At 62.6% G+C, this 57,507-nt stretch carries 56 protein-coding genes (2 of these 56 only partly in view); 41 read left to right on the top strand and 15 right to left on the bottom strand.

Annotated features, from left to right (window positions below):
• The 11 genes from smc to trmD all read left to right on the top strand — a co-directional run.
• On the top strand, positions 1-2,092 hold the 3' portion of the coding sequence (gene smc / locus G8767_RS06700) for a chromosome segregation protein SMC (RefSeq protein WP_166809676.1). Its footprint begins 1,496 nt before the window's first position; the window shows 2,092 of its 3,588 coding nt (coding positions 1,497-3,588); its start codon lies beyond the left edge, outside the window; its stop codon occupies positions 2,090-2,092.
• A gap of 42 nt (positions 2,093-2,134) precedes the next feature.
• The gene (ftsY, locus tag G8767_RS06695) at positions 2,135-3,565 is read left to right on the top strand and encodes a signal recognition particle-docking protein FtsY (protein ID WP_166809675.1); all 1,431 of its coding nucleotides are present in this window, start codon (positions 2,135-2,137) and stop codon (positions 3,563-3,565) included.
• Positions 3,566-3,812: 247 nt separating this feature from the next.
• Positions 3,813-5,072, top strand: a complete 1,260-nt coding sequence (locus tag G8767_RS06690) for an ammonium transporter (RefSeq protein ID WP_042450902.1) — start codon at positions 3,813-3,815, stop codon at positions 5,070-5,072.
• 56 nt (positions 5,073-5,128) lie between these two features.
• Complete coding sequence (locus G8767_RS06685) at positions 5,129-5,467, top strand: P-II family nitrogen regulator (RefSeq protein ID WP_003942772.1); 339 nt, start codon at positions 5,129-5,131, stop codon at positions 5,465-5,467.
• The gene (locus G8767_RS06680; RefSeq protein WP_095969233.1) at positions 5,457-7,964 is read left to right on the top strand and encodes a [protein-PII] uridylyltransferase; all 2,508 of its coding nucleotides are present in this window, start codon (positions 5,457-5,459) and stop codon (positions 7,962-7,964) included. Before G8767_RS06685 ends, G8767_RS06680 begins: the two co-directional genes overlap by 11 nt.
• 115 nt (positions 7,965-8,079) lie before the next feature.
• Positions 8,080-9,657, top strand: coding sequence for a signal recognition particle protein (ffh, locus tag G8767_RS06675; protein ID WP_003942713.1), 1,578 nt, complete (start codon positions 8,080-8,082; stop codon positions 9,655-9,657).
• A gap of 3 nt (positions 9,658-9,660) precedes the next feature.
• Positions 9,661-10,743, top strand: coding sequence for an amidohydrolase family protein (locus G8767_RS06670; RefSeq protein ID WP_166809674.1), 1,083 nt, complete (start codon positions 9,661-9,663; stop codon positions 10,741-10,743).
• Between the two features lie 209 nt (positions 10,744-10,952).
• A complete protein-coding gene (gene rpsP / locus G8767_RS06665) occupies positions 10,953-11,423 on the top strand; it encodes a 30S ribosomal protein S16 (RefSeq protein ID WP_003942818.1) in 471 nt (156 codons plus the stop codon).
• Positions 11,420-11,662, top strand: a complete 243-nt coding sequence (locus G8767_RS06660) for an RNA-binding protein (protein ID WP_003939023.1) — start codon at positions 11,420-11,422, stop codon at positions 11,660-11,662. Before rpsP ends, G8767_RS06660 begins: the two co-directional genes overlap by 4 nt.
• 14 nt (positions 11,663-11,676) lie before the next feature.
• Positions 11,677-12,249, top strand: coding sequence for a ribosome maturation factor RimM (rimM, locus tag G8767_RS06655; protein ID WP_021343908.1), 573 nt, complete (start codon positions 11,677-11,679; stop codon positions 12,247-12,249).
• A gap of 9 nt (positions 12,250-12,258) precedes the next feature.
• The gene (gene trmD / locus G8767_RS06650; protein WP_166809673.1) at positions 12,259-12,963 is read left to right on the top strand and encodes a tRNA (guanosine(37)-N1)-methyltransferase TrmD; all 705 of its coding nucleotides are present in this window, start codon (positions 12,259-12,261) and stop codon (positions 12,961-12,963) included.
• On the opposite strand, the gene G8767_RS06645 is transcribed toward trmD, so the two are convergent.
• Entirely contained in the window at positions 12,960-13,535 is a 576-nt protein-coding gene (locus tag G8767_RS06645; RefSeq protein WP_166809672.1) for a dihydrofolate reductase family protein, read from the bottom strand. The two genes, trmD and G8767_RS06645, sit on opposite strands and share 4 nt — an antisense overlap.
• Before the next feature lie 69 nt (positions 13,536-13,604).
• Here G8767_RS06645 and G8767_RS06640 point away from each other — a divergent pair, with 69 nt between their 5' ends.
• On the top strand, positions 13,605-14,183 hold the full coding sequence (locus G8767_RS06640; protein WP_095969237.1) for a TetR/AcrR family transcriptional regulator: 579 nt from the start codon (positions 13,605-13,607) through the stop codon (positions 14,181-14,183).
• 4 nt (positions 14,184-14,187) lie between these two features.
• Here G8767_RS06640 and G8767_RS06635 read toward each other — a convergent pair whose 3' ends face one another.
• A complete protein-coding gene (locus tag G8767_RS06635; protein WP_095969238.1) occupies positions 14,188-14,634 on the bottom strand; it encodes a GtrA family protein in 447 nt (148 codons plus the stop codon).
• Positions 14,631-16,829: a hypothetical protein gene (locus G8767_RS06630; protein WP_166809671.1), complete on the bottom strand. Its 2,199-nt coding sequence runs from the start codon at positions 16,827-16,829 to the stop codon at positions 14,631-14,633. The genes G8767_RS06635 and G8767_RS06630 overlap by 4 nt, the downstream gene beginning before the upstream one ends.
• A gap of 172 nt (positions 16,830-17,001) precedes the next feature.
• On the opposite strand from G8767_RS06630, the gene G8767_RS06625 reads away from it, so the two are divergent.
• Both G8767_RS06625 and rffA read left to right on the top strand, forming a co-directional pair.
• Positions 17,002-17,988, top strand: a complete 987-nt coding sequence (locus G8767_RS06625; protein WP_124566309.1) for a glycosyltransferase — start codon at positions 17,002-17,004, stop codon at positions 17,986-17,988.
• On the top strand, positions 17,978-19,120 hold the full coding sequence (gene rffA, locus G8767_RS06620) for a dTDP-4-amino-4,6-dideoxygalactose transaminase (protein ID WP_166809670.1): 1,143 nt from the start codon (positions 17,978-17,980) through the stop codon (positions 19,118-19,120). The genes G8767_RS06625 and rffA overlap by 11 nt, the downstream gene beginning before the upstream one ends.
• A 26-nt stretch (positions 19,121-19,146) precedes the next feature.
• Here rffA and G8767_RS06615 read toward each other — a convergent pair whose 3' ends face one another.
• A complete protein-coding gene (locus G8767_RS06615; RefSeq protein ID WP_166809669.1) occupies positions 19,147-20,133 on the bottom strand; it encodes a serine hydrolase in 987 nt (328 codons plus the stop codon).
• Between the two features lie 75 nt (positions 20,134-20,208).
• Here G8767_RS06615 and G8767_RS06610 point away from each other — a divergent pair, with 75 nt between their 5' ends.
• The 6 genes from G8767_RS06610 to G8767_RS06585 all read left to right on the top strand — a co-directional run bounded on the left by G8767_RS06610 (position 20,209) and on the right by G8767_RS06585 (position 25,904).
• Positions 20,209-22,548, top strand: coding sequence for a Tex family protein (locus tag G8767_RS06610; protein ID WP_166809668.1), 2,340 nt, complete (start codon positions 20,209-20,211; stop codon positions 22,546-22,548).
• A gap of 104 nt (positions 22,549-22,652) precedes the next feature.
• Entirely contained in the window at positions 22,653-23,540 is an 888-nt protein-coding gene (locus G8767_RS06605; protein WP_003942742.1) for a hypothetical protein, read from the top strand.
• An 89-nt stretch (positions 23,541-23,629) separates the two neighbouring features.
• The gene (rplS, locus tag G8767_RS06600) at positions 23,630-23,971 is read left to right on the top strand and encodes a 50S ribosomal protein L19 (RefSeq protein ID WP_003942791.1); all 342 of its coding nucleotides are present in this window, start codon (positions 23,630-23,632) and stop codon (positions 23,969-23,971) included.
• Between the two features lie 55 nt (positions 23,972-24,026).
• A complete protein-coding gene (gene lepB / locus G8767_RS06595) occupies positions 24,027-24,830 on the top strand; it encodes a signal peptidase I (RefSeq protein ID WP_200315319.1) in 804 nt (267 codons plus the stop codon).
• 50 nt (positions 24,831-24,880) lie between these two features.
• The gene (locus tag G8767_RS06590) at positions 24,881-25,561 is read left to right on the top strand and encodes a ribonuclease HII (protein WP_095969243.1); all 681 of its coding nucleotides are present in this window, start codon (positions 24,881-24,883) and stop codon (positions 25,559-25,561) included.
• 37 nt (positions 25,562-25,598) lie between these two features.
• Entirely contained in the window at positions 25,599-25,904 is a 306-nt protein-coding gene (locus tag G8767_RS06585) for a DUF2469 domain-containing protein (protein ID WP_003942715.1), read from the top strand.
• 84 nt (positions 25,905-25,988) lie between these two features.
• On the opposite strand, the gene G8767_RS06580 is transcribed toward G8767_RS06585, so the two are convergent.
• The 3 genes from G8767_RS06580 to G8767_RS06570 form a co-directional block, all read right to left on the bottom strand.
• On the bottom strand, positions 25,989-27,170 hold the full coding sequence (locus G8767_RS06580; RefSeq protein WP_166809667.1) for an RtcB family protein: 1,182 nt from the start codon (positions 27,168-27,170) through the stop codon (positions 25,989-25,991).
• A 99-nt stretch (positions 27,171-27,269) separates the two neighbouring features.
• On the bottom strand, positions 27,270-27,488 hold the full coding sequence (locus G8767_RS06575) for a hypothetical protein (protein WP_124566304.1): 219 nt from the start codon (positions 27,486-27,488) through the stop codon (positions 27,270-27,272).
• Positions 27,489-27,570: 82 nt separating this feature from the next.
• Positions 27,571-28,578, bottom strand: a complete 1,008-nt coding sequence (locus G8767_RS06570; RefSeq protein WP_206028991.1) for an iron-siderophore ABC transporter substrate-binding protein — start codon at positions 28,576-28,578, stop codon at positions 27,571-27,573.
• Positions 28,579-28,722: 144 nt separating this feature from the next.
• Between G8767_RS06570 and G8767_RS06565 the strand changes: the two genes are divergently transcribed.
• On the top strand, positions 28,723-29,538 hold the full coding sequence (locus G8767_RS06565; RefSeq protein ID WP_166809665.1) for an AraC family transcriptional regulator: 816 nt from the start codon (positions 28,723-28,725) through the stop codon (positions 29,536-29,538).
• A gap of 107 nt (positions 29,539-29,645) precedes the next feature.
• On the opposite strand, the gene G8767_RS06560 is transcribed toward G8767_RS06565, so the two are convergent.
• Positions 29,646-30,380: a hypothetical protein gene (locus tag G8767_RS06560; RefSeq protein WP_166809664.1), complete on the bottom strand. Its 735-nt coding sequence runs from the start codon at positions 30,378-30,380 to the stop codon at positions 29,646-29,648.
• A gap of 262 nt (positions 30,381-30,642) precedes the next feature.
• Here G8767_RS06560 and G8767_RS06555 point away from each other — a divergent pair, with 262 nt between their 5' ends.
• From G8767_RS06555 to G8767_RS06535, 5 genes are all read left to right on the top strand, one after another.
• Positions 30,643-30,999, top strand: a complete 357-nt coding sequence (locus G8767_RS06555) for a YraN family protein (RefSeq protein WP_166809663.1) — start codon at positions 30,643-30,645, stop codon at positions 30,997-30,999.
• Positions 30,999-32,507: a YifB family Mg chelatase-like AAA ATPase gene (locus G8767_RS06550; RefSeq protein ID WP_166809662.1), complete on the top strand. Its 1,509-nt coding sequence runs from the start codon at positions 30,999-31,001 to the stop codon at positions 32,505-32,507. The genes G8767_RS06555 and G8767_RS06550 overlap by 1 nt, the downstream gene beginning before the upstream one ends.
• The gene (gene dprA, locus G8767_RS06545) at positions 32,504-33,631 is read left to right on the top strand and encodes a DNA-processing protein DprA (protein ID WP_095970730.1); all 1,128 of its coding nucleotides are present in this window, start codon (positions 32,504-32,506) and stop codon (positions 33,629-33,631) included. The genes G8767_RS06550 and dprA overlap by 4 nt, the downstream gene beginning before the upstream one ends.
• A gap of 459 nt (positions 33,632-34,090) precedes the next feature.
• On the top strand, positions 34,091-34,450 hold the full coding sequence (locus tag G8767_RS06540) for an Lsr2 family protein (protein WP_003942721.1): 360 nt from the start codon (positions 34,091-34,093) through the stop codon (positions 34,448-34,450).
• Positions 34,451-34,744: 294 nt separating this feature from the next.
• Positions 34,745-35,515 (top strand): siderophore-interacting protein, encoded by a 771-nt coding sequence (locus tag G8767_RS06535; protein ID WP_095970729.1) that lies wholly within the window; start codon positions 34,745-34,747, stop codon positions 35,513-35,515.
• Here the strand turns inward: G8767_RS06535 and G8767_RS06530 are convergent.
• The gene (locus tag G8767_RS06530; protein WP_166809804.1) at positions 35,512-36,684 is read right to left on the bottom strand and encodes a multidrug effflux MFS transporter; all 1,173 of its coding nucleotides are present in this window, start codon (positions 36,682-36,684) and stop codon (positions 35,512-35,514) included. The genes G8767_RS06535 and G8767_RS06530 overlap by 4 nt on opposite strands.
• 84 nt (positions 36,685-36,768) lie before the next feature.
• On the opposite strand from G8767_RS06530, the gene G8767_RS06525 reads away from it, so the two are divergent.
• Positions 36,769-37,695 carry a tyrosine recombinase XerC gene (locus G8767_RS06525; RefSeq protein WP_166809661.1) on the top strand — a complete coding sequence of 309 codons (927 nt, stop codon included), beginning with the start codon at positions 36,769-36,771 and terminating at the stop codon, positions 37,693-37,695.
• 123 nt (positions 37,696-37,818) lie between these two features.
• Entirely contained in the window at positions 37,819-38,928 is a 1,110-nt protein-coding gene (locus tag G8767_RS06520; protein WP_124566298.1) for an AAA family ATPase, read from the top strand.
• Between the two features lie 12 nt (positions 38,929-38,940).
• On the opposite strand, the gene G8767_RS06515 is transcribed toward G8767_RS06520, so the two are convergent.
• A complete protein-coding gene (locus G8767_RS06515; RefSeq protein WP_240951952.1) occupies positions 38,941-39,435 on the bottom strand; it encodes a M23 family metallopeptidase in 495 nt (164 codons plus the stop codon).
• A gap of 313 nt (positions 39,436-39,748) precedes the next feature.
• On the opposite strand from G8767_RS06515, the gene rpsB reads away from it, so the two are divergent.
• The 6 genes from rpsB (at position 39,749) to G8767_RS06485 (ending at position 44,795) form a co-directional block, all read left to right on the top strand.
• Positions 39,749-40,606 carry a 30S ribosomal protein S2 gene (gene rpsB / locus G8767_RS06510; protein WP_003942709.1) on the top strand — a complete coding sequence of 286 codons (858 nt, stop codon included), beginning with the start codon at positions 39,749-39,751 and terminating at the stop codon, positions 40,604-40,606.
• Between the two features lie 152 nt (positions 40,607-40,758).
• Positions 40,759-41,586 (top strand): translation elongation factor Ts, encoded by an 828-nt coding sequence (gene tsf, locus G8767_RS06505; RefSeq protein ID WP_007734877.1) that lies wholly within the window; start codon positions 40,759-40,761, stop codon positions 41,584-41,586.
• 199 nt (positions 41,587-41,785) lie between these two features.
• Positions 41,786-42,514, top strand: coding sequence for a UMP kinase (pyrH, locus tag G8767_RS06500; protein WP_019747988.1), 729 nt, complete (start codon positions 41,786-41,788; stop codon positions 42,512-42,514).
• A 43-nt stretch (positions 42,515-42,557) separates the two neighbouring features.
• Complete coding sequence (gene frr / locus G8767_RS06495) at positions 42,558-43,115, top strand: ribosome recycling factor (protein WP_042924420.1); 558 nt, start codon at positions 42,558-42,560, stop codon at positions 43,113-43,115.
• A 48-nt stretch (positions 43,116-43,163) separates the two neighbouring features.
• On the top strand, positions 43,164-44,060 hold the full coding sequence (locus tag G8767_RS06490; RefSeq protein WP_003942673.1) for a phosphatidate cytidylyltransferase: 897 nt from the start codon (positions 43,164-43,166) through the stop codon (positions 44,058-44,060).
• Between the two features lie 6 nt (positions 44,061-44,066).
• The gene (locus G8767_RS06485) at positions 44,067-44,795 is read left to right on the top strand and encodes a class I SAM-dependent methyltransferase (RefSeq protein ID WP_166809659.1); all 729 of its coding nucleotides are present in this window, start codon (positions 44,067-44,069) and stop codon (positions 44,793-44,795) included.
• Between the two features lie 81 nt (positions 44,796-44,876).
• Here G8767_RS06485 and G8767_RS06480 read toward each other — a convergent pair whose 3' ends face one another.
• On the bottom strand, positions 44,877-45,719 hold the full coding sequence (locus tag G8767_RS06480) for a CoA ester lyase (RefSeq protein WP_030244636.1): 843 nt from the start codon (positions 45,717-45,719) through the stop codon (positions 44,877-44,879).
• Between the two features lie 95 nt (positions 45,720-45,814).
• Complete coding sequence (locus G8767_RS06475) at positions 45,815-46,225, bottom strand: lipopolysaccharide assembly protein LapA domain-containing protein (RefSeq protein WP_172436569.1); 411 nt, start codon at positions 46,223-46,225, stop codon at positions 45,815-45,817.
• A 102-nt stretch (positions 46,226-46,327) separates the two neighbouring features.
• On the opposite strand from G8767_RS06475, the gene rlmN reads away from it, so the two are divergent.
• Positions 46,328-47,437, top strand: coding sequence for a 23S rRNA (adenine(2503)-C(2))-methyltransferase RlmN (gene rlmN, locus G8767_RS06470; RefSeq protein ID WP_003942816.1), 1,110 nt, complete (start codon positions 46,328-46,330; stop codon positions 47,435-47,437).
• 78 nt (positions 47,438-47,515) lie between these two features.
• Here rlmN and G8767_RS06465 read toward each other — a convergent pair whose 3' ends face one another.
• The gene (locus G8767_RS06465; protein WP_003942762.1) at positions 47,516-47,785 is read right to left on the bottom strand and encodes a DUF2631 domain-containing protein; all 270 of its coding nucleotides are present in this window, start codon (positions 47,783-47,785) and stop codon (positions 47,516-47,518) included.
• A gap of 120 nt (positions 47,786-47,905) precedes the next feature.
• Here G8767_RS06465 and dxr point away from each other — a divergent pair, with 120 nt between their 5' ends.
• The 5 genes from dxr to G8767_RS06440 all read left to right on the top strand — a co-directional run bounded on the left by dxr (position 47,906) and on the right by G8767_RS06440 (position 54,359).
• Entirely contained in the window at positions 47,906-49,063 is a 1,158-nt protein-coding gene (gene dxr, locus G8767_RS06460; protein WP_166809658.1) for a 1-deoxy-D-xylulose-5-phosphate reductoisomerase, read from the top strand.
• A gap of 7 nt (positions 49,064-49,070) precedes the next feature.
• Positions 49,071-50,282: a M50 family metallopeptidase gene (locus tag G8767_RS06455; RefSeq protein ID WP_166809657.1), complete on the top strand. Its 1,212-nt coding sequence runs from the start codon at positions 49,071-49,073 to the stop codon at positions 50,280-50,282.
• Positions 50,283-50,369: 87 nt separating this feature from the next.
• Positions 50,370-51,527 (top strand): flavodoxin-dependent (E)-4-hydroxy-3-methylbut-2-enyl-diphosphate synthase, encoded by a 1,158-nt coding sequence (ispG, locus tag G8767_RS06450; protein ID WP_095970762.1) that lies wholly within the window; start codon positions 50,370-50,372, stop codon positions 51,525-51,527.
• A 111-nt stretch (positions 51,528-51,638) separates the two neighbouring features.
• Positions 51,639-52,475: a GNAT family N-acetyltransferase gene (locus G8767_RS06445; protein ID WP_095970716.1), complete on the top strand. Its 837-nt coding sequence runs from the start codon at positions 51,639-51,641 to the stop codon at positions 52,473-52,475.
• Between the two features lie 69 nt (positions 52,476-52,544).
• Positions 52,545-54,359, top strand: a complete 1,815-nt coding sequence (locus tag G8767_RS06440; RefSeq protein WP_166809656.1) for a penicillin-binding transpeptidase domain-containing protein — start codon at positions 52,545-52,547, stop codon at positions 54,357-54,359.
• A gap of 4 nt (positions 54,360-54,363) precedes the next feature.
• Here G8767_RS06440 and G8767_RS06435 read toward each other — a convergent pair whose 3' ends face one another.
• A complete protein-coding gene (locus G8767_RS06435) occupies positions 54,364-55,173 on the bottom strand; it encodes a LuxR C-terminal-related transcriptional regulator (protein WP_166809803.1) in 810 nt (269 codons plus the stop codon).
• A 178-nt stretch (positions 55,174-55,351) separates the two neighbouring features.
• Between G8767_RS06435 and G8767_RS06430 the strand changes: the two genes are divergently transcribed.
• Entirely contained in the window at positions 55,352-56,974 is a 1,623-nt protein-coding gene (locus tag G8767_RS06430; RefSeq protein ID WP_124566293.1) for an AMP-binding protein, read from the top strand.
• A gap of 57 nt (positions 56,975-57,031) precedes the next feature.
• Here G8767_RS06430 and G8767_RS06425 read toward each other — a convergent pair whose 3' ends face one another.
• A protein-coding gene (locus tag G8767_RS06425) for an ABC transporter permease subunit (protein ID WP_166809655.1) crosses the window boundary here: on the bottom strand, positions 57,032-57,507 show its 3' portion. The gene runs 310 nt beyond the window's last position; the window shows 476 of its 786 coding nt (coding positions 311-786); the start codon falls outside the window, past its right edge; it ends in the stop codon at positions 57,032-57,034.

Raw genomic sequence — 57,507 nt, 5'->3', positions numbered from 1 at the left:
TGGCGGCTGGCTGCTCGAACACCGCCGCGACGACGGCATCACCTCGCTTGTCGGATTGATTCACGTCGAACCCGGCTACGAAATTGCAATCGCTGCCGCGATGGGGCCGGCAGCGGACGCCGTCGTGGCGCAGTCGTTGGATTCGGCTCGCTCAGCTGTTGCGGCACTGGCCGCTCAGGACGGTGGGCGTGCGTCACTGATCGTGAGCGGTGAACCGGCGATCGAACGCGAGAGCGAGATCGCACCGGGCAGCCGTCATGCCGTCGACGTCATCGACTGCCCTGACGAGTTGCGTGCCGGATTGACCGCAATCCTCGATGGCGTCGTCCTCGTCGAAACTCTCGATGACGCGATTCGAGTTGTCGCTGACCACAAGGGAATTCGTGCAGTGACGCGTTCCGGCGATCTGCACGGCCCGGGGTGGATGATCGGCGGGTCGGATCGGCAACCGAGCACGCTGGAGGTACAGGCGGCGATCGACGCGTCAACGGCGGAGTTGACGGCCACGGAAAGCCGATCCGAAGAACTCGACGCTGCGCTGTCCGGCGCGCTGGCCGAACAGGCTGCTCGACGCGAGACCGCGGAGCAGACCTTGGCCGCGCTCAACGAATCGGACGCTGCCATGTCCGCCATCTACGAGCAGTTGGGCAGATTGGGGCAAGCCGCGCGCGTGGCCCACGCGGAATCCGAGCGATTGACCGCCCAGCGAGTGCGTGCCGAGGAGGGCCGCGGTGAGTCTCTGACGAAGCTGGCAGACCTGGAGGAACGACTCCGTGTCGCCGAAACCGACGGCAGTGCACCGGGGCGCGGCGCGGAATCGACCGCTGCCGATCGTGAAATGGCCGCAGCCGCGTTGGCGGAAGTACGCATCGTCGAAATGGATGCCCGCCTTGCCGTGCGCACCGCCGAAGAGCGCGCGGAATCCGTACGCGGAAAGGCTGATTCGCTTCGCCGCGCCGCTGCTGCCGAACGAGAGGCGCGGATTCGTGCCGAACGGGCTCTGCGCGCCAGAGCGCACGCTGCGGAAGTTGCAGCTGCTGTCGCCGAATCGGGACAGCGTGTGGCGGCCGAACTCGAGACCGTCGTTGCCGCAGCTCTTGCTCACCGCGACGAGTTGGCTCGGGCACGCTCCGAGTGCACGGCCAAGCTGGATCAGGTCCGAGAGATCGTCCGGGCACTGACCGGACAGCTCGCTTCACTCACCGACGCCGTCCATCGCGACGAGGTTGCGAAGGCTCAGGCAGCGCTGCGCATCGAACAACTCGAGGAGTCGATCCTCGATCAGTACGGTATCGGCCTCGACGATCTGATCGCCGAGTACGGACCCGACGTCGAACTGCCGCCGACCGCCCTCGAAATCGAGGAGTACGAGCAGGCCAAGGAGCGCGGGGAGCAGGTCACTGCCCCCGCTCCGCTTCCGTACGACCGTGCGACTCAGGAACGGCGCGCCAAGCGGGCGGAGAAGGACCTCGCCACCCTCGGCAAGGTCAATCCGCTGGCGCTCGAGGAATTCGCAGCGCTCGAGGAGCGGTACACCTTCCTCTCCACTCAGCTCGAAGATGTCAAGACCGCACGCAAGGACCTTCTCGCCGTGGTCGCAGACGTGGACGCACGAATTCTGCAGGTGTTCACCGAGGCCTATGCCGACGTCGAGCGGGAGTTCGTGGGCGTGTTCGAGAAACTGTTTCCCGGGGGAGAAGGACGACTGGTTCTCACCGATCCGTCGGACATGCTCACCACAGGCATCGAGGTCGAAGCGCGTCCGCCCGGGAAGAAGGTCAAGCGGTTGTCGTTGCTGTCGGGCGGCGAGAAGTCGTTGACCGCGGTGGCCATGCTGGTCGCGATCTTCCGGGCACGCCCGTCCCCGTTCTACGTCATGGACGAGGTCGAGGCGGCGTTGGACGACACCAACCTGCGGCGGCTGATCGGACTCTTCGAACAATTGCGGGAGAAGTCGCAGTTGATCGTGATCACCCACCAGAAACCGACGATGGAAATCGCCGACGCGCTGTACGGCGTCAGCATGCGCGGCGACGGCATCACCACCGTGATTTCGCAGCGACTTCGCGGTCAAGACATGGCCTCTACGTAAGCCCTGCTCACTTTCCGGGTCGGAGCCTGAAACAATGGGCCGGTGACTACCCAGGCTTGGATCATCATCGCGGCTGTAGCGGCCGTACTACTCGTCGTTCTCGTTGCCGGATTCCTGCGCTACCGCAAGGGGCAGGTTTCGCTGAAGGCGCCCGAGACGAAGCCGGAGCTCGGCGCCCCCGAGAAGGACAAGTCAGGCGGCTACAAGGCCGGCGGCGGGTTCAACTTCAGTCAGGGGTCGACGGCAACGGCGCCACCTCCGGTGGTTCCGGCACCTCCGGTGGCGGAGAAGCCGCCCGTCGTCGAAAAGCCGGTTGTCGAAGAACCGATCGTCGAAGAACCAGTTGTCAAGGCACCAACTGTCGCGGAACCGGTTGTCGAAGAACCTGTTGCGGAGAAGCCGGCCGTTGTCGAGGAGCCGGTAGTAGAAGAGGCACCGGTAGCAGAACCGGTTGTCGAAGAACCTGTTGTCGTTCCCGAGCCTGTTGTCGTTCCCGAACCTGTCGTCGTTCCCGAAACCGTCGAGCCAGCACCGCGCGTACTGGACGAGATCGACCCGACCGAGGGTCGGCTGGACCGACTGCGCGGGCGCCTCTCTCGCTCGCAGTCGGCAGTCGGCAAGAGCTTGCTGGGGCTGCTCGGTGGCGGCGATCTGGACGAGGATTCGTGGGAGGAAGTCGAGGACACCCTCCTCATCGCGGACCTCGGCTCCGCGACAACGGAGAAGGTCGTCACGAAGCTTCGTGAGCAGATGGCGGCCCGCAGCGTCCGGACCGAGGCTGCCGCCCGCGCCCTGCTGCGTGAGGTGTTGATCGCCGAACTGCGTCCCGAGCTGGACCGCTCCATTCGCGCGTTGCCGCACGACGATCACCCGGCTGTTCTGCTCGTCGTCGGCGTCAACGGGACGGGAAAGACCACCACCACCGGCAAGCTGGCTCGCGTGCTCGTCGCCGACGGTCGTCGCGTCGTGCTCGGTGCCGCGGACACGTTCCGCGCCGCCGCTGCTGATCAGCTCCAGACGTGGGCCGAGCGTGTCGGCGCTGAAGTTGTTCGTGGCAAGGAGGGTGGCGATCCCGCTGCGATTGCCTTCGACGCGGTCTCACGGGGCATCGCGGACGGCGTCGACGTGGTCCTCATCGACACCGCCGGCCGCCTTCACACCAAGACCGGTCTGATGGACGAGCTCGGCAAGGTCAAGCGGGTCATCGAGAAGAAGGCGTCGGTCGACGACGTTCTGCTGGTTCTCGATGCGACGGTCGGCCAGAACGGACTGGCACAGGCTCGAGTGTTCGCGGAGGTCGTGGACATCACCGGCGTCGTACTGACCAAGCTGGACGGAACCGCCAAGGGCGGAATCGTCTTCCAGGTTCAGCATGAACTGGGTGTGCCGGTGAAGTTGGTCGGTCTCGGTGAAGGTGCCGACGATCTGGCGCCGTTCGAGCCGGGTGCGTTCGTCGACGCCCTGCTGGGCTGACGCCCCGGTGCGCCTTTTTGGTAGCGCGAACTACCGAAAAGGCGCACAGGGTCGGTAGAACCCCCTGGCGAAACCTGTTTGCAACAAAGTTGGGCAATTGGTTCACGTCTGCGAAACGCGACAGCGCCATGGACGAAACACCAGCCCAGCACTCTTCTCCTTAACGACGTGCTGCCCGGCACGTGCGACTAGGAGGTAGTAAGTGAGTACCGACGATTTGTTGGCGAACTCCGGTAACGCCGCATGGATGCTGATGGCTGCATCTCTGGTCTTGCTGATGACACCCGGCCTCGCTTTCTTCTACGGCGGGATGTCTCGGTCCAAGTCCGTCCTGAACATGATGATGATGTCCTTCGGGGCCATGGCCGTCATCGGCGTCATCTACGTTCTGTGGGGATGGTCGATGTCCTACGGCACCGAGAACATCGGGGGCATTTTTGCCAACCCGTTCGAGTTCTTCGGTCTCAAGAACAGCATCACCGATGCTGACGGCAACTTCATCGCCGGCGCCTGGGGCTACCCCAACGTCATCGACATCGCGTTCCAGGTGACGTTCGCGATCATCACCACCGCCCTCATCAGTGGCGCCCTGGCCGAGCGAGTGAAGTTCGGCACCTGGCTCCTGTTCTCGGGTATCTGGGTCACCGTCGTCTACTTCCCCCTCGCACACATGGTGTGGGGTGGCGGACTCCTTTCGGGCTCCGAGGACGGCATCGCGGCAAAGCTCTTCGGCACCACGGTCAACGACGACGGAGTCACCGTCGCCAACGTCGCTCCGATCGACTTCGCCGGTGGCACAGTCGTTCACATCAACGCGGGTATGGCCGGTCTGGTCCTCGCTCTCATCGTCGGCAAGCGTCTCGGCTTCGGCAAGACCGCCTTCCGTCCGCACAACCTGCCCTTCGTGATGCTCGGCGCCGCACTGCTCTGGTTCGGTTGGTTCGGCTTCAACGCCGGCTCGGCATTCGCCGCCGACGGAAACGCCGGTCTCGCCTGGGTCAACACGACCACCGCGACGTGTGCCGCAGTCCTGGCCTGGCTCGCCACCGAGCGTATTCGTGACGGTCACGCCACCAGCCTCGGCGCAGCTTCCGGTGCGGTCGCCGGTCTGGTGGCCATCACTCCTGCTGCCGGTGCGCTCAACCCTGTCGGTTCCATCTTCCTCGGCGCCGTTGCCGGCATCCTGTCCGCTCTCGCAGTCGGCCTGAAGTTCCGCTTCGGCTTCGACGACTCGCTCGACGTCGTCGGCGTTCACCTCGTCTCCGGCCTGTGGGGCACGATCGGTATCGGATTCTTCGGCACCGCAACCGGCCTCTTCTACGGCGGCGACTACAAGCAACTGGTGGTTCAGATCGTGATCGCACTCGCAGCACTCGTCTTCACCGGCGTCCTGACGACGATCATCGGCTTCGCACTCAAGCCCCTGGGCTGGCGAATCTCGGCCGAGGACGAGGCACGCGGCATCGATGAGACCGAACACGCAGAGACCGCATACGACCTCGCGTGATCAGCACGTGATTAAAGTGAATTCAGGCACTTCAGAGTTTGGAAAGGGATGAGCACATGAAGCTGATCACAGCAATCGTCAAGCCGTTCACGCTCGAGGACGTCAAGACCGGACTCGAGCAGGCCGGAGTGCTGGGAATGACAGTCAGCGAAGTTCAGGGCTACGGCCGACAGAAGGGCCACACCGAGGTGTACCGAGGCGCGGAGTACTCCGTGGACTTCGTACCCAAGGTCAGGGTGGAGGTCGTCGTCGACGACGCGGCCGTGGACAAGGTGGTCGAGGTGATCGTCGAGGCCGCTCGAACCGGCAAGATCGGTGACGGCAAGGTGTGGGTCTCGCCAGTCGAGTCGGTCATCCGGGTTCGCACCGGGGAACGCGGTGGCGATGCACTCTGACCCGAAAGGGTCCGAGAACTTCGGCCCTGGTTCCGTCGCGAAAGCGACGGGGCCAGGGCCGGTCTCGTCAGGGGGATCCGACGAAGCTGCGGACCTGGCCCGCGCACGCAAGGCCCTACTCACCGGAGGCGTCAAGAACAGGAGGCTCGACGCCCCCTCGCTGCGACATGCACTGGTCGATCTGCACGAATTCTGGTTGACCACCAAGGGGACCGAACTGGGCATCAAACCGGATTGTGGGTTCGCCATCGTCGCCGTGGGTGGTCTGGGCCGACGCGAACTGTTGCCGTATTCCGATCTCGATCTGATTTTGCTGCACGACGACATGGACCCAGCGGTCGTGGCCCAGGTCGCGGACAGCCTGTGGTACCCGCTGTGGGACGCGCACATCAAACTCGACCACAGCGTGCGGACGCTTCCGCAGGCGCTTCAGGTTGCGGCCACCGACATGACGGCGGCACTCGGAATGCTCGAAGCGCGCCACATTGCCGGCGATGTGGAACTGAGCAACCTGTTGATCAGTGGTGTCCGTCGACAGTGGCGCATGGACATCCGCAGCCGATTCGACGAATTGATCACCCAGACCCGTACGAGGTGGGAGCGCAGCGGCGAGATCGCCCATCGCGCCGAACCGGATCTCAAGAGCGGCCGTGGCGGGCTGCGTGACGTGCAACTGCTCAACGCCCTGTCCATCGCGCAATTGACCGACGGGATGCCGGGGCTGGGACCTAACTCGCCCGGCGGCGGTCTGGCACTTGCGCACAGGCGGTTGCTCGACGTGCGCACCGAACTTCACCGCGTTGCCGGTCGCGCCCGCGATCAACTGCGAGCGCAGGACGCCGACGAAATCGGTGCGGCGCTGCGGATCGGTGATCGATTCGACCTGGCACGCCTTCTCAGCGAATCGGCGCGCACCATCAGCTATTCGGTGGACGTCGGTATCCGTACCGCCGGAAACTCCTTGCCCCGGCGTGGTTTGTCGCGGCTGCGTCGCGCGCCGGTGCGGCGGCCACTGGACGAGGGCGTCGTCGAGCATGCCGGCGAAGTTGTTCTGGCGCGCGACGCGAGACCGAAGAAGGATCCCGGTTTGGTGATGCGGGTCGCGGCAGCGGCGGCCACCAACGGCATGCCCATCTCCGCGTCGACTCTCAATCGCCTGGCCGACAATGCCCCGGAATTGCGCGAGCCGTGGCCGAAGAATGCGGTCAACGATCTCCTGGTCGTGCTCGGTTCGGGATCGCGTGCCGTTCCGGTGATCGAGGCGATGGACCGGACCGGGCTCTGGGGTCGACTACTGCCGGAGTGGGGGACCATTCGCGATCTTCCGCCGCGCGATGCCGTCCATACGTGGACGGTGGATCGCCACCTCGTCGAAACTGCCGCTTATGCAAGCGGATTCACCACGCGCGTCGCTCGGCCGGACCTGCTCATGCTCGGTGCGTTGATCCACGACATCGGCAAGGGGCGAGGGGGAGACCACAGCGTCGTCGGCGCCGAATTGGCCACCGCGATCGGAAATCGTTTGGGGCTCTGGCCTTCCGACGTCGCGACGTTGACGGCGATGGTGCGCTATCACTTGCTGTTGCCGGAAACCGCCACCCGTCGCGACCTCGACGATCCGGCAACCGTGCAGCGAGTGGTCGACGCACTCGAAGGGGACGGGACGCTCCTCGATCTCCTGCATTCGTTGGCTGAGGCGGATTCGCTGGCCACCGGGCCTGGTGTCTGGGGCGACTGGAAGTCGTCGCTGATCGGTGAGCTCGTGCGTCGATGCCGTTTGCTGATGGCGGGGGAGGACCTCCCACAACCCGATCCACTCGCTCCCGAGCAGTTGGCCATCGCCGAGGAGGGCGGGGTTCACGTCTCGCTCGTGCCGGCCGAGAATCCGCACACCTACGTCGTAACCGTCATCGCGCCCGACGCTCCGGGGCTGCTGTCTCGGGCTGCCGGAGTTCTGGCGCTGCAGTCGTTGCGGGTGCATTCCGCATCGCTGGGGTCGCATGCGGGTTCGGCGGTCAACTCGTTTGTCGTCACGCCGAGATTCGGCACACCTCCGCAGGCGGTGTTGCTCAGGCAGGAATTGATCCGCGCTTCGGCCGGCGAGCTGAATCTGCTCGAACTTCTCGACGCCAAGGACGAGGAGGCACGGGCGGAGCAGTGGGACGACCCGATCCAGACCAACAAGGATTCGGCGGTTCCGGTGCTCTATTCGCAGGCGCCGCCGCGGGTCATCTGGTTCGACGCGCCCGGTGACGGTCACGCGATCCTCGAATTGCGTACCGAGGACCGCGTCGGCCTGCTCTGCCGACTGGCCGCAGCACTCGAACACAGTGGTGCCGACATCCGATGGGCGAAGGTCGCCACGTTGGGTTCCTCGGTGGTCGACGCGTTCTGCCTCGACTTCGGTGAGGCAGATACCCGCGCCGCGCGAGAGCGCGTCGAGGAGGCAGTGCTGGCGGTGGTTCCGGTGCCACAACCGAAGAAGAAAGAGGATTGACGGACCGGTTTCGGCAGTTACGCCCGCATCGGCTGGGATCGGTGCGGGCGTAGCGGCTAGGCTGGTGCCCGAGAATATCCACGGCTAACTCGCACGACCTTCAGGAGCGCACTCGGTGTTCGAATCCCTTTCCGACAGATTGACCGGATCTCTCAAGGATCTGCGTGGCAAGGGTCGTCTGTCCGGCGCCGATATCGACGCTACGGCCCGCGAGATCCGCCTTGCCCTGCTCGAGGCCGACGTCGCGCTTCCGGTAGTGCGTAGCTTCATCGCCAAGATCAAGGAACGCGCCAAGGGCGCCGAGGTCTCGGGTGCACTGAACCCGGCGCAGCAGGTCGTCAAGATCGTCAACGAAGAGCTGGTCGAGGTTCTCGGCGGCGAAACCCGTCGACTCCAGTTCGCCAAGACTCCGCCGACGGTCATCATGTTGGCCGGTCTACAGGGTTCCGGTAAGACCACGCTGGCCGGAAAGTTGGCCAAGTGGCTCAAGGATCAGGGGCACACACCCCTTCTCGTTGCCTGCGACCTTCAGCGTCCCGGCGCCGTCACTCAGCTCCAGATCGTCGGTGAGCGTGCAGGCGCTGCGGTCTTCGCGCCGCATCCCGGCACCTCCATCGGCGGTGGCGAGAACGCACTGGGCGTTTCCGCAGCCGACCCCGTCGAGGTCGCCCGCGCCGGTGTCGAGGAAGCCCGCAACAAGCATTACGACGTCGTGATCGTCGACACCGCCGGTCGTCTCGGCATCGACTCGGAGTTGATGGCGCAGGCCGCCGGTATCCGTGACGCCGTCAACCCGGACGAGACCATCTTCGTTCTCGACGCCATGATCGGTCAGGACGCGGTCAGCACTGCCGACGCTTTCCGTGAGGGAGTCGGCATCACCGGCGTCGTCCTCACCAAGCTCGACGGCGATGCCCGCGGTGGCGCCGCACTGAGCGTGCGCGAGGTCACCGGCCAGCCGATCCTCTTCGCGTCCACCGGCGAGAAGCTCGAAGACTTCGACGTCTTCCACCCCGATCGCATGGCCAGCCGGATCCTCGGCATGGGCGACGTCCTGAGCCTCATCGAGCAGGCCGAGCAGGTTTTCGACGCCGATCAGGCCGAAGCGACCGCAGCCAAGATCGGTTCCGGCCAGCTCACCCTCGAAGACTTCCTCGATCAGATGATGGCCGTCCGCAAGATGGGCCCGATCGGCAACCTCCTCGGTATGTTGCCGGGTGCCGGCGGCATGAAGGACGCGCTTGCCAACGTCGACGAGAAGCAACTCGATCGCATTCAGGCAATCATCCGCGGTATGACGCCCGCCGAGCGCGACGATCCGAAGATCATCAACGCCTCACGCCGACTACGCATCGCGAACGGTTCGGGCGTCAAGGTTTCCGACGTCAACCAGCTGGTGGATCGCTTCTTCGAAGCCCGCAAGATGATGGCTGCCATGGCCGGCCGCATGGGCATGCCCGGCGCACGCAAGCAGGTTCGCAGCAAGAAGGGCAAGAAGGGCAAGAAGGGCGGCAAGGGCCCGACGCAGCCCAAGATGCGCGGAGGATTCCCCGGTATGGGCGGATTCCCGGGGATGCCCGGCGGAATGCCGGCCGGTATGCCCGACCTGTCGAACATGCCCAAGGGTCTCGATCAGTTGCCGCCCGGACTGGAAGGCATCGATCTCTCCCAGCTCAAGCTGCCCAAGAAGTAGTCGGTGGCTGCGCTTCATCTCCGGTGTATCGGTCTGCCCGATGCCGAGCCGATCGAATTGTGGATCGTCGACGGGCTGATCTCCTTCGAGCCGGTGTCCGGTGCGGAGACGATCGTCGAATCGGGTTGGATCACACCGGGTCTCGTGGATGCGCACTGTCACGTGGGCATCCGCTACGGCGGTGGTGGGGGCGAAACCGTCGACGGCTTGCTGGGGCAGGCGAAGACCGAACGTGACGCGGGTGTGCTGTTGCTCCGCGACGCCGGATCACCGGTCGACACCAGGTTCGTCGACGAGCGCCTCGACCTGCCGCGGATTATTCGCGCAGGCCAGCACATCGCGGCACCCAAGCGATACATCCCGGGCCTGCCGGTCGACCTGGACGACGAATCTCAGCTGCCGGCCGAGGTAGTGCGTCAGGCACGCGCCGGTGATGGTTGGGTCAAGCTCGTCGGGGACTGGATCGACCGTTCCATCGGTGACCTCGCCCCGTTGTGGAGCGACGAGATCCTGGTCGAGGCCATCGCTGCCGCCCATGCCGAGGGCGCAAAGGTCACCGCTCACGTCTTTGCCGAAGACGCCCTGCCCGGCCTGATCAACGCCGGCATCGACTGCATCGAGCACGGAACCGGATTGACGGACGCGACCATCGAGTTGATGGTCGCTCACGGCACGGCCCTGGTTCCGACGCTGATCAACATCGCTACTTTCCCCGAGATCGCGGACTCCGCCACGCGGTATCCGATCTACGCCGCGCACATGCGCGATCTGCACGCTCGTCGACACCAGACGATCGGTGCCGCTCACGAGGCCGGGATTCCGATCTATGCCGGAACGGACGCAGGCGGATCGATCAGGCACGGGCGGATCGCCGACGAGATCGCCGAACTCGAAGTTGCCGGATTGACAGCTCACCAGGCGTTGGGCGCAGCGAGCTGGGACGCGCGGAGTTGGTTGGGTGCGCAGTGCATCGAGGAAGGAGCGCCCGCCGACCTGGTGGTTTACTCCGAAGATCCGCGCGGAAACCCCGATGTGCTCGCGAAGCCGACGCGTGTCATCCTCCGCGGCACCCCCGTGAGTGGTTAGGGAGTCCCCGCACTCTCGAAGCGCGCACAGGGTGGTTTCCGAACGAGCCCACCCATCTGGCACAATGGACCATTGTTCGTCGCAACCGGTTACGTACCGCTGCGACGGTCACAGGATAGAGGCAAAACCGGGCTCACAAATCGTGTGGGTCGCTGAATTGCACGTGACATGCGCAGCACTGTTGTGCGCGCTGAAGGAGAACTGCAGCTGTGGCTGTCAAAATCAAGCTCACCCGCCTCGGCAAGATCCGCAACGCTCAGTACCGCGTTGTCATCGCCGACTCGCGCACCCGTCGTGACGGCCGTGCGATCGAGACCATCGGCAAGTACCACCCCAAGGAAGAGCCCTCGCTGATCGACATCGATTCCGAGCGCGCTCAGTACTGGCTGTCCGTGGGCGCACAGCCCACCGAGCCCGTCGAGGCACTCCTCAAGATCACCGGTGACTGGCAGAAGTTCAAGGGCCTGCCGGGCACCGAAGGCACCCTGCGCGTCAAGGAAGCCAAGCCCACCAAGCTCGAGCTCTTCCAGGCTGCGCTCGCGCAGGCCGAGAACGAGCCGGTTGCAGAAGCAATCACCCCCAAGAAGAAGAAGGCTGCAAAGGCTGACGAGGCCAAGGCAGAAGATACCGCGGCTGACGCCGAGGCTCCCGCTGCAGACGCCGAGGCTGCTGACAAGTGAGTGCCGTCGTCGCTGATGCGGTAGAGCATCTCGTGCGTGGCATCGTCGCCAATCCCGACGATGTGCGTGTCGAGCTGATCACCGGACGTCGGGGACGGACCGTCGAGGTGCACGTGCACCCCGACGATCTCGGCAAGGTCATCGGTCGGGGTGGTCGCACGGCGACCGCTCTGCGGACCTTGGTCTCCGGCATCGGTGGCCGCGGTATCCGTGTTGATGTCGTCGACACCGATCAGTAGACGGCAGTAAACAGGTGGAACTCGTAGTCGGTCGTGTCGCGAAGTCGCATGGCATCAAAGGTGAATTGGTAGTCGAGGTTCGTACAGACGAGCCCGAGGATCGTTTTGCCGTAGGTTCCGTGCTGCGTGGGCGCAAGCCGCGCGAGTCCACACTGAAGTCGTACACAGTGGAAGCCGCCCGGGATCATTCCGGGCGGCTTTTGCTGCGCCTCGAAGGCGTCAGTGACCGCGGCGACGCAGATGCGTTGCGCGGCACACTGTTCGTCATCGACAGCTCCGAACTCGAGCCTTCGGATGATCCGGACGAGTTCTACGATCACGAACTCGAAGGGCTGAAGGTAGTCCTCACCGACGGTACCGAGGTCGGTTCGGTCATCGAGGTATTGCATTCCGCGGCAGGCGAATTGCTTTCGATTCGCCGTACCGGTGAGACGTCCGGTGAATTGCTGATCCCGTTTGTCGCCGCCATCGTCACCTCGGTGTCGATTGCCGACGGCGTCGTGGTGATCGAGCCTCCCGAGGGACTGCTCGACCCGGATTTCGGCGACAAGTCGAACAGCGACAATTCGAACTCAGACAACGACTGATCGTTTGTCATGCGTCTCGACGTCGTCACCATTTTTCCCGAGTATCTCGAACCGCTTCGTGCTGCCTTGCTGGGCAAGGCAATCGAACGTGGCTTGATCTCGGTCGACGTCCACGATCTTCGGTCGTGGACCCATGACGTACACAAAGCCGTCGACGATTCTCCGTACGGCGGCGGACCCGGCATGGTCATGAAACCCACCGTCTGGGGTCCGGCACTGGACGACATGATCGGGCGCTCCGATTCTTCCGGCCCGGATGATGCCGAGACTATTCTGGTGGTGCCCACTCCCGCCGGCGTTCCGTTCACCCAGGAGACCGCGCACCGCTGGTCCACCGCCAAGCACCTTGTCTTCGCCTGCGGCCGATACGAAGGTATCGATCAACGGGTTTTCGACGACGCCGCCAAGCGGGTCAGGGTCGAAGAAGTCAGCATCGGTGATTACGTCCTGATCGGCGGTGAAGCAGCCGTGCTGGTGATGGTCGAGGCTGTTGTGCGACTGATGCCCGGCGTTCTCGGCAATCAGCTGTCACACCAAGAGGATTCGTTCTCCGACGGTCTTCTCGAAGGGCCTAGTTACACTCGCCCGGCTGTGTGGCGCGACCTCGAAGTTCCGCCGGTTCTGCTTTCCGGTGATCACGCGAAGATCAAGGCTTGGCGCCATGAGCAGTCGCTGCAGCGCACGGCCGAGCGTCGACCGGATCTTCTTCCTTAGGTATTTCGCTTCAACCAGGTGATGCTTGCGCCGTCGTCGAGCGATTCGGTTGCAGTCGGTGTGAACAGTGTCGGCGCGTAGTCACCTCTGATCATCGGTATGCCTGCGCCGGCGACAACCGGATACCTCTTGATGATCAACTCGTCGATCTCCGGTAGTAGTTCGCCGGCGAGAGTTCCGCCTCCGCACAGCCAGATATGCTGTCCCTCTTCTCCTTTGAGGGATTTGATCGCTGCCAGTGGGTCGGTGCGAACGATGGTGACCGCGTGATCCTCGGCGTCAGGGAGGGTGCTGGAGACGACGAACTGGCGCAGGTGTGCGAAGGGGCTCCTCACGCCGGCGGTCAGCCCGGGCTCGTAAGAGCCGCGGCCCATGATGACCGTATCGAAGGTTCTGTTGGGCGCGTCCTCGATTCCGAGAGCGGGCCGCACATGCGTTGGCACGGTCTCGGGATATCGATCGCGTATCCAGGCCGTGATCTGTTCGGATACCGGAAAGAAATCGAATTCGCCGTCTGGTCCCGCGATGTAGCCGTCGAGAGAAGCTCCCACGTAGTACACAAGCTTTCGCATCTTGACGCTCCGTTCGTAGTACTATGTTTGTAGTGGTTCAACTTAGGGTCGTGTCAGGAGTGATGTCAAGTGCGAAAGAACCCGGAACGTCGGCTTGCCCTGATCGACGCGGCAATCGAGGTGTTGGCCCGAGAGGGTGCTCGAGGCTTGACTTTTCGAGCCGTCGACACCCAGGCGGCCGTGCCGAACGGGACAGCGTCGAACTACTTTTCCAATCGCGACGACCTGCTCACCCAAGCGGGTGGCCGGATCTACGAGCGACTGATTCCGGACGACCTCGCAGGGATGATCGATCCCGTCAACGGCACCGATCGTGAGCGCCTGGTGACGCTCATGCTCGACGTGGTCGAGCGGGTCACCTCGTTCGGAACGGGTTTCCTCGCGCTCATGGAGTTGCGACTGGAGGCGACGCGTCGACCGGACCTGCGAGCGGTCTTGACCGTCCGCATCCGAGAAGACTTCGACCTCAATGTCGCCAATCACCTGGCATCCGGGGTGCCCGGCGATGCGATGACCGTTCGCCTGCTTTATTTGTCGCTGAACTGGCTCGTACTGGATCGACTCACATTGCCGAACCTGTTCGGGGAGGAAGATATTCGTACGATCGTCGAGGCGGCGGTGGATCGAGCGTTACCCCGCGAATCGTAGGAGGTCAGTGCCGTTCGGCAGGTTTGCGGCGGAACGAGAAGTATCGATGACCGAAGAAGCTCACACCGGCGACGATCAACATGACAACCGCTTGGGCGGGAAGCGGAGGGGCATGAAGAATCGACACCGCGATTGTTCCGAGTATCAGATTCAACACCAGGCCACCGGAATTGACGACGATGAACGCACCCAGGTCGCGTGCGACATGTCCGCGGACGCGGAAAACCAGAGTCCGATGCAGAACGAAAGCGATGAGCACGCTGATGGAGTACGCGCCGATCACAGCCACTTGATACAGATCCTTGTTGTCGAGGATCAGTGACCAGATCACGAAGAGCACGTATCCGATCGCCGTATTGGCCACTCCGACAATGGCAAACGCGATGGGTTGATGCTTGACCACCCGCAGCAGTGGACCGGGGTTCTCGGGTGATGCGATGTCTTCGGTCATGAAGACTCGGTCTTCACGGTCTCGATCCGGTCCTTGCGCCGGGCCCGCAGATACATCCACTCGAGCACGCCGAGGCCGAGGATTCCGGCGACCATCGAAGCGCCGCCGACCTTCCAACCCGGCGGGCGCCACGTCAGGACAAGCTCTGCGTCCTTCGTCCCGGCGGGAATGTCCACGGTGACAAAGGACTTCGCGACGACGTCGATCGGGACAGACTGACCGCCCAGGCTTGCCCGATATCCGGGCCAGCCGAGCCGTGCGAACACAACCCTGCCGCCGGTCTCCGAACTGACACGAAGGGTGCTCGACATGTTCGTTTCCCCGGTCGAAACAGCCTCGACGTCTTGGGCGTCGGCGATGCGTCCGTTGCGTGTCGAGACCGGGCCGTCGACGCGTTCGAGCACCGAGATGTAGTTCTCGTGGCCGGGGTAGTCGACCCATGTCCATCCGTCGGGAGCCGGGTTCTTGCGTGCATCGGGGTAGAGGGCGTTCTGAAGTACGACGCGGTCCACGTTCATCAGGTCGACGATGGTGCGGCCAGTGGTGGGTTCGACGGTGAATGCACGTCGGAAGGCGTCGGGGCAGACGCTCATGTCCCAGCGCATGCAGAGCAGATCACCGAAGTAGAAGTGCCCGTTGGGGGTGTAGCCGCTGGTGTAGGTCAGTTCGAGGTCTTTGGGGTAGTTGCCGAAGGCCAGGGAACCGTACGCTCCGTCGAGGGTCTTGTCCCCGGGAGCGATGAGCGCACGGTCGCCCAGTTGCAGTGTCGTGCCGTCGAAGTCGGGGAAGACTTCTTTCATCTCCGAGCGGGATTCGGGCAGGTTCCAGCTCATCGGGGTCGGTTGCGCGGCTCGAACCTGGGCGTAAGCGATGGGGGAGACCGCGGCGATTGCCAACAGACATGCGAGCGCTGTGCCCTTCGTACGGCCCAGCCAGACCATCGCGGCGCCCAGTGCGACAACGGCCAGGGCTGAGATCACGTGCCATTTCGCGAGCCCAGGGGCTGCCGAGGCGGACCTGATCAGAAGCAGGCCGACGAGGATTCCCGCTGCAACGGCGCGCCCGCGCAACTTGTCGGTCGTGGCGTAACGCCCGAGCAGGATGCACACCAGAAGCAGGAGTCCGATGGCCACCATCGGAAGAACGCGCGCGGGCCACCGAAGTGGGCCGATCGTGCTCGGCCCGGCCGTCCACATGAGGACGGCGACCGTGAAGATCCCGACGGCGGTCAATTCGCGTGCCGCGCCGCGTGCCTTGCCCCAGTCTATGAACGCCAGGGCGGGTATGAGGAACCAGGCGATGTAGACCATGGGCATGGTCTGGATGTATCCCCACCACGAGGAGAATGCAGGCATGGTGCTCGGCAGGCTCGCGTTCAGCGATTCCGACCAGGGAACGGCGAGGAAAGCGTCGTTCTTGACTTCGGATGCGCCGCGCCAGGTGACGTCGGCGGTGAGCAGGCTCGGTAGATACGTCGCGAGACCGGCGAGGGCGGCACAGGCAGACACCGCCAGAAGCCGCAGCGACGGCAACCAACGCCGTTGATAGACAACTTCGCCGATTGCGACCGCGCCGATCATCAAGCCGGATTCGACTGCGGGGAAAACATATTGGACCGACATCGCGAGATACAAGAACACGAAGGTCGGGATCGGACCGCTCTTGCCGCGGGCGTAGCGGATTGCCGACGCCCATGCCTGAACCATCCATGCGGTGCCGGTGAAGGCTGTCATCCAACTGGCGGAGTCGAAGAACAGGAGGAACCCGGTGAACGGAATCGAGACTCCGGCGACCGCAGCCCACGTGGGCTTCGAGCCGTACTCCAGGCAGATCCGATAGACGCCCAGCGCAAGGATGATCGCGAAGATCAACTTCACGATCGTCGCGTACAGCGCGAGGTTGTCGAAGGACGGTGCGATCAGGTCGATCAGAAGTTGCGGCGGATTGAGAAGGCCCGCTTCCTCGATCGCGTAGTTGCCCGCCATCCAGTTCTCGGGGACGAGTACCGGCAGGTGTCCTTCTCGCAGGCTACGGCCGAGCATGACCCACAGCGGCGCGTACTGGGACTCGGTGTCGTCGGTGTAGAAGTGACGAGCGTTCGCGAGCACCACGGCCAGGTAGCCGGCGATGACACCGACCGCCGTGACGGCGCCCCACTTGTACACGTCTGCCCGGGCGAGAGTGCGAGTTTCCACCACGAGTTCCAGACCTTAACAGGGCAGGTGGGGCGCACGGAGACGCGAGCGCGTCACGCGCCGTCGGCATCCGAAGTCCGGACACCTCTGCGTGTTAAAGTTCGCGACGGTGTGGGCCCGATCGTGCCTGTCTCTCGGCGCCAGTCGAGCCCCCTGAAGGGAGTGGAAGCGAGTGCACTCGATTTCCGTCGTAGTGCCCGTTTATCAGGGCGAAAAGACGATCACGGCGCTCGTCGAGGAGTTGGACGGCCTGTGCGCGCCGAGTTCGACGCCCGGTGGTGCGCAGTTCACCGTCGACGAGATCGTTCTGGTCCACGACAACGGCCCGGACCGTTCCGACGTCGTGTTGCTCGAATTGGAGCGCCGTTTCGATCAGGTGCGTGTCGTGTGGCTCAGTCGCAACTACGGCCAGGACGCGGCGACTATCGCCGGTATGGCCGCTGCCCGTGGACAGTGGATCGTGACGATGGACGAGGACGGCCAGCACGACCCGGTGCATATCGGGGCATTCCTCGACACGGCGCTGACGGAGCGATCCGATCTCGTGTATTCCAAACCCACGAACACTCGCCCGCATGGATTCTTGCGGAACCTGACATCGCGCGGCGCAAAGATCGTCTTGGCGACGGTATTCGCGTTCCCTGATTCGACGAGATTCGAAAGTTACCGCCTGATCCGAGGTGACATCGGCCGACAGTTGGCCGGCGTCGCCGCCAATGGCGTGTACCTGGACGTCGCGCTGACGTGGGTGGTCGGCAACACGGCCACGGCGCCGGTGACTCTTCGAGCCGAAGGCCGCGAGGAATCCGGGTACAACTATCGGCGTTTGTTCTCGTTGTTCTGGAAGATGGTGTTGTGTAGCGGAACCCGCGGTCTGCGGTTGGTGAGTCTGCTCGGAGTCACTCTGGCGTCGGCCGGTGTGATCATGGCCGCGGTGATCTTCATCCAAGCCATGACCGGTGACAACAACGACCCGGAAGGATGGGCGTCGATCATCATGGCGCTGCTGGTCTGTTCGGGTGCGATCCTGTTTTCGCTCGGTCTCATCGCCGAATACCTCGGTGTTGCACTGCACGTCCTTGTCGGAAAGCCGCTGTATCTGACTGTCGATTCACCGCGGCCCGGAACCTCGATCGATCGGCATAGTCGTGAGCACTGATCGCATCATCTTCTCCCGCCCCTATCGGGCATCGAACGAATTGTCGAATCTGGCAACGGTTCTGGAGTCCGATCACATTCACGGTGACGGACGCTTCACCAAGTCCGCGACCGCTGCGCTCAAGGCGATCACCGGATCCACGCATGCTCTGCTGACGACCTCGTGCACTCATGCACTCGAATTGGGTGCGCTGCTCCTCGAATTGGGACCTGGCGACGAGGTGATCGTTCCGAGCTTCGCGTTCAGTTCGGCGGCGACTGCCGTCGCGTTGCGCGGTGCCACTGTTGTGTTCGTCGACATCGATCCGAGTACCGGCAATATCGATCCCGACTGCGTCGCAGCGGCGATCACGGAGCGCACCAAAGCTGTACTGGTCATGCATTACGGCGGAGTCGCCGCCGACATGGAACCTCTCCTCGACCTCGCAAAACTCCACGGCGTCGCGTTGATCGAAGACAACGCCCATGGCCTCGGCGGAAAGTGGCGTGGGCGGGCGCTCGGCACCATCGGAACTATCGGTACGCAGAGTTTTCACGACACCAAGAACGTTCATTGCGGCGAGGGCGGCGCGCTGTTGCTCTCCGACGATCAGCTGATGACCCGCGCCGAAATCATCCGTGAGAAGGGGACCGACCGTGCGCGTTTCCTACGCGGCCAGGTCGACAAGTATTCGTGGCAGGACATCGGGTCGAGTTATCTGCCCAGTGAACTCAATGCCGCTGTCCTCGACGCACAACTCTCGGAGTTCGACGCGATTCAAGCGGCCAGGCATCGCGTCTGGGATGCCTACAGCGTGAGTCTGGGCGAGTGGGCGTCCGAGAACGGTGTCGTTCCCATGTCGGTCCCCGATGATCGCGAGCACACCGCGCACCTGTTCTATCTCAAGATGCCGACCGAAGAGAGTCGAGACGGGTTGATCCGGCATCTTGCCGCTGACGGAATCGTGGCGCCGTTTCACTACGTCCCGCTCGATACGAGTGCGGCCGGTGTGCGCTACGGACACACACCGGAGCCGTGTGTGCGTAGCGCCGAATTCTCCGCGTCGATCCTTCGCCTGCCGCTGTGGCCCATGCTCACGTCCGAACAACAGGAACGGGTCATCGGTTCGGTCCTCGAATACAAGCAGGCTTGAGCCCGAACACGACCGCGTGGATCGAATCAGGGCCCGGACGCTTCGGGCATCACCGAGTCCGCGGTCGTGGATGCCGCCGCCCAGTCGTCGATGCTTCCGCTCGGGAAGAGGATCTGTGTGACGCCGGTGACCGTGTCGCGAGCGTGCAGTGCGCTCTCGTCGTCGACGGCATCGGTGAACGAGGTGTCGGGATAGAAGCTGTCCTCGTCGGTGTACTGGACGTCTTCTCGTGAACCGATCGCGATGATGTATCGGTTGTCGTCGCCGACGATGCCGGTGGACAGATGGATCCACTTGTCCTCGACACAGCACATCCAGCCTTGTTTGACTCCGATGACCGGCTCGCCGAACAAGGCCTCGGGTAGGCCGAACCTCTGGTCGTAGCCGTCGGTTCCTTCGGGAGTGGATTGCCGCAGGTACTCGACGAACTGCTCGACCCGTTCAGGTCCGAGTTGGTCGGAGTCGTCGAGGATCCCGCTGTAGAAGGTGACCAGGTCACGTGTCGTGGTTTCGGTGTTCCACCACATACCGTCCCACGGCGGCGTCGTCGCGGTCAGTGCGTAACGCTCGGCGACGCGGCTGATCACCTCTTGGCCGCCGACCTCGTCCCAGAGGAGGTTGGCTGCGGTGTCGTCGGAGGATTCGAGCATCGCCGCCATGAGGGTGCGATCGTCGTCCGTGATGGGTCGCTCGCCGCGAGCGTCCTGATGGAGTAGATCCTCGGCGATGAAAAGTTTTGCCACCGAGGCGGTTTCGATCTGCTGGTCACCGGCGACGTCGAGGTATTTGTCCGAGGAGCGGTCGAGGATCGCGATGGAGACGTCCGCACCACGCCCGAGCGCCGCTACCTGAGCTTGCGCCAGGCGGCCGTCGAGGGTCTCTGCAACCGGAACGTTGGTGTCGGGAAAGGCGGGGGTCTGCATCGGATCATCCGGGTTCTGTCCGCCGCTGCACGAAGCCGCAAAAGTAACTGCGGCCACCATTGCGGCAATCCGGACGTACCGCGTACTCATCTGTTTCCCCCGGTAGCCCTGACACGGCACTGTTGCCGATCTTCTTGTCTCAGGATAGCGGTAGGGTCGGATCTCGTGATTCTCAAGACCGTGAACCAGCGCATTGCCGAGGAACTCGACGTCCGCGAAGGCCAGGTTGCAGCAGCAGTCGACCTTCTCGACGGCGGAGCCACGGTGCCCTTCATCGCCCGGTACCGCAAGGAAGTCACCGGCACGCTCGACGACGCCCAGCTGCGACTCCTGGACGAGCGGCTGCGGTATCTCCGCGAGCTCGACGTCCGTCGTGACGCCGTGCTCACGGAGATCGACTCTCAGGGCAAACTCGACGACCAACTGCGCGGTCAGATCATGCTGGCCGAGACGAAAGCGCGGCTGGAGGACATCTACCTCCCCTTCAAGCCGAAGCGGCGCACCAAGGCGCAGATCGCCCGCGAAGCCGGCCACGAGCCCGTCGCGGATGCTCTCATCGGAGATCCCACCACCGATCCCGCGCAGTATTCGGACGAACAACTCGACGGCGCCCGGTCGATCCTCGTGGAGCGCTTCGCCGAGGACGCCGATCTGGTCGGTGAATTGCGCGAGCTGATGTGGAATCGCGGCCAGGTCGTCTCCTCGGTCCGCAAGGGCAAGGAAACTGATGGCTCGAAGTTTGCTGACTACTTCGAGTTCTCGGAACCGTTCTCCAAATTGCCCTCGCACCGCATCCTCGCCGTCCTGCGCGGCGAGAAGGAAGAAGTGCTGTCGCTCAACATGGCGGCCGACACCGAAGAACTCGCGGCGGGGGAGCGCACGGTCTACGAAGGCCGCATCGCGTCGCGGTTCGAGATCGCCGACCGTGGTCGGGCCGCCGACGGGTGGCTTCTCGACACCGTCAAGTGGGCCTGGAAGACGAAGTTCGCCGTCACACTCGGAATCGACACTCGGATGCGTCTGCGGCAGTCCGCCGAAAAGGACGCCGTCGACGTTTTCGCCACCAACCTCAAGGATCTACTCCTCGCAGCTCCCGCCGGCGCCCGACCCACCATGGGACTCGACCCCGGATTCCGCACCGGAACTAAGGTTGCCGTCGTCGACGGAACCGGCAAAGTTGTTGCCTACGAGACGATTTACCCGCACCAGCCGCAGAACAAGTGGGACGCGGCTCTTGCGACGCTTGCCGGGCTGGTCGCCAAGCACGGCGTCGAACTGATCGCCATCGGCAACGGCACGGCCTCACGTGAGACCGACACGCTCGCTACCGAACTGATCAAGAAGACCGGCGCGCCCAACCTGACCAAGATCGTCGTCTCCGAGGCAGGCGCATCGGTGTACTCGGCTTCGGCCTACGCGTCGCAGGAACTTCCCGACCTCGACGTCTCGATTCGCGGTGCGGTGTCCATTGCGCGTCGCCTGCAGGATCCGTTGGCGGAGTTGGTCAAGATCGATCCCAAGTCCATCGGTGTCGGTCAGTACCAGCACGACATCACCGAATCGCTGCTCTCACGTTCCCTCGACGCCGTCGTCGAGGATGCCGTCAACTCGGTCGGCGTCGACGTCAACACCGCGTCCGTGCCGCTGCTCGCTCGGGTGTCCGGAATCGCGGGTTCTCTCGCGGAGAGCATCGTTGCGCATCGGGACCAGAACGGTCCGTTCAAATCCCGCAAGGGACTCAAGGACGTCTCCCGCCTGGGACCCAAGGCTTTCGAGCAGTGCGCAGGCTTCCTGCGGATCACCGACGGTGACGACCCGCTCGACGCGTCGAGCGTCCACCCGGAGGCATATCCGGTGGTTCGCAAGATCGTTGCGAGTGCGGGCGGGGACGTGCGCACCGTGATCGGAAACTCGCAGGCACTTCGATCGGTCAAGCCGTCCGACTACGTCGACGAGCGATTCGGACTACCGACCGTCACCGACATCATCTCCGAGTTGGAGAAGCCGGGACGAGATCCACGACCTGAATTCAAGACCGCGACCTTTGCCGCAGGCATCGAGAAGGTAGCGCATCTCAAGCCAGGTATGACTCTCGAAGGCGTGGTCACCAACGTCGCAGCCTTCGGTGCCTTCGTCGACATCGGAGTTCATCAGGACGGTCTGGTTCACGTCTCCGCGATGTCACACAACTTCGTCAAGGACCCACGCGAGGTCGTCAAATCCGGTGACGTCGTCAAGGTGAAGGTTCTCGAAGTGGACGAGGCACGCCAACGCATCGGGCTGACGCTTCGTCTCGATGACGAGGTGGGTGCGCCCCGCAAGCCCGAAGGCCCGCGTGGTGGGCAACCTCAGCGTCAGGGCCAGCCGCAGGGTCAGCGTCAGGGGCAGGGGCAGCAACGAGGAAATGGCGGACGCCAGGGTGGACGCGAGCAGCGACCGGACAACCGTGCGCCTGCTGCCGGGTCGATGGCCGACGCTCTGCGCAAGGCGGGCTTCGGCAAGTAAATCCGTCCGCCGGGTTTTCGAAGTCCGTATCGTCACAATCGAGTCGGTTGGCGGTATGAATCCGATCAGGGTCGGATCATGAATTCGGTGAAGGGAGGACAGCGATGCGAGAGTGGCTCGAGCGCGAGATCATCGCCCATGGCCGATTGCCGTTGCTGTTCTTCCTGCTCGGGTTCCTGTCCGCGTTCCTTTTCATCCGCCTCAGCGTTCGGATGATTCGCGCGCAAGTGAAATGGTGGCCGGGCAACATCGCGCCCGGAGGTCAGCATGTGCATCACGTCGTGTTCGGTGTGATCGCCATGATGATCTCCGGTGGTGCGTTGATCGCGGTCTACGTCGATGGTTCGCAGACCACCGGCGCCGTCCTGGCGGCGATCTTCGGTATGGGTGCGGCGTTGGTGCTCGACGAGTTCGCACTGATCTTCTATCTGAAGGATGTGTACTGGTCCGAACAAGGTCGGACATCGGTGGATGCGGTCTTCGTCGCGATCGCCGTGACCGGTCTGGTGCTGCTGGGTTTCCGCCCCCTCGAACTTCTCGACGTCGCCGGATTCCGTGAAGAACGAGATCCGTGGATCAAATTGGTCTTCGTTTTCGTCGCGTTGATCAACTTCGCCTTGGCGGCAATCGTGATTCTCAAGGGGAAGATCTGGACGGGGCTCGTCGGTCTGTTCGTCTTTCCGCTGCTGGTAATCGGAGCGGTTCGCTTGAGCCGGCCGGGTGCACCGTGGGCTCGCTGGCGGTACACGCGCAAGCCGAAACGGATGAACCGCGCGCTCGAGCGTGAGCGGAAGTGGCGTCGGCCCGTCATCCGGGCCAAGATCTACGTCCAGGATCTCATTGCCGGATCACCGAGCGTCGAGCATGCGATGACCGCGGCCGAGCAGGAACTGGACCACACCATCCACGCGGCTCCGCCGCCGCCGATTTCCCCGCTGGTGTCCGCGTCTGGCACAATGGACGGGTTGCCTGGACCAGGCAGCAGCACTTGATCTGGGCACGAACCAGACGAGCGCCGTTTCGGGAGACCGAAACGCGTGCCGCTCGGTTCCTCTGCTCCTGCGAAATACAAGGATGACATATGAACACCCTGGACTTCCTGGACAAAAAGTCGCTCCGCGACGACATCCCCGAGTTCCGTCCCGGCGACACGCTCAACGTGAACGTCAAGGTTATCGAAGGCTCCAAGGAGCGCGTGCAGGTCTTCAAGGGCGTCGTTATTCGTCGCCAGGGCGGCGGCGTTCGCGAGACCTTCACCGTCCGTAAGGTCTCCTTCGGCGTCGGCGTCGAGCGCACCTTCCCGGTTCACAGCCCCACGCTGGCCTCCATCGAGGTTCTGACCCGCGGTGACGTCCGTCGCGCCAAGCTGTACTACCTCCGTGAGCTTCGTGGCAAGAAGGCGAAGATCAAGGAAAAGCGCTGATCTTTCCGATGAGCCCGGCACCGCGTACGCGCGGTGTCGGGCTAATCTGGTTTCTGTGGCAGATTCTTCGAAGGAGCAGGCATTGTCGTCCGGACCCGAGAATCACGAGGGATCAAGCGGTTCCGCGGAACCGACCTCACATCGGCCGCAGAAGAAACAGCGATCGTTCCTGCGAGAACTCCCTGTTCTGATCGGCGTAGCGCTGGTACTCAGCATCGTCCTTCAGGCATTTGTCTTCAGAGTTTTTCTCATCCCATCCGAGTCGATGGAACCGACACTGCACGGCTGTGCAGGATGTACCGGTGACCGCATCGTGGTGGAGAAGATCGGATACCGCTTCGGCGATCCGGAACCCGGTGACGTCGTCGTCTTCAAGGGACCCGATTCGTGGAACACGAAATATGTGTCCAATCGGTCCGACAACGTTGTAGTCCGCGGCATTCAAGAAGTCGGTTCGTGGGTCGGCCTCGTTCCGCCGGACGAGAACGACTTGGTCAAGCGAGTGATCGCAACAGGTGGCCAGACCGTCGAATGCTGTGACGACCAGGGCCGAGTCCTGGTCGACGGCAAACCGCTGAACGAGCCGTACATCAAGATGGATTTCCCGTTCACTCCCGGAACACAAACGTGTGACACCGAAGTGAAGTCGGGCCGATGCTTCGGACCGATCACCGTTCCCGAGGGCCACGTGTGGGTCATGGGCGACAACCGCAGCAATTCCGCCGACTCGCGCTACCACGTGGACGACGAGTTCCAGGGAACAGTCCCGATCGACAACATCATCGGTCAAGCTCGATTCATCGTCCTTCCCCCGTCGCGAATGGGCGGCATCGATGCGCCTGATATTCAGGGCAACTGAGTTGTCGGACCGCACACATGGATTCGCGTAGTTCCGAGTAGGCAGAGACAGTGAGTAGTTGGCCCCCTCGCGTTGTCATTCGCAGATCGGCAGGTCTGCGGACGATGGAGTCTGCGTTGGCGCGAACCGGACTCGGTCCGGTCGCCGGCGTCGACGAAGCCGGGCGCGGAGCGTGCGCTGGTCCACTCGTCATTGCCGCGTGTGTCCTGGCGCCGAAACCGCAAGCGGCACTGGCGCGGCTCGACGATTCGAAGAAGTTGACCGAACGCGCGCGCGAGGAGCTCTTCCCGGCCATCAAGCGTTTGGCGTTGGCGTGGAGTGTTATTTCGGTACCCGCTGCGGAAGTCGATCAGATCGGTATCCACGTCGCCAACATCGAGGGGATGCGACGAGCAGTTGCGGGCCTCGACCTCGAACCGGGCTACGTCCTCACCGACGGGTTCCGGGTTCCGGGTTTGACGGCTCCGTCGCTGCCGGTCATCGGCGGTGACGGCGCCGCTGCATGTATCGCCGCGGCCAGCGTTCTCGCGAAGGTCACCCGAGATCGTGTGATGACCGAGATGGACAGCACTCATCCCGGATACGGTTTCGCGATTCACAAGGGATACAGCACGCCCCTGCACATGGACGCTCTCGAAGACCTGGGGCCGTGCCCCGAACACCGCATGACCTATGCCAACGTGGTGGCTGCGGGAGTCCGGTTGGAACAACGTGCAGGCCGTACGGGATGATGGAAGTTCAGACGAACTGGGAGGACTGGCTAAACCGATGAGTGCCGAGGATCTCGAGAAGTACGAAACCGAGATGGAGCTGTCGCTCTACCGTGAATACCGGGACATCGTCGGACAGTTCTCCTACGTCGTGGAGACCGAACGACGTTTCTACCTGGCCAACACGGTCGAGTTGCTGCCCCACAATTCCGACGGGGAAATCTACTTCGAGCTGCGGATGTCCGACGCCTGGGTGTGGGACATGTACCGCCCGGCGCGATTCGTGAAGTACGTGCGCGTCGTGACGTTCAAGGACGTCAACATCGAAGAGTTGGACAAGCCGGATCTGCGCCTTCCTGACTGACCTGTGCGTGCTGCACAGATCTCGACGACGAAGTGCCCCGCCGATATCGGCGGGGCACTTCGTATTTCGCTGCTTTGTGCCGGATCAGTTGCCCTTGACGTTCACGATCTGACGCAGGGTGTGTCGAATCTCGACCAAGTCCTTCGCGTCGTCCATCACGACGTCGATGTCCTTGTACGCACCCGGGATCTCGTCGAGGAACGCCGCGGAGCGCTTGTATTCGATGCCGACCATCGCCTTGTCGAGATCTTCGATGATGAAGGTCTTGCGTGCCTGGTTACGTCCGTACACCCGACCCGCGCCGTGGGGGCTGGACTTGAACGAGGGCACGTTTCCCTTGCCGACGACGACGTAACTCGCGGTTCCCATCGAACCGGGGATGAGCCCGGGCGTGCCCTCGTCTGCCTTGATCGCACCCTTACGGCTCAACCACACTCCGCGACCCATGTGGAACTCCTTCTGGGTGAAGTTGTGGTGGCAGTTGATCCGCTCGAGCTCGTCGATGATCGCGGGTTTGCCGTCACCCATGAAATGCGCGAAGTCCTTCACGACGCGGTCCATCATCTCTTCTCGGTTGAGCAGGGCGAAATGCTGAGCCCAGTTGAGATCGGTGATGTACGAGTCGAATTCGGGTGTCTTCTCGACCAGGTAGGCAAGATCCGGATCGGGAAGGTCGATGTACCACCGCTCGCACAAGTCCTTGGCGATCTTGATGTGATGCTGTGCGAGCTTGTTTCCGATACCGCGGCTTCCCGAGTGCAGGAACAGCCAGACGCCGTCGCTCTCGTCGAGCGTCACCTCGATGAAGTGGTTGCCAGAACCCAGCGTTCCGAGCTGAAACCTCCAGTTGTTCTTGAACTTGTCGTAGAAGGCCAGGCGATCGCCCGCCATTGCCTCGAGTTCTGCGATGCGGATGTGCGCCGTGTCGCTCAGCGTCGTGTTGTAGACACCTGCCGAGAGCGGGACGGAGCGTTCGATGCTGTGGCGAAGGACGCTCAGGTCGCGGCCTTGAAGGTCGCGTGCGCTGAACTGGGTTTTGACCGCGATCATTCCGCAGCCGATATCGACTCCGACAGCGGCGGGCATGATTGCGCCTTCCGTCGGAATGACCGAACCCACCGTCGCACCCGCACCGAGGTGCGCATCCGGCATCAATGCCAGATGTGGACGGACAAAAGGCATCTGGGACGTGCGCAGCGCTTGCTCACGAGTGTTCTCGTCGAGTATCGATGCCCAGTTCCACAGCCTCTTGGTGATCTTCTCCATCAGATTTCTCCCACATAGTTCACAGCCAAACCGATCGGTCCGACGTGTGTCGTGCAGGATTGACCATGCGCTTCGTCCGTGGTTGTGTGCAACCCCTTTTCAGGTGCGCAGGCCGTCTGCGAGTTCGTAGATTCGCCCGACATACTTCTCCTGAAAGGCTTTTCGGGCAGCATCTGCCTGTTGCCGAGCGCCCATTCGGGAGTAGAGGTACTCGAGGTGAACCAAGCTCTCGCCGATGTCGACGCGTCGCTGGTCGAGAACCGTCAACTCGTCGACCAGTCGAGCCAGATCTAACGCGGTGTCCGGTACCTCGTCCATGGCGGTCCTCGATGTTCGTGGGTGCTTCCTGGGATTGAGGCTAACACTCTTCGAACATATTTTCGATACCTGGTCCTGTTGTCTACTTCGACAAGGTAGCTGTCAGCTGGTCGATGGCATAGGGGATGCTGAGGACGGTGTTGCCGGACATTGCAGCGCCGACGGGTGGATCTGCGGTGTATCGCACGACTATCGCATTTCCGTTTTTCACAGCGGGTAACCGCTGGTAAAGAGTGTTGCCGGCGAGAGCCTTCTCGCCCTCCGGATCGGTCATCACGATCAAGCGGTCGACGGGCTCGAGGATGTCGTAGCGCTCGTTCGGGAGCCAGTCGCCGAACTGGTCGCCGACAAATGTGTCGACCGTCGGCGGGAGGGTGAATCCGAGTGACGAGAGGAAGATTCCGCGTGGGTCGTGCGACGAGAACACGTATCCCTCGGGAGTGTCGAGGTTGACGATCGTCGCGGTTTGCCCGGCGAATTCCGGGTGCGCAGCGCGAGCGGTGGCAAACGCGTTTTCGGTATCCGTGATCAATTGTCGAGCTTGTGGTTCTTTGCCGAGGGCGCGCCCGGCGGTGACCGTCATGTCGGTCCACGGCGTTGTGTATGCGTCGTAGTCCTTGCTCTGCGCGACGGTCGGCGCAATCGAGGTCAGCTTCTTGTAGGTTTCCGTGTCGATGTCGGCGTACAGCGCGAGGATCAGATCTGGTGCGAGGGAGGCGATTTGCTCGAAGTTGAAGTCTCCGCCGCTGTTGATGTACGTCGGAGTTTTCCCCTTCCAGTAGTCCTTCGTCCACGGCCAGCTTTCATCCAAGCCGGACCCCCACCATTCGGCCATGCCGACGGGTTCGACTCCCAAGGCAAGCAGTGGTTCGTGATCGGTGTACCCGAGTGTGACGACGCGCTGTGGTTCGGCGTCGATTGTCGTCGAACCCAGGGCGTGCTCGATCGTCACGGGGAATGCGTCGTTGCTCTGGGTCGCTGATGTGGTGTCGACGCCTTGCGAGGTTCCGCAGGAGGTCGAGAACCCGATGATCGCGGCCGTCGTGAATAAGGCGGCGAGGATTCGGGTGCTACGTGAGGGCACGTGCATGCTCCTTCGAAGTGGTGGGCGAAGTGATCTGAGTTCCGCGTGAAGTGCTGAACTGGTCGCGTCAGCAATAAAGTGAGGCTAACCTTTGCAGGATCGTCGGTCCATCCTTCAGAATGGACTCGGATACGCCCAGAAAGACGCAAAATGTCCACTATCGAGTACTCGACTCGTCCAAAGTCCTTGCTAGCGCTGCCCGATAGTCGCGGACGGACATTCAAAGATTTTCAGGTTTACACCAACGTCGTCGACGGAGTGACTGCGTACGGAGCTCATCGACACCCCGAGCATCAGATCGCCTGGATGAGTGAAGGGACGATGCAGATCGCTGCCGGAGGCAATGTGTGGCACCTGCACAGCGAGCACTTGGTCTGGTTGCCGGGCACCGTTCTCCACGACATGACACTTCTGACGGAGGGGTGCATGATCGCGGCCTATGCGCGTCCGGATCTACGCCCTGCCGGGCCGCGGTGGGCTCAGCCACGTGTTCTCGAAGTCGATGCTCTGTCCGCTCAATTGTTGCGGCACCTCGCAGATCGGACCATCGACGATGCTCGGCGGTTGATGAGTCAGGAGTTGCTCTACGACATTCTGGCTTCAGCACCCGAACGGCACGACGTCCTCGCGGTTCCTCGTAATGCTGCGGCGAGTTCGGTTTCTGCCCGCATCCTTGCCGATCCGGCAGACTCACGGACGCTGGGGGAGTGGGCGGGCGAACTCGGGGTCAGTTCCAAGACCTTGATGCGAGCCTTTGTCGCCGATACCGGGATTACCTTCGGGCAGTGGAGAACTCGAGCACGCATGTACGCATCACTCGAGATGCTCGCGCGGGGTGAGGGTGTCAATGACGTTGCCCCGCAGGTGGGTTACCGGACCAGTAGCGGGTTCATCGCCGCATTTCGGGAAACCTTCGGTACGACGCCGGCCCGGTACGGTGCGAAAGCTGATGCAGTGAGTCGCTGACGACTTGACGAAATTCGTTGATGGCCAAACTTGTTTCGAAAACGTAGAAATGGGCCGAGCTGCCAGCATGTGCTGGTGGCCCGGCCCATTTACTCATCCGAACTGAGTCAGCTCATGTTGCCGAGCACATTGCCCAAGACGCCGCTGATGACATTGGTCATCGACCCCTGCGGGTCGGTCAGGGAGCCGAATACCTGGCCCGATCCGGAGTTGAGTGAGCCGAAGCCCATGTCCTCGAGGCTTCCGGCGCCCGCCTCGACGGGGTTCGGCTGCCGGATGGTGACACACACACCCATCGGATTGATGTTCCAGTTTCCGCCCGCGAGCACAATGTTGGTGCCGGCGCCGCTGTCGAGCTGCGTGCCGACAACTGCGTTATCGGGAACTCTGTAGGTGGTCTCCAAAGCGATGATACCGCCGCCCGCCGTGGTCCATCCGCCGCCCTTGGCGATTACGGAGTCATTGCCGACGACGACGGTCTTGGTGACGTCGTCCCACTTCTGGTCGCCGATAAGCCATTTGACGTTCAGGCGAGCCTTCACCAGCTGGAATCCTGCCGGGTGGAAATCGCGGATCTCGTTGACGAGTGCTCCCGAACCGGAAACCTTGGTGATGTAGGTGACCGTCTGACCCGCTGCGACCTTGCCGTCGCCGACAACCTCCTTGCTGACGGTGTAGGGCGTCCAGACGGAGCCGGGCCAATCGTCGGTCACCGACTGGTTGAGCGCGCAGGCCGGTGCTGCTTGCGCCACCGAGGCTCCAAGTCCAACGGTGACGCCGGCGGCGAGGAGAACGAGGGAAGTGGTGGTGGCTACTGCGTGGCGTAGTGAGCGGCGGGCCATATAGAACTCCATTCAGCGGGGTGCGTGACGGTTTGAGCAAAACTGTAACTAGTTCTACTGGACTTTCGTCCAATTTGTGGTGATTTCAGAAAATTGTCGAAGTGTGCGCCGTCGTTGATGTATCGCGCTGCCGAATTCCACAGGTTCTGGGTTGTCCACAGGTCGGTTGTGGGTGGCTTGGTTTTGTGGTGGTGGGTCGAGGGTGGTGGTTGGGACGCGTTTCGTATGGGCGGGCGCGGTCGTGTGAGTGGTGGGGGCTGTGATGGCGAGGAATATGGCGTTGGGTGCTCGGGGTGAGGATGTGGCTGTCGAGTTCCTGATCGATGCGGGTTTGGAGATTGTCGAGCGTAATTGGCGTTGTCGGTACGGCGAGTTGGATGTGATTGCGACATCCGGTGATCGAATTGTGTTCGTGGAGGTGAAGACTCGCTCTGGTGTCGGGTACGGGAGTCCGGCGGAGTCGGTGACGTTCGCGAAGCAGCGTCGGATTCGGGTGTTGGCGATGCAGTGGCTGGCTGATTCGGGTCGGTCGTGGTCGAGGGTGCGTTTTGATGTGGTGGCTGTGTTGATCGGCCGCGGCGGCGAGTTTTCGGTCGAGCATTTTGTGGATGCGTTCTGATGGCGTTGGGGCGGGCGCATTCTGTTGCGGTCAGTGGTGTGGACGGGCAGATTGTGGAGATCGAGGCGGATATCGGGCGCGGGTTGCCAGCGGTGTATTTGGTGGGGCTGCCTGATACGGCGTTGCACGAGTCGCGTGATCGGATTCGGGCGGCGGTGACCAATTCTGGTGAGGAGTGGCCGGATAGCAAGGTGATTTTGGCGTTGTCGCCGGCGACGTTGCCGAAGGTGGGCAGTGTTTACGATTTGGCTTTGTCGTTGTCGGTTCTCGATGCGGCGAAGAAGTTGCCGCGGAAGTTGTTGCGGGAGACTGTGTTTTTGGGGGAGTTGGCGCTCGACGGTCGTTTGCGGACGGTGCGTGGTGTGTTGCCTGCGGTGCTTGCGGCGAAGCGGGCGGGGTGGGGGACTGTGGTGGTTCCGGCTCGGGCGTTGGCTGAGGCGGGCCTGGTCAAGGGGATCGAGGTGCTGGGTGCCGACGATTTGTCTGCGGTGATCGGGTGGTTGCGTGGTGAGTTGGCGTTGGCTGTTCCTGATGTTTTCGAGCGTGCGGATTCGGTGGTGGTGCGGGATTTGAGTGAGGTTGTCGGGCAGACGGATGCTCGGTGGGCGATCGAGGTTGCGGCGGCGGGTGCGCATCATCTGATGTTGACGGGTCCGCCGGGGATCGGGAAAACGATGTTGGCGCAGAGGCTTCCGGGGATTCTGCCGCCGTTGACGGAGGGGGAGTCGTTGGAGGTGACGGCGATTCATTCGGTGGCGGGGGTGTTGCCGGAGGATCGGCCGTTGATAGACATGCCGCCTTTCATTGCGCCGCATCACAGTTCGTCGGTCAGCGCGCTGGTGGGTGGTGGTAGCGGGATGGCTCGTCCTGGTGCGGTCAGCCGCGCCCATCGCGGCGTGCTGTTCCTCGACGAATGTGCCGAGATCGGGGTGAAAGTGCTCGAAGCGCTACGCACGCCGCTCGAAGACGGGGAGGTGCGAATCGCCCGGCGAGACGGAGTTGCGCGGTACCCGGCGCGGTTCCAGCTGATCCTGGCCGCCAATCCCTGCCCGTGCGCGCCGCCGAGAGACGCGGATTGTGTCTGTGCACCCGCGGCGCGTCGCCGGTACCTGGGGAAATTGTCCGGCCCGCTCTTGGACCGAGTCGACATCAGGGTCCGGATGCAAGCCGTTGCGACCGGAGCGCTGATCGACGAAGTGGGGGAAAGCACCGGCGATGTTCGTGCGCGCGTGGCGGCAGCTCGAGACACTGCAGCCCAGCGGTGGAGCGAGTACGGGTGGCGGACCAACGCGGAAGTGCCAGGGCCTGCGTTGAGGCAGAAGTTCAGACTCTCGCGTGCGGCGTTGGCGCCGGTGGAACGGGCGCTGCGTAAAGGGGTGATAACCGCTCGTGGGGCTGACCGAGCGTTGCGGGTTGCCTGGAGTGTCGCCGATCTGGCAGGTGAGGCGATGCCAGGGCCCGACCAAGTTGTCACCGCACTCGACTTCCGAGACAGGGGATTCCAATGACTGCACACGATCCACGACTACTCGCTTGGGCATATCTGTCCCGCGTCGTGCAGGGGCCCAGCGCGTATATGTCCATGTTGATCGACGAGCTCGGGGTCGAAGAAACTGCGAGGGCGGTTCGCAAGGGCGATCTGCCGCCCTCGATCGAGGAGAAGACGCGAGCCCGCGCTCACATCGACACCGCCCAGCGAGATCTCGACCTGATGGAGGCAATGGGTGGCAGGCTCGTAACTCCGAACTGCACCGATTGGCCTGCGTGGCGGATGCTTTCCTTCGACGGACTCGATGCCTCCGGGGGCGAGACGGCACCATTTGTGTTGTGGATGTTGGGGTCTGGGGATTTGGTTGATCTCACCGAGAGATCGGTTGGGATTGTCGGCACGCGGGCATCGACTGCATACGGCGAACATGTGACGGCAGAGATTGCCGGTGACCTCGCCGTCGACGGATGGACCGTGATTTCCGGGGCGGCCTTCGGTATCGACGGGGCCGCGCACCGCGCTGCATTGGGCGTAGGCGGAACCACTCTGGCCGTCTTGGCCTGTGGGGTGGATCGAGCGTATCCGTCCGGGCATGCGCGACTACTCAAACAGATAGCGAATTCGGGTGCGGTGATAAGTGAATATCCACCCGGCACGACACCTGCAAAGTTCCGATTTCTGGCACGGAATCGACTGGTAGCTGCGTTGTCGGACGGAGTCGTGGTTGTCGAGGCGGGTTGGCGCAGTGGGGCACGCAATACCGCCAATTGGGCTCGGAAATTGGGGCGCCCGGTAATGGCGGTGCCGGGACCGGTGACATCGGCATCGTCGACCGGATGTCACCGGATGATTCGCGAAGGTGAAGCGCAACTCGTTTCCAATGCCGTGGATGTAGTCGAAGCGTCAGGTCCATTTGGTGTCGGGGATTCCGCGGAGGATGCTGCGGCGACGCGTGACATCGACTCATTGCGCGGCAATTCTCGGTTGGTATACGAAGCTCTGCCGGGAACAGGGTCTCGTAGTACCCGTGAGTTGTCCGAGGAATCGGGCTTGCTCATAGCTCAGGTTCGTGCAACTCTTCCTCTGCTCGAACTCGAGGGATTTGCAAGTTCTGATTCGAGTGGTTGGTTTCGGACGCGGTAGTTCGTGAACCTCTCTGCGCTGTCCGACCATGCGTGGCGATGCTCACTAATCGTTTCCGAAGGCAGCGAATCTTCAATACCGTCAGTGCATCGGTAATTGCACGTCAGGGCTATATTTCGTGAATTTGCTCGACTGTGTGCAATGTAATTCTCGACCCCGCTTTGCCGACCCGACCTGCAGGTTCGACAAGTCTCAGGAAAGCCTCAGGTCTATGTGCATAGAAGTCCGATTAGTCTGGATCACGATGACGGCGGGTATTGATCGACACCCGGTACCCGAAGTGTGAATGTACAAAATTTCGGGACCATGTTCGTTCGAGGCAATGCCGCTAACCTGCTGCTAATTCGGACCATTGAGTCTGTTCGGAAATCACGGAGACTTACGAACTTCTTTTGTTCATCAACGCTCTATCTGTGTATTGTGAAGGAGAATTGAATCGATCATTGAAAGAGGAGTGCAATGGCTGAGAAGCTGATTCGGCAACTCATCGACGACCTTGACGGTAAGCCGATTGACGATGGATTCGGTGATCGAATTGAGTTCTCTTACCAGGGAACGGATTACGTGATCGATCTGCGCGCCACCAATGCGGAGAAGTTCGACGCTGCGGTGAAGCCGTTCGTCGAGGCGGCTGCGAAGGTGAGCGGGAAGCGCGGTAAGAAGGCTCAGGCTGCATCTCCGCAGGCCACATCGGGTTCAGGCCGCTCCAAGGAGACGCTCCAGGCCATCCGTGACTGGGCGGGTAAGAACGGTTACGAAGTTGCTCCGCGTGGACGTATCAAAGCGGAAATCATCGACGCTTTCGACGCTGCACACTAGATTGAATTAAATACACCTCTGGCTCCCGGCGAACTTCGCCGGGAGCCAGAGGTGTATTTTACTGTTGCTTTGCCGAGTTCTCGGACAGCTTTGTCCGACAGGTCGTCTATGTGAAGCTGATCAGAGAATTTGCGTATACGGCACCGTATTTACCCAGCAGATTGGTCGGTTTCTTTCGTTGCGTACAAGGGCCGACAGAGCGCTGCGTGGAGTCGTCGGCGAGGTATTTCGCCCTCGTGCTGCAATTGTCGTGTACATTAGTTAGGTAACACTAACTTTCGGAAGGATCTTTCTGTGGCCAAGCCGACAACTGCATTGACGGTTCTGCGGACCGAACAATTGACCCCCCATATGGTACGAGTGTTTCTCGGGGGACCAGGCTTCGAGTCGTTCACTCCCAGCGAATACAGCGATTCCTATGTAAAGATCGAATTCGGCACTCCTGATCAGCCCGTCCTGCGTACCTACACGATCCGTTCCTACGATCTTGCTACCAAAGAGATAGCGATCGATTTCGTCGTCCATGGTGACGTCGGAGTTGCAGGTCCTTGGGCGGCTTCAGTTCAGCCGGGCACTGAGATTACCCTGCGTGGACCGGGCGGCGCGTTTTCACCGTCACCGTCCGCTGATTGGTATCTGTTCGTCGGTGACGAGACCGCAATACCTGCCATTTCTGCGTCGATAGCAAGATTGGCGCCGGATGCGGTCGGCTACGCCGTCGTCGAAGTCGGTGGACCGGAAGACGAGATTGCACTCGATGCTCCAGAGGGCATTGCCGTGACCTGGCTGCATCGCGGAGCGTCGTCCGACGCGGTGGGTGAAGAGTCGGCAGGTGACAACGCGCCAGTTGTTGCCGCGGTCAAGGCGCTCGAGTGGCTGCCAGGTGAACCTCACGTATTCATTCACGGCGAGGCGCAAGCCGTCATGCATAACCTTCGGCCATACATTCGCAAGGAACGAAATGTCCCGGCGTCGGCCGCTTCTATCTCCGGATACTGGCGTCGTGGTCGCACCGAAGAGGGCTTCCGAGTGTGGAAGTCCGAATTCGCCGCGGCCGAAAGCTAAGCTGCTGCGGCCTTGCCGCGAGTCAGCAACACGAGCGCAACGGCCGCGAGAACTCCGAAGGTGGGAATTGCGATTGCCATCGGAACTGCCGTGTCTTCTCCCGCAATTCCCACCAACGGCGAAACCAGCGCGGCCAAGCCGAACTGGCCCGCTCCCATCAGTGCTGAGCCGGTTCCGGCCGCGTTGGTGACCTCTCCTTGGGCGAGAGCGGTTGCATTGCCCATGATGAACCCGATGCTCGAAATGGCGACGAACAGCGGGCCCAAGATCAACCAGGGATTCGTGGAGCTGAAAACCACACTGGTGCAGAACAATACGGCACCGCCGGTGAGGAGTAGGCACACCCCGAATCGCAGTAATGTGCGAGCGCCGACTCGGCCGAGAAGGCGAGTGGTGATCATCGCTGCCGTGACCATTCCGGTGGCGTTCACTGCGAACACTATCGAGAACTGTGACGGAGTGAGCCCCAGGACGTTCTGAATGACGAACGGTGATGCGGAGATATACGCGAACAGGGCGCCGAATCCGAAGACGAATGCGAGTGCATAACCGAGGTAGTGCCGATTTCGGACGACATATCGCAGATTCGAGATCAGTGCCTTCAATCCACCGCCGTGGCGTCGCTCGGGTGGAAGTGTCTCGGGAACAAGCAACACGACGCCAGCCACCATCACAGCACCTGCGACGGCCAGCACCCAGAAGATTCCGCGCCATCCGACGGGGCCGAGAAGTGCACCGCCGATCAGTGGGGCGACCACGGGAGCGATACCGCCGATGATCATCATGATGCTGAAAAGCTTCGCCGCGTCGTCGCCACGTGCTCGATCGGCAATACAAGCGCGGGCAAGGACTATGGCAGCGCCTCCGCTCAATCCCTGGACGAGTCGCGCACCGATGAGAAACTCGATGTTCGGTGCCACTGCGCATGCCGCGCCGCTCAGTGCCGTGATGATTGTCGCGGCCAGCAGTATTCGTCGCCTGCCCAGTCCGTCGGAGATCGGCCCGATGATCAGCTGCCCGATTCCGAGGCCCGCCATGAAGGTGGTCAGTGTCAGCTGAACGCTGGCCGCAGTAGTGTCGAGTGCATCCGCCATCAAGGGTAGGCCGGGCAGGTACATGTCGATGGACAGTGGAGCGATTGCGGAAATCAGTGCCAGTACACACAACATCTTCAGAGGAATTGCTCGATTCACCGATCAACCCTATCGGCGAGGCAGCTTGCAGTTTCAATCGCGGCGGGCGAGCGTGTGTTCATGACTGACGCATTGCCGGCGAGCTTGAGTGATCACCTCGATGCCTATGCCGAGCACCTCCGACTTAGTCGGGGTCGGTCGGAACACACGATCCGCGCCTACGTCGGCGACGCACGGGCATTGCTGACCCATTTCGCCGCGGGTTCGGAGAAGGTAGATCTCGACGGCCTCGACCTAGGGGTCATGCGCTCGTGGTTGGCCGCCCAGAATGCCGTCGGAACGGCCCGCACGACGGTCGCTCGTCGGGCGTCGTCGGCGCGCGGTTTCACAGCGTGGCTCGCGCAGACCGGACGCATTCCCGTCGATCCTGGTACACGTCTGGCGGCTCCACCTGCTCGTCGTACACTGCCGACGGTGCTGCGTCAGAGTCAAGCCCTCGACGCCATGGATGCGGCGGAAAGCGGTGCGCAGCAACAAGAGCCGCTCGCCCTGCGGGATAGGCTCATCGTGGAATTGTTGTACTCCACCGGAATTCGTGTCGGTGAGTTGTGTGGACTGGACTTAGAGTCGGTCGACGCCGATCGACGATTGCTTCGTGTTCTCGGCAAGGGCAACAAGGAGCGATCGGTGCCCTACGGACTGCCCGCAGAGTCGGCACTGAACGGGTGGCTGGAGCACGGGCGACCCGCACTGAGTTCGGATCGGTCCGGGCGAGCATTGCTTCTCGGAGTTCGAGGCGGCAGGCTCGATCAGCGGCAGGCGCGTTCGGTCGTCCACGAAACGATGGCTGCAATTCCAGGAGCTCCCGACATGGGTCCGCACGGGCTTCGGCACTCGGCTGCGACACATTTGCTGGAGGGTGGTGCTGATCTTCGTGTGGTCCAAGAACTCCTCGGGCATGCGAGTCTGGCGACCACTCAGCTGTACACGCATGTGTCGGTCGAACGGCTTCGATCCGTCCACGATCAGGCCCATCCACGCGCCTAGATCGTCAAGCGACGCGAGTTCTCGGCCGGTATTTGGTAGCGTCGCAGGTCGGAAGAGTGAACAATCGGCAAAGTTCGATCGTCGTGTCGAGACACTCGATTACATGCGATATCCGGGGGATTCGTGAACCGCCAAGATGTGAAGCACCCGCCGAACAGTGGCCAACCGGCCTGGCTGTCCGAAGCGCCGCAACCGGCTCCACTGCCGGTGCCGACGCCGGAGCCTGCGGTGCGACCGCAAGAGGCCTGGACGGCGCCACCGCCGCCGTCCAGTCAGCAGCAGGTGACAAACCAGGATCTGGTTGCCGAGGCTTTACTGAAACGCCCCAAACGGACACCCCGGGGTGGCTGGCGGCGAGGATTGCATCGTGCGACCGGTGGTGTGGTCAATCTGGGGGAATCGACCAACGAACAGCGCAACCGCGCCCTGGCCGCCCGCATCGAACAGCCGATACGCAACGACTACCGAATTGCTTTGCTCTCGCTCAAGGGGGGCGTGGGCAAGACAACGGTCACGGTGGGGCTCGGTGCAACGTTTGCGTCGCTTCGCGGCGACTGTGTCGTGGCGGTCGACGCCAATCCCGATTTCGGAACTTTGGCGCAACGTGTTCCGCTGCAGACCAATTCGACAGTGCGCGATCTGATTGCCGCGCGGCCGGACATCAAGAGCTATTCGGACGTGCGAGTGCACACATCACAGTCGCCGAGTCGTCTCGAGGTCCTGGCGAGTGAGCAGGATCCGGCGATTTCGGAAGCATTCAGCGAGGCGGACTATCGCCAGGTCATCGACATCTTGCAGGTCTACTACAACATCATCCTCACCGATTGCGGTACCGGGATCATGCACTCGGCGATGAACGGCGTTCTCGATCTTGCCAATTCGTTGGTGCTCGTCAGTTCGCCGGCAATCGACGGGGCCCGAAGTGCGGCGGCGACGCTCGATTGGCTTCAGTTGCATGGTTACGGTCACCTGGTCGAACGGACCGTCGTCGTCATCAGTGCCGCCCGTCCAGGGTCGAGCGTGATCGACATGGACGCGTTGGTGGACTATTTCATGCGTCGATGCCGCGCCGTCGAGGTCATTCCATTCGACGAGCATCTCGCGGAGGGGTCGGTGATGGACCTCGAGTTGATGCGACCGGCCACCAGGCGAGCATTCATGGAATTGGCAGCGATGGTGGCCGACGACTTCGCGGACGCTGTGGGTCGGCACGCCGTTTCCGAATGGCACTGATTCTGCGACTGATCAACCATCTCTCAGTGGCTTGAGCCTGAGCGGTTGCGTCCGAACAAGACCGAGGGGATCGAGATACTCGCGCCCTCGTCGCACGCCCCAATGCAAACATGCAGCGACGACGCACCCTTCGTGGCCGGATTCCAGGGTGCCGATCGCGGCCCCGGCCGCGACACGTTCACCGGCGCGAACGTCGGCCACCACGGGTTCGTAGGTCGTGCGTAGGCCGCCGGAATGATCTATCGAGACCGTCGGCTTGCCCGCGACGACTCCGGCGAACGCCACGATGCCCTCGCCGGCAGCGAGGACGGGTTGGCCGGCACTGCCGCCGAGATCGACGCCGCGATTACCCGGCAGCCAGTTCTCGGCCGGTTTGTCGAATACGCGTTCCACGTGCGGCCGGGGAGCGAGCGGCCAGTCGAAACGCGCGTCTGCCGACGCCGTGCCGACGGCGGCACAGCAGGAGATCATGGCAACGACCACGCCGCGCCGGGCTCCGCTCAACATCGTCATTCCTTGATCTTCCGTGGAGTCGTTCGCGCTTCAACGCAGATCAGGCGGGTAATCCACAAGAGAACCGCCGATCCACAACCGCCGGTTCGGTCTGTTGCTTCCGGGGTGGTTATGGCATCGGGGGACGAGGACGTACACTTGTCGAGCGGTCTGTGCTCGCACAGTCCGACTTCGCGCGCCCGCGCACGTTTTCCGGCCTCGGCTGGTCCTGATTCTCACGAAACAGGTCCGACGGCCGTGCGGGTGCCAGGGCAGGGATCACCCGATCGCCTGCATCAACCGGATTGAAAGTTTGAGGTACACAGCCATGGCTGTCGTAACCATGAAGCAGATGCTCGATAGTGGAACCCACTTCGGACATCAGACCCGTCGCTGGAACCCGAAGATGAAGCGATTCATCTTGACCGACCGCAACGGCATCTACATCATCGACCTCCAGCAGACGCTGACGTACATCGACAAGGCGTACGAGTTCGTCAAGGAGACCGTTGCCCACGGCGGCACCGTTCTCTTCGTCGGCACCAAGAAGCAGGCGCAGGAGTCCATCGCTTCCGAAGCGACTCGCGTCGGAATGCCCTACGTCAACCAGCGTTGGCTCGGCGGCATGCTCACCAACTTCACCACCGTTCACAAGCGTCTGCTTCGCCTCAAGGAGCTCGAGGCAATGGAGCAGACCGGTGGATTCGAAGGTCGCACCAAGAAGGAAATCCTCATGCTCACGCGTGAGATGACCAAGCTGGATCGCACCCTCGGTGGTATCCGCGACATGGCCAAGGTTCCTTCCGCGGTGTGGATCGTCGACACCAACAAGGAGCACCTGGCAGTTGCCGAGGCTCGCAAGCTGAACATCCCGGTCATCGCGATCCTGGACACCAACTGCGATCCCGACCTCGTCGACTACCCGATCCCGGGCAACGACGACGCCATCCGTTCCGCAGCACTGCTGACCAAGGTTGTCGCTTCCGCGGTTGCCGAGGGCGTGCAGGCACGTGCAGGACTGAGCGCCGACAAGGACGCGAAGCCCGAAGCCGGCGCAGGCGAGCCCCTCGCCGAGTGGGAGCAGGAACTGCTCTCGCAGGCAGCTCCCGCCGCAGAGGCTGAGGCAGCTCCGGCTGCAGAGGCTGAAGCAGCCCCCGCCGCAGAGGCACCGGCCACCGAGGCCTGATTCGTTGAAACCGGCCCTGACCAAGAGTTCATTTGGTCAGGGCCGTTTCACCGTTAGGCCCGAGCGCCACCGTCAGGCTGTGCTTCACCGTTAGGCCGTGCTTCACCGTTAGTCCTAGGTCCGAAACAGACACATGAGGAGGCTCGCTAATCATGGCGAACTACACCGCCGCTGACGTCAAGCGGCTCCGTGAGCTCACCGGCTCCGGAATGATGGCATGTAAGAACGCACTCGCAGATGCAGACGGCGATTTCGACAAGGCCGTCGAGCAGCTGCGCATCAAGGGCGCGAAGGATGTCGGAAAGCGCGCAGAGCGCACCACCGCTGAGGGTCTCGTCGTCGCCAAGGACGGCGTCATGATCGAGATCAACTGCGAGACCGACTTCGTCGCCAAGAACGACGAGTTCATCAAGCTGGCCGACGAGATCGTGACCGTCGCTGCTGCTGGTAAGCCTGCTGACCTCGACGCTCTCAAGGCGCTCGAGCTCGACGGCAAGACCATCGACACCGTCATTGCGGAGCAGTCCGCGAAGATCGGTGAGAAGCTCGAACTGAGCCGCGTCGCTTCCTTCGACGGCCCCGTTGCCGTGTACCTGCACAAGCGCAGCTCCGACTTGCCGCCCGCTGTCGGCGTTCTCGTCGAGTACACCGGTGAAGGCGATGCTGCTGCTGAGGCCGCGCGCGGCGCTGCAATGCAGGTCGCAGCTCTCAAGGCGAAGTACGTCACGCGTGACGAGGTTCCCGAGGAGATCGTCGCTTCCGAGCGTCACATCGCCGAAGAGACCGCCCGCGCAGAAGGCAAGCCCGAGCAGGCGCTGCCGAAGATCATCGAAGGCCGCGTCAACGGTTACTTCAAGGACGTCGTTCTGACCGAGCAGTCTTCGGTCACGGACTCCAAGAAGACCGTCAAGGCGATCCTCGACGAGGCAGGCGTGACCATCAAGCGCTTCGTGCGTTTCGAGGTCGGCGCCTCCGCTTAATTCGGAGCCCGCACACATGGACCCCGCCTGAAGAGCATTTGCTCTACCGGCGGGGTCTACGTGTACCTGGGGCCTCCGATGAGGCAGGATGAGAGTGCCTCGGGACGAGTCCCGGGGGCTTTCCTATGTCGCGGTGTCCGATTCGCGGCAGAAGAAGAATGAAGGACCTACAAGGTCTTGTATCGAACTGAGGAGAACAATGTCCGAACCAGCCAACGAACGTCCAGGATTCAAGCGGGTCCTGCTCAAACTCGGCGGCGAAATGTTCGGAGGCGGCAAAGTCGGTCTCGATCCCGACGTGGTCACCAAGGTGGCTGAGCAGATCGCAGAGGTCGTTCGATCAGGCGTGCAGGTTGCAGTGGTCATCGGCGGCGGAAACTTCTTCCGCGGAGCGGAACTGCAGCAGCGTGGCCTCGATCGCGCCCGCTCCGACTACATGGGCATGCTCGGCACCGTCATGAACTGCCTCGCTCTGCAGGATTTCCTGGAGAAGGCCGGCGTCGATTCCCGAGTGCAGACGGCCATCACCATGGGACAGGTCGCCGAGCCGTACCTTCCCCTTCGCGCACGTAGGCACCTCGAGAAGGGTCGCGTAGTCATCTTCGGTGCCGGGATGGGTATGCCCTACTTCTCGACTGACACCACTGCTGCGCAGCGCGCACTGGAGATCGGTGCCGAGGTGGTGCTGATGGCCAAGGCAGTCGACGGCGTCTACTCGGCCGACCCGCGTATCGACCCGGACGCGACGATGTACGAACAGATCACGCACCGCGAGGTCATCGAGCGTGAGCTCAAGGTCGCGGACGCGACGGCATTCAGCCTGTGCATGGACAACTCGATGCCGATGATGGTGTTCAACCTCCTCACCGAAGGAAACATCGCTCGCGCGGTGTCCGGTGAGAAGATCGGCACCCTGATCAAGTCGTGAGTGACACCCAAAAAATGATGCAGAACAACATGGAGGAACAGCCGTGATCGATGAAGCGCTCTTCGAGGCAGAAGAGAAGATGGAAAAGGCTGTCACGGTAGCCAAGGACGATCTCGGCTCGGTTCGCACCGGACGCGCGAACCCCGGTATGTTCTCGCGCATCGTGATCGACTACTACGGATCGATCACGCCGATCACGCAGCTCGCGAGCATCAATGTTCCCGAGGCCCGCATGGTCATCGTCAAGCCGTACGAGGCTTCGCAGCTCAACGCGATCGAGACGGCGATCCGCAACTCGGATCTCGGTGTGAACCCGTCCAACGACGGCAGCATCATCCGCATCTCGGTTCCGCAGCTCACTGAAGAGCGTCGTCGTGAACTGGTGAAGCAGGCCAAGTCCAAGGGCGAGGATTCGAAGGTCACGCTGCGTAACATCCGCCGTAAGGCGATGGACGAACTCAGCCGGATCCAGAAGGACGGTGAAGCCGGCGAGGACGAGGTCGGTCGCGCAGAGAAAGAACTCGACAAGACCACGGCGAAGTACGTGCACACGGTCGAGGAACTCGTCAAGCACAAGGAAGCAGAGTTGATGGAGGTATAGCCTCCTCGTTTGCAGTGTTTGTCGTCGGGAGTAGATCAGGGAGTTTGGGTGCACGCACAAGAGGGAACCGCCGGTGGTCCCGTCACGGACGGGCCTACGGGCGGCGCTGAGGGCGCGCAACCGCCGAAGTCGAAGGCGGGCAGGAACCTACCTGCCGCCATCGGCGTCGGAGCCGGTCTCGGCGCCCTGGTCATCGGCACTTTGATCTTCCTGCCCCCGGGGTGGATCGCCGTCGTCGCGATTGCGATGTTCATCGCGACGTGGGAGGTCACCACGCGACTCCGAGAAGCCGACATCGAGGTGCCGCGAATTCCGCTGCTCGTCGGCGGACAAGCCACGATCTGGCTCGGCTGGCCGTGGGGACCCGTCGGGGTGCTCAGCGGATTCACCGCGACCGTCCTGGTGTGCATGGTGTGGAGGTTGTTCGACCACGGGCTCAAGGCAACCCCGAAGAACTTCCTGAGAGACACCTCCATCACGGTGTTCGTTCTGGCATGGATCCCGCTGTTGGCGTCCTTCGGTGCGTTGATGGTGCTCGAAGACGACGGCCCGGGTCGCGTCTTCGTCCTGATGATCGGTGTCGTGTGCTCCGACATCGGTGGTTACGCGGCCGGCGTCCTGTTCGGAAAGCATCCGATGGTTCCGGCGGTCAGCCCGAAGAAGTCATGGGAAGGATTCGTCGGGTCCCTCATCTTCTGTGTCATCGGCAGCTTGTTGTCGGTGACGTTGATCCTCGACGCGAACTCGATGATCGGCGTCCTGCTCGGTGTCGTCCTGGTGGTAGTCGCGACGGTCGGCGACCTGATCGAATCGCAGATCAAGCGTGAACTCGGCATCAAGGACATGGGAACCCTGCTTCCCGGACACGGCGGAATCATGGATCGCCTGGATTCGCTCCTGCCGTCGGCATTTGTGACCTGGCTGATTCTGTACGCACTCGTCTGATTTCTCGTGCGTGATTTCTTCTCCGGCCGTTCCAAGCCGATCCCCAGTCCGAACATCTGGCATTGGCCGGACGTCTACGAGGTCGAGAACCGCGCGCAGGACGTCGACGGGTCCATCTGGGCCGCGATGCGAGCCCAGATCGACTGGTCCGGGCGTGACGTCGTCGACGTCGGCTGTGGGGCAGGGTTTCATCTACCGGAGTTCGCTCGTACCGCGCGTCGTGTCGTCGGAGTGGAGCCGCACGCACCGCTGGTGAAGGCCGCGCGGGAACGAACCCACGATTCGGCGTCGATCGACATAGTCCATGGCTCGGCAGAGTCCACAGGTCTGGTCGATGCTTCAGTCGACCTCGTCCACGCCCGAACGGCGTATTTCTTCGGCAAAGGCTGCGGTCCGGGAATTCGCGAGGCCATGCGCATCCTGAGGCCTGGGGGAGCCCTGCTCATCGTGGACCTCGATGTGAGCGCCGGTCCGTACGGAGAGTGGATGAGGGCGGATCTGCCCAAATACGATTCCGCGGCAGTCGAAGCCTTCTTCGACGCTCAGGGATTCTCGCTCACCCGTGTCGAGGCCCGTTGGGAGTTCGAGAATCGAGACGATTTACGGCGAGTACTCGGTATCGAATTCACCGAGAAGACCGCCGAGCGTGCATTCGCACAAGTGACGGGTCTGGCCTTTTCGGTGGGGTACCGGATCCACGTCCGATACAAACCACGCTCACTCGAAGTTGCGTGAAGCAAGGCTTGAAAAGACGAACGTCAGGCGCTCCGACTTGAGCGCCTGACGTTTTCTGCACCGATTCAGTTCGAAAAAAAATCAGTGATCGGTGGGGATGTGGAACAGGGTGGCGAGCTTGTGGATCTTCTTCGCCTTGGCGAGCTTGGGCAGGTCACTGCCGTCGCGTACGCGTGAGCCGTCTTCGCCGAGATCGTCGATGACGTTCTGAGCCCAGATGGCGTCGGCAACGGACGGGCTCAGGCCCGCGTTGACGGGGGCGGTCTGTGCGGTGGTCATGCAGAGCTTGCCTGCCATCCCGAGTGACAACGTGATCGCACAGTCTCGGGCGAGCAGATCCAGATCGGGGCCGAGTGTGGGGCCGTCGATCGGCGGAGCGATGCGTGCCGCGCGGCTGGCGATGGTGAGCCGCGAACGTGGGTACGACATCGAGGTGGGCGAGTCGTCCATCCCGGTGTCGCGCCGGAAGTCGCCACTGCCGAATGCCAGACGGAAGATTCCGTCGGTGCGTGCGATCTCGGGGGCAGCTTCGAGTCCCACCGCGGATTCGACGAGGGCAAGAATCTTGGTGCCCTCGGGAAGTCGCTCGGCAGTGGCGTCGGCCTGCTGTCCGCTTTCGGTCTTTGCGAGCATGACACCCTCGAGTCCGGGGAGGCCCGCGAGTGCGGCGAGATCCTCTTCCCAGAACGGTGTCGTGGCGTCGTTGATCCGAACCCAGGCGTGATTGTGCTCGCTCAGAAATGCGGCGACATCCCGGCGGGCGGCCGGTTTGTTGGGTGCGGTGACGGCATCCTCGAGGTCGAGAATGACGGCGTCGGCCGCACTCGCGAGGGCGGCGTCGAAGGTGTCCGGTTTGGACGCGGGGACGAGGAGCCAGGATCTTGCCTGCTGCGGGGCAATTCGCGAGGTCACAGGTCTCTCCATGTGAGTAGTCACATCAGGGCCTTTCCGGTGATTTCCACGACATCAATGATGCCTGGTAGCCCATCGATCGACCCAATTGCGTAACTAGATTTCAGTCACATTTGCCGCTTCGCTGCGCGCCGGATCTGAATGATGCGAACGCCGCCGGCCAATGCCATGATCAGCGCGCCCGCGATAGCGGAAAGCAGGATCGTGATTCCGAGCGGAAAGTCGATCTGCCAGGCCAGGATCTTGACGGAGACGCTCTCGAGATTCTGCAGGATGAACACCAGCAGCAAGATCAGCACGATTGCGCCTATGACCAGGCCAACCCAGGTTGTCGCAGCTCTGGTTCGGTCGGTGACCGCCGTTCCGGTCGGCGTAGGTTCCGGCGCCGGCGTCGGTTCGGGATCGTGTTTTTCGACGGCCTTGTCCTCGCCCACCTTCGGAAGTTCCGGGTCGGGACCGAAACCGTCGGCGGGGCCGTACACGGGGGAGTTCGACGGATCCTCTGGTGTGGTTGACATGACATGATCATCACGCAACCTGCGCGAAGTTGCACGGGTAATCCGGCCACAATCGGGTGGCAGTGGGGTAGCACCCCAAAACAATGGGACAATGGTGTAACTATGGCTGCCTCTCTTCCCCTCGTTTTCACTGCACCCAAGCGCGGAATGCCTCCACGGCACCTCGCCGATCTCGATTCCGCCGAGCGCAAAGAAGCGGTGAAAGAGCTCGGCCTACCGGCTTTCCGGGCCGATCAGCTGGCGCGTCAGTACTACGCGCGGCTCGAAGCCGATCCGGAGAAGATGACCGATCTCCCCGCATCGGTGCGCGAGAAGGTGGGGGAGTCGCTTTTCCCGACTCTGTTGACGCCGATCAAGCATCTCGCGTGCGATTCGGGCGACACTCGCAAAACCCTGTGGAAGGCGCATGACGGAACGCTGCTCGAAAGCGTCCTGATGCGGTATCCCGATCGGGCGACACTCTGCATCTCGAGTCAGGCAGGCTGTGGAATGGCCTGCCCGTTCTGTGCGACGGGTCAGGGCGGCCTCGACCGCAATCTCTCGACTGCCGAGATCGTGGATCAGGTACGCGAGGCAGCGGCCGCCATGCGCGACGGTGAAGTTGCCGGCGGCCCCGGCCGCTTGTCGAACGTCGTGTTCATGGGCATGGGTGAGCCCTTGGCGAACTACAAGCGTGTAGTGGCAGCGGTACGACGCATCACGTCACCTGCACCGGACGGACTGGGCCTGTCTCAGCGGTCCGTGACCGTCTCGACCGTCGGGCTTGCCCCGGCGATCCGCAAGCTCGCTGACGAAGGCCTGAGCGTCACGCTGGCGGTGTCGCTGCACACGCCGGACGACGAACTGCGCGACACCCTTGTCCCTGTCAACAATCGCTGGTCAGTGTCGGAGGTACTTCAGGCTGCCCGGTACTACGCGGACAAGACCGGTCGCCGTGTCTCCATCGAGTACGCGATGATCAAGAACGTCAACGATCAGCCGTGGCGCGCGGACATGCTGGGCAAGAAGCTGAAGAAGGCGCTCGGCGGGTTGGTTCACGTCAACCTGATTCCGCTCAACCCGACTCCGGGCAGCGAGTGGGACGCGAGCCCCAAGGACGTCGAGCGTGAGTTCGTGCGTCGGGTCATCGCTCAGGGCGTCTCGTGCACGGTGCGTGACACGCGCGGTCAGGAAATCGCCGCAGCCTGTGGTCAGTTGGCCGCGGAGAACTGAAACGCTCCAGGCCTGAAACACCTAAAGAGAAGGCCTCCACGAACTTTCGTTCGTGGAGGCCTTCTCTATGTCAGGTCTCTAGCGCGGGCGGCGACGAATGACGATGTCGCGGACCAGAATGAAGATCATCAATCCGGCGGTGCCGATGAGCCACAGATCCTCGACCTTGCCGTGATGGTTTCCGATCATCATCAGAAGCAGGAATATTGCGAAGAACCATCCGAGGAAACGGAAAAACTTGAGTCCTTCACCACTCCACCCCCATGCGGCAGAGGGAACCTCGGCCTCATCGACGTGCGAGACCACGACGGGGGCGCTGGACTTGACGTCCAACTGGGTATCGGCCACGGTCGATCCTCCTGCTCATTCGGTTGCACTACTGCCCAATATGGTGACATACGACTGCCTGTCGTACGTAGTTGGGCGTCGATAAGGTTGTTCTCAGGTGTTATCAGGAACAATGGGCGGGTGCAGGAAACCACACGTACCCGCGTCCTCCTCCTCGGCAGCACCGGTTCGATCGGTACCCAAGCGCTGGAGGTCATCGCCGCCAACCCCGATCGTTTCGAAGTAGTGGGACTCGCGGCGGGTGGCAACAATGTCGAGTTGTTGGCCGAACAGATTCGCGCAACAGGCGTCACCGACGTCGCCGTTGCCGATCCTGCGGCGGCATCGGCGCTGGAATCGGTCACCGCCCGTTCGGGACCGAGCGCCGTGACGGAACTGGTTCGGGACAGTGGTGCCGACGTTGTCCTCAATGCGCTCGTCGGTTCGTTGGGACTCGAGCCGACTCTGGCTGCTTTGAACTCGGGGGCGCGTCTGGCGCTGGCGAACAAGGAATCCCTTGTGGCGGGCGGAGCGCTGGTGACCAAGGCTGCCGCGCCGGGTCAGATCGTGCCGGTCGACTCCGAGCATTCCGCGCTGGCTCAGTGTCTGCGTGGCGGATCGGCCGAAGAGGTGGCTCGCTTGGTCCTCACCGCTTCGGGTGGGCCATTCCGCGGCTGGAGTGCCGAGGATCTCGAAAGTGTGAACCCGGCACAGGCAAAAGCGCACCCCACCTGGTCGATGGGACCCATGAACACTCTCAACTCGGCAACCCTGGTCAACAAGGGCCTCGAGTTGATCGAGACGAACTTGCTGTTCGGGATCGACTACGACCGGATCGACGTCACCGTGCATCCTCAGTCGATCGTGCATTCCATGGTGACCTTCTTCGACGGATCGACGCTGGCACAGGCAAGCCCGCCGGACATGAAGCTGCCGATCGCGCTCGCTCTCGGCTGGCCGGACCGTATCGAAGGCGCGGCGTCGGCATGCGACTTCACCACCGCCTCCACCTGGGAATTCGAGCCGCTCGATTCGTCTGTGTTCCCCGCCGTCGATCTGGCGCGAAGGGCGGGCAAATCCGGAGGTTGCTTCACCGCGATCTACAACGCGGCCAACGAAGTGGCAGCCCAGGCATTCCTCGACGGTGTCATTTCCTTCCCGGCAATCGTCCGCACGGTGGCCGCTGTTCTCGACGATGCAGGTCAATGGTCCGCGGAACCGGTTACCGTGGACGACGTTCTGGCCGCAGACGGCTGGGCACGCACACGAGCGCGTCAGCTCGTGAAGCAGGAGGGCTAGAGCTTTCATGGTTTTTGCACTGGGCGTAGTGCTGTTTGCCCTCGGCATCGGCGTGTCCATCGCCCTGCACGAAGCCGGCCACATGTGGACGGCCAAGGCTTTGGGAATGAAGGTTCGCCGCTACTACATCGGCTTCGGACCGAAGATCTTCTCGTTCCGTCGAGGTGAGACCGAGTACGGACTCAAGGCGCTGCCGCTCGGTGGATTCTGCGACATCGCCGGCATGACGGCCCTCGACGAGATGACGCCCGAAGAAGAGCCGCACGCGATGTACAAGAAGGCGGCGTGGAAGCGCGTCGTCGTCATGTCCGGTGGTATCGCGATGAACTTCATTCTCGGATTCCTCCTGATCTACGCGTTGCTCCTCGGTTGGGGTCGAACTGAGCCCGCTCAGCCAGTGGTCCAAGAGGTCACGTGTGTAGCCCCCGATCAGCTGGGCCAGGACGGCAACTTCGAGCTGACAGAGTGCTCGGGTGGAGGCCCCGCCGGAGATGCGGGCCTGAAATCGGGGGATCGGATCACCGCAGTCGATGGAAAGTCGACGAGCACCTTCCCCGAGGTGGCAGCTGCTATTCGAGGTGTGGATGGCCCGATCGTGTTGTCGGTTGATCGCGACGGAGAGGCGTTGTCGATCACGGTCGTCCCCGAACGAGTCCAGCGATATGTGAACTCGGCCAGTGGCGTTCCCGTGAAGCAGGAAGTATCCGCTGTCGGAATCGGTGGTCCGGGCTCGGCGTTGGTCGAGTACAACGCGCTCACTGCTGTTCCGGCAGCCTTCGACTACACCGGACAGATCATGGTCGACTCGGTGAAGGCGCTGGCTGACATTCCGTCGAAGGTGGGGGCTCTGTGGGAGTCGGTCACCGGCGGTGAGCGGGCTCAGGACACACCGATCAGCGTGGTCGGTGCCAGCGTGATCGGCGGCGAGGCCGCTGATCGAGCCGAGTGGCCGATGTTCGTCGGATTGCTCGCATCGATCAACTTCTTCCTCGGTGTTTTCAACATCCTGCCGCTGTTGCCGCTCGACGGCGGGCACATCGCGGTCGTCTTCTACGAGAAGATCCGCGATTGGTTCCGCGCACGCCGCGGCCTGATTCCGGGCGGCCCGGTCGACTACACGAGACTCCTTCCGATTACTTACGTATTCATCGTGATCGGTGGCGCGTTCATGTTGCTGACACTCACGGCTGACATCGTCAATCCGATCAAGATCTTCTGACCGTGTGAGAAGGGCGACGGTTGCCGCGCGGTAGTGCGGCGATCGCCCGGCTAAACTTGCAGTGAAGCTATGAAAGAAGGCACAGACGTGACCATCCCTATCGGACTGGGAATGCCCTCGGCACCCGCAGCGATTCTTGCTCCTCGACGCAAGACACGGCAGCTGCAGGTCGGCACGGTAGGTGTGGGCAGCGATTTCCCCATCTCGGTGCAGTCCATGTGCACCACGAAGACGCATGACGTCAACGCAACGCTCCAGCAGATCGCCGAACTGACCGCGTCCGGTTGCGACATCGTCCGTGTCGCCTGCCCGCGTCAGGAAGACGCGGACGCGTTGTCGATCATTGCCAAGAAGAGCCAGATCCCGGTTATCGCGGATATCCACTTCCAGCCGCGCTACATTTTCGCGGCAATCGAGGCGGGATGCGCTGCGGTGCGCGTCAATCCGGGCAACATCAAGGAATTCGACGGCCGCGTCAAAGAGGTAGCCAAGGCTGCCGGTGACGCGGGCATTCCGATCCGCATCGGCGTCAATGCGGGATCGCTCGATCCTCGGTTGATGGAGAAGTACGGCAAGGCGACGCCCGAAGCGTTGGTCGAGTCCGCGCTGTGGGAAGCCGGGCTGTTCGAAGAGCATGGCTTCGGTGACATCAAGATCTCCGTCAAGCACAACGATCCGGTGATCATGGTCGAGGCTTACCGCCAACTCGCTGCCAAGTGCGATTACCCGTTGCACCTCGGCGTCACCGAGGCGGGCCCTGCGTTTCAGGGCACGATCAAGTCCGCGGTCGCCTTCGGTGCGCTGCTCGCGGAGGGTATCGGCGACACCATCCGCGTTTCGCTCTCTGCCCCGCCGGCCGAGGAAATCAAGGTCGGTAACCAGATTCTGCAGTCGCTGAACCTGCGTCCGCGCAAGCTCGAGATCGTGTCGTGCCCCTCGTGTGGCCGTGCACAGGTCGACGTCTACACACTGGCCGACGAGGTCTCTGCCGGCCTCGAGGGTATGGAGATTCCGCTTCGCGTGGCGGTCATGGGCTGCGTCGTGAACGGGCCGGGTGAAGCGCGTGAGGCGGACCTCGGAGTGGCGTCCGGCAACGGAAAGGGCCAGATCTTCGTCAAGGGCAAGGTCATCAAGACGGTGCCCGAGGCTCAGATCGTCGAGACGCTGATCGAAGAGGCCATGAAAATTGCCGAAAGCATGGAGGGTGACGCTTCGGAGGGTGCACCGGTCGTCACCGTGAGTTGAGTGATTGCCGGATGAATCTTCCCCGTCGGTGTCAGGTTCGTGGCAATCTGAGTGCATCATGATCGGGTAGTGATATTCGTGGACGCGCAGTCGAGTCGAGGGGGTTGACGGATGCTCAAACTCCTCGGAGCCAAGCAGGTCGGAAGTCGAGATCTCGAAGACGTCCGGGCGGTACTCGACGCCGATCCGGTGGCGGCTTGCATGATTGCCGCGCGCGTCGAAGAATGCGGCGTCGATCCGCGAATGATTCACGGCGAGCTGTGGAGTCGAGGCGGGCCGTTGTCTTCCCTGTGCTTTGCCGGGGCGAATTTGGTTCCGCTGCGGGGCGAGCCGGATGACATTCGGGCATTCGCTGACCGTGCTTGCCGGATTCCGCGTATGTGCTCGTCGGTAGTCGGACGCGCCGAGTTGGCGTTGCCGCTATGGGAGATGCTCGAGCTCGATTGGGGAACTGCGCGGGAGGTCCGCCCCGAACAACCTTTGCTCGCGGTATCCGAGCCGTTGGCGTGCCCGTCCGATCCGCTGGTTCGGCAGGTTCGCTCGGACGAACTCGAGATCTACCTTCCTGCCGCGATCGCAATGTTCATCGAAGAGGTCGGCGTCGATCCACGTGCCAACGACGGTGGGCGCGGGTACCGACATCGTGTCGCAAGTCTGATCGCCGCCGGGCGAGCGTGGGCGCATATCGATGACGGTCAGGTCGTGTTCAAGGCCGAGGTCGGTTCGATGTCTGCGCGCTGTGGCCAGATTCAGGGTGTGTGGGTCAATCCCGAGTTTCGGGGACAAGGCTTCGGCGTGACCGGTACAGCGGCTGTAGCGGAGTCGATCATGGCGACCGGTCGCATTGCGAGCCTGTACGTCAACAGCTTCAATACGATTGCGCGATCGACCTATTCGCGCGTGGGGTTCCGGCAGGTCGCGACCTTTTCGACGGTGCTGCTCGACTGAGCGTCCAAGTTGCAGGCAATGGTCGCGCCTACGCTGGGTGGAGCATTTGTCGCCCTACTATGGGGCTCGATGAACACTCGGCATTTCTCTCGTAGTCGCTCGGCCCAACTGTTGGCCTCCTGCACCGTGATTTTCATGGCGGTGGGGATCAGTTCGTGTACTCCGAAACCCGCCGGCCCCGAGCCCGTCGCGCAGCAGTTTTTGAGTGCGTTCGGTGACAGGGACATCGACGAGGCAGCGAAACTGACGGACCGGCCTGATTCCGCGGGTCCTGTATTGAGTGACACCTGGGATGCGCTCCAGGCGGAGTCGATGACTGCCGAGACCACCTCGGTGAAGATGAACGGTGATACCGCGACGGTCGGCTACACCTACGAGTGGCACCTTCCGAAAGACCGCGTCTGGACGTACGACGGCGAGCTTCAGATGGGACGCAAGGACGGCGACTGGTCCGTCCGGTGGAGTTCGACGGACGTTCATCCGCGCCTCGGTGACAAGCAGACGATGTCGTTGCGGGCAACTGCGGCGCCGCGAGCGCGAGTCAACGAACATTCGGGGACCGATGTCCTGGTGCCGGGAATCGTCTACCGAGTGAAGTTCGATCGCTCCAAGAGCAACGACATCATCGGTTCCGCAAACAGTCTCGCAAGTGTTCTCGGGCGGTTCGATTCGTCGCTGACGGGTCAGTCGATCGCCGAATCCTCGACGGCCGTCAAGGGCGACTATCTGGTGACCCGGCTGCGCAGTGACGCCTACGACCAGGTTTCGGCGCAACTGGGAGCCATCTCGGGAGTATCTGTCTCGGACGAATCGGATCTCGTCTCGACGGACCCGGAGTTCGCGCCTGACCTACTCGGGCAGATCAAGAAGACGATCATCGACGAGGTTGACGGTAAAGCCGGCTGGAGTGTCGTCACGGTCAACCAGAACGGCGTCGACACCGACGTGCTGACCGAGACTGCGCCGCAACCTGTTCCGTCGTTCAGTATCAGTCTGGACCGTAACATCCAGATCGCTGCGCAGCGCGCGGTGAACGTGAACAAGGACCAGGCGATGATGGTGGTCATCGAACCGTCGAGTGGGGCCATTCTGGCCGTTGCACAGAACAAGGCGGCGGACCGTGACGGACCGGTCGCGACGATGGGTCAGTACCCACCGGGTTCGACGTTCAAGATCATCACGGCGGGTGCGGCGATTTCGACCGGTCAGGCGACCCCCGACACGATGGTGCCGTGCCCGGGCCGGATCGAGATCGGTGAGCGCAGCGTTCCCAACTACAACGAGTTCTCACTCGGCACGGTGCCGATGGCAACGGCCTTCGCACGTTCGTGCAATACGTCCTTCGCCAAGCTGGCCAGCGAGATGCAACCGGACACGTTGACCACTGCCGCAGCGCAGTTCGGTATCGGCCAGGACTACAACGTGGTGGGATTGCCGATCGATTCGGGTTCGGTGCCGCCGGCGTCGGATCTGGTCCAGCGCACCGAAGACGGGTTCGGTCAAGGCAAGGTCGTGGTCAGTCCGTTCGGAATGGCGATGGCAGCTGCGACGGTCGCGAACGGGTCGACTCCGGTGCCGCAACTGATTTCGGGGCGCGAAACCACCATCGACGGCGAGCGCCCGGCGATCACGCCCGCCATGGTCGACGGTCTGCGCGGAATGATGCGACTCGTGGTCACCAGCGGTACTGCCGAACGCGTCGAAGATCAGGGTGAGGTGTACGGCAAGACCGGTGAAGCCGAGGTCGAAGGGGGATCGCATGCGTGGTTCGTCGGCTATCGAGGCAACCTGGCCTTCGCGACTCTGGTTGTGCGGGGCGGAAGTTCGGACAACGCCGTCGCAGTCACCCGCGACATGCTCACCGCCTTGCCGGATGGCTACTGACTCGTCAGGGGAGCAGTCCCAACCTGCGGGCGGTCACCACAGCTTCGTGGCGTGAGCTCGCGTCCAGCTTGCCCATCGCGCTACGCAGGTAGCTCTTCACGGTCTCCGGGCGGAGGGAAAGCCTTTGGCCGGCTTCGATGTTGGTGCAGCCGAGTGCGACTTGCGAGAGAACATCCACTTCACGTGGGGTGAGCGTGACGTCGGATTCGGCGTCGACGGTAGGCCGCAGCAGGTTGGCCAAACGCTGGGAGAGTCCGCGGAGTTTGGTCTGTAAGTCGGTGTCTGTGACGGTCTGGGCGACACTGCGTAGTTCGGCGTGGACTCCGCGGATCTCTTCCGAAGACATACCGTCGGCGGTGGTCGCGGCGGCGGCCTGCAGTAGTTGCAGGCGACGGTCGACTTCGTCGCGGATGGCGAACTCCATCCCGAGGCGCCGGGATGCGTTGACCATGACGTCTGCTGTGCGGTCACCCAACGGTGCGGAATCACGGATCGCGGCGTAGAGGACAGCGCGCGATTTGCCGGACACCATGACCGGAACGGCGATGATCGAATGCAGGCCCTCGCTGAGAACAGGCCGGTCGAAGTGATGAGTGATGGACTGCGAATTGCCGTAATCGTTGACGGTGATCGGTGAACCCTGGGCGACGACGCGTCCGCCCATGCCCGAGCGCGGCGGGATGGCCAAGCCCTTGAGGTTGTTGGTGCGGGTGCCGACGAATTCGCTCAGGTGCAGGGTTCCGTCCTGGACCTCGCCTCCGAACAGCACGGGAACAACGCCCTGAGCTGCAATTGTTCGGAGTTCACCTCGCATAGCGTCCCCGTCGCGGGGACGCAGAAGTGACGAAGCATGTCGGTTCACGCAGGTACCCCTTTCTGGGGGTAGTGAAGTTCTCTTGTGAGCTAGATCATAGGGGGTGAACAGTACGTATGACGAGCCGCCAACGTAACCGGTCGGGCCAACCATACGACGATCGATAAGGAGCAAGTTGATGAGCACCGATCCCACCGCACGGGTGCGCGAGCTGCTGGACCAGTACGACACCCCGCATGCCAGCGCCGCAGAATTGCTCTGCGATCGGCATCCCGCGGATGGCGTTGCATTCACCGTCGTCGAGGCAGACCTTAGCTCGGTGGACCTCACTTACGGTCATCTACGTGAGCAGTCGGCGCGTTTCGCGGCAGCTCTGGCCGACCTCGGAGTCGAGCCGGGTGACAACGTCGCGACGTTGATGGGCAAGTCTGCGGACCTCGTGGTCGCGCTCCTCGGAATCTGGCGCCGCGGCGCGGTCCACGTGCCGTTGTTCACGGCGTTCGCTTCGCCGGCCATCGCCTTCCGCTTGACGGCCAGCGGCGCGAAGGTGGTCATTTCCGACGCCAATCAGCTCGACAAGCTCGCGCCGGGTGAGGACATTCCCGCCGACGCAGCGTGGCAGGTCGTCGTCGCGGGCGGTGCGGCCGGTGACGAGTTGGACTTCGACGCACTTGTCGCGGCTCAGGATGCCGAAAACCCGAAGGGCGCTGCTCAGGCAGTCGGCGGCAACGCACCGATGGTGCAGTTGTTCACCAGTGGCACCACGGGAACACCCAAGGGCGTTCCCGTTCCGGTGCGCGCGCTCGCGTCGTTCCATGCCTACCAGGAGTTCGGCCTCGACGTCCGCGACGACGACGTGTTCTGGAACGCCGCAGACCCGGGCTGGGCGTACGGGCTGTACTACGCCTTGCTCGGCCCGCTTGCCGCCGGCACGCGAAGCATTCTGCTGCATGCCGGCTTCTCCGCGCCTCTGACGTGGCAGATCATCGAGAAGTTCGGTGTCACCAATTTTGCCGCCGCTCCGACCGTGTACCGCAGTCTGCGCGCCGACAAGGCACCCGTTCCGGAAGGCATCTCGCTGCGCCGTGCGTCCTCGGCCGGTGAGCCCCTGACCCCGGATGTTGTTGCGTGGTCCAAGAACTCGTTGGGCGTCGAAGTCCGTGATCACTACGGCCAGACCGAGCACGGCATGTTCATCGTCAACGCCTGGGCCGACGGTCTCCGCGAAGACGTACGCCCGGGATCGATGGGTCGTCCGTTGCCGGGTTGGTCTGCCGCTGTGCTGGAAGACAATTCGGATGACATCGCGCCGGCTCGCACTCAGGGACGCGTTGCGATCGATACTCACAACAGCCCGTTGATGTGGTTTACCGGGTATGTCGATGCGCCGGAGAAGACGAAGCAGCGATTCAGCGAAGACGGTCGCTGGTACATCACCGGTGATGCCGGGATGACGGACGAGGACGGATTCTTCTTCTTCTCCTCGCGCGACGACGACGTCATCATCATGGCGGGCTACCGCATCGGCCCCTTCGACGTCGAGAGCGTGCTGGTCATGCACGAACACGTCATCGAGGCCGCCGTCGTGGGTATGCCCGACGAGTTGCGCGGCGAGGTCCTCGAGGCGTTCGTCGTTCTCCGCGAAGGCGTCGACGGCGACGACGAACTCGAGAAGGAACTGCAAACCCTGGTGAAGAAGAAGTTCGCCGCGCACGCGTACCCGCGCACCGTGCATTTCGTTCCGAACCTGCCCAAGACCCCGAGCGGCAAGGTTCAGCGGTACATCTTGCGGAAGGGATAAACCCCCTGCTGTGCGCCTTTATTAACCCCCGGCGGTTAATAAAGGCGCACAGCAAGGTCAGCGCCGCCGGATTCTGCCGACCACCATGAGGGCGACCAGGGTGACTGCAAGCAGCAGCGTCGTATTTGCTGCCGCGAGAAATACCTGGCCGCGGTCGGTGAGTCCGAAGATGCTGACCGGCAGAGTCTTCCAGGTCGCCGGATAGACCATCACGGTAGCGCCCAGCTCGCCCATCGACAGTGCGATGGAAAGCCCGGCGGCCGCACCCAACGCTGGGAGCAGCAGCGGTAGCGTCACCCGCGTCAGGACCCGCACGGGCCCGGCGCCGAGTGATTCGGCAGCTTGACGGTAGGCGGGATCGAGCCGTTCGAGCGCGGCCGATACGGAACTGAAGGCGAAGGCAAGCACCAAAACCGTGTGAGCGAGAATCACGATCCACTTGGTGCCGCCGAGCAGCAGCGGGCGCTCGTTGAAGGTGATCAGCAGCCCCAATCCGATCGCCACCGAGGGAACTGCAATCGGCAGGTGGAACA

It is taken from the genome of Rhodococcus sp. IC4_135 (genome assembly GCF_011602025.1).
Taxonomy (GTDB): Bacteria; Actinomycetota; Actinomycetes; order Mycobacteriales; family Mycobacteriaceae; genus Rhodococcus_F; species Rhodococcus_F baikonurensis.
This window is presented reverse-complemented; position numbering and strand designations above follow the sequence as displayed.

What these genes read in the sequence shown, in the direction of transcription:
- G8767_RS06690 (WP_042450902.1), top strand. Translation starts at nt 3,813, where the DNA reads ATGCTGATGGCTGCATCTCTGGTCTTGCTGATGACACCCGGCCTCGCT.
- G8767_RS06685 (WP_003942772.1), top strand. Translation starts at nt 5,129, where the DNA reads ATGAAGCTGATCACAGCAATCGTCAAGCCGTTCACGCTCGAGGACGTC.
- G8767_RS06680 (WP_095969233.1), top strand. Translation starts at nt 5,457, where the DNA reads ATGCACTCTGACCCGAAAGGGTCCGAGAACTTCGGCCCTGGTTCCGTC.
- trmD (WP_166809673.1), top strand. Translation starts at nt 12,259, where the DNA reads ATGCGTCTCGACGTCGTCACCATTTTTCCCGAGTATCTCGAACCGCTT.
- G8767_RS06645 (WP_166809672.1), bottom strand. Translation starts at nt 13,535, where the DNA reads ATGCGAAAGCTTGTGTACTACGTGGGAGCTTCTCTCGACGGCTACATC.
- G8767_RS06635 (WP_095969238.1), bottom strand. Translation starts at nt 14,634, where the DNA reads ATGACCGAAGACATCGCATCACCCGAGAACCCCGGTCCACTGCTGCGG.
- G8767_RS06615 (WP_166809669.1), bottom strand. Translation starts at nt 20,133, where the DNA reads ATGAGTACGCGGTACGTCCGGATTGCCGCAATGGTGGCCGCAGTTACT.
- G8767_RS06605 (WP_003942742.1), top strand. Translation starts at nt 22,653, where the DNA reads ATGCGAGAGTGGCTCGAGCGCGAGATCATCGCCCATGGCCGATTGCCG.
- rplS (WP_003942791.1), top strand. Translation starts at nt 23,630, where the DNA reads ATGAACACCCTGGACTTCCTGGACAAAAAGTCGCTCCGCGACGACATC.
- G8767_RS06585 (WP_003942715.1), top strand. Translation starts at nt 25,599, where the DNA reads ATGAGTGCCGAGGATCTCGAGAAGTACGAAACCGAGATGGAGCTGTCG.
- G8767_RS06580 (WP_166809667.1), bottom strand. Translation starts at nt 27,170, where the DNA reads ATGGAGAAGATCACCAAGAGGCTGTGGAACTGGGCATCGATACTCGAC.
- G8767_RS06575 (WP_124566304.1), bottom strand. Translation starts at nt 27,488, where the DNA reads ATGGACGAGGTACCGGACACCGCGTTAGATCTGGCTCGACTGGTCGAC.
- G8767_RS06570 (WP_206028991.1), bottom strand. Translation starts at nt 28,578, where the DNA reads ATGCACGTGCCCTCACGTAGCACCCGAATCCTCGCCGCCTTATTCACG.
- G8767_RS06565 (WP_166809665.1), top strand. Translation starts at nt 28,723, where the DNA reads ATGTCCACTATCGAGTACTCGACTCGTCCAAAGTCCTTGCTAGCGCTG.
- G8767_RS06560 (WP_166809664.1), bottom strand. Translation starts at nt 30,380, where the DNA reads ATGGCCCGCCGCTCACTACGCCACGCAGTAGCCACCACCACTTCCCTC.
- G8767_RS06555 (WP_166809663.1), top strand. Translation starts at nt 30,643, where the DNA reads ATGGCGAGGAATATGGCGTTGGGTGCTCGGGGTGAGGATGTGGCTGTC.
- G8767_RS06550 (WP_166809662.1), top strand. Translation starts at nt 30,999, where the DNA reads ATGGCGTTGGGGCGGGCGCATTCTGTTGCGGTCAGTGGTGTGGACGGG.
- dprA (WP_095970730.1), top strand. Translation starts at nt 32,504, where the DNA reads ATGACTGCACACGATCCACGACTACTCGCTTGGGCATATCTGTCCCGC.
- G8767_RS06540 (WP_003942721.1), top strand. Translation starts at nt 34,091, where the DNA reads ATGGCTGAGAAGCTGATTCGGCAACTCATCGACGACCTTGACGGTAAG.
- G8767_RS06530 (WP_166809804.1), bottom strand. Translation starts at nt 36,684, where the DNA reads ATGTTGTGTGTACTGGCACTGATTTCCGCAATCGCTCCACTGTCCATC.
- G8767_RS06525 (WP_166809661.1), top strand. Translation starts at nt 36,769, where the DNA reads ATGACTGACGCATTGCCGGCGAGCTTGAGTGATCACCTCGATGCCTAT.
- G8767_RS06515 (WP_240951952.1), bottom strand. Translation starts at nt 39,435, where the DNA reads ATGTTGAGCGGAGCCCGGCGCGGCGTGGTCGTTGCCATGATCTCCTGC.
- rpsB (WP_003942709.1), top strand. Translation starts at nt 39,749, where the DNA reads ATGGCTGTCGTAACCATGAAGCAGATGCTCGATAGTGGAACCCACTTC.
- tsf (WP_007734877.1), top strand. Translation starts at nt 40,759, where the DNA reads ATGGCGAACTACACCGCCGCTGACGTCAAGCGGCTCCGTGAGCTCACC.
- pyrH (WP_019747988.1), top strand. Translation starts at nt 41,786, where the DNA reads ATGTCCGAACCAGCCAACGAACGTCCAGGATTCAAGCGGGTCCTGCTC.
- G8767_RS06480 (WP_030244636.1), bottom strand. Translation starts at nt 45,719, where the DNA reads ATGGAGAGACCTGTGACCTCGCGAATTGCCCCGCAGCAGGCAAGATCC.
- G8767_RS06475 (WP_172436569.1), bottom strand. Translation starts at nt 46,225, where the DNA reads ATGTCAACCACACCAGAGGATCCGTCGAACTCCCCCGTGTACGGCCCC.
- rlmN (WP_003942816.1), top strand. Translation starts at nt 46,328, where the DNA reads ATGGCTGCCTCTCTTCCCCTCGTTTTCACTGCACCCAAGCGCGGAATG.
- G8767_RS06455 (WP_166809657.1), top strand. Translation starts at nt 49,071, where the DNA reads ATGGTTTTTGCACTGGGCGTAGTGCTGTTTGCCCTCGGCATCGGCGTG.
- G8767_RS06445 (WP_095970716.1), top strand. Translation starts at nt 51,639, where the DNA reads ATGCTCAAACTCCTCGGAGCCAAGCAGGTCGGAAGTCGAGATCTCGAA.
- G8767_RS06440 (WP_166809656.1), top strand. Translation starts at nt 52,545, where the DNA reads ATGAACACTCGGCATTTCTCTCGTAGTCGCTCGGCCCAACTGTTGGCC.
- G8767_RS06435 (WP_166809803.1), bottom strand. Translation starts at nt 55,173, where the DNA reads ATGCGAGGTGAACTCCGAACAATTGCAGCTCAGGGCGTTGTTCCCGTG.
- G8767_RS06430 (WP_124566293.1), top strand. Translation starts at nt 55,352, where the DNA reads ATGAGCACCGATCCCACCGCACGGGTGCGCGAGCTGCTGGACCAGTAC.